This is a genomic window from Mesorhizobium sophorae, from assembly GCF_002270415.1.
Lineage (GTDB): Bacteria > Pseudomonadota > Alphaproteobacteria > Rhizobiales > Rhizobiaceae > Mesorhizobium > Mesorhizobium sophorae.
On the sequence record NZ_NNRI01000014.1, the window covers coordinates 1 to 57,671 of the forward strand.

The window sequence follows — 57,671 nt, forward strand, 5'->3', positions numbered from 1 at the left end:
AGCCAATGCGTTTCTTGTAGGGTCCGCGACTAGCGCCTTTTCGGCTTCCTTCGCCTCGATCAGCGCAACGATGTCCGCGATCTCCCAAAGCTTGTCAGTCACGCCAGCGGCCAAACTGACCCACTACCCGGGACAGCCGGGCTTTGGCTGCGGCCGTCCATGCCACGGTGTGCAAAACCATCATCACAAAACTTGACCTTGCTTGCACTTGCACCTCTGGCCGCTCTCTGGCTTTTTGAGGTACCCATCGCAACGGACTGATTCGCGTCATGCCGCTCGATTGCAATCTCCCCAGGCAGTCTGCGGATGGGTCGTGAAGCGCGCGCAATTGGCGAAGGAGAAACAGGCATGGCCGAGTTCAAGAAGCCCGAAATCTCCGAAATGAGACCCAAGATCACCGTTATCGGCGTCGGCGGTGGCGGCGGCAACGCCGTCAACAACATGATCGCGGAGCAGCTTCAGGGGACCGAATTCATCGCCGCCAACACCGACGCGCAGGCGCTGACCATGTCGAAGGCAACGCGGCTGATCCAGCTTGGCGCGCATGTCACCGAAGGGTTGGGCGCCGGATCGCTTCCCGAGATTGGCCGCGCCGCGGCCGAGGAATCGCTCGACGAGATCATGGATCATCTGGCCGGCACGCATATGTGTTTCGTCACCGCCGGGATGGGCGGCGGCACGGGAACCGGCGCTGCTCCGATCATTGCTCAGGCGGCGCGCAAGGCCGGCATCCTGACAGTGGGCGTCGTCACCAAGCCTTTCGCTTTCGAGGGCAGGCGCCGCATGCAGATGGCCGAAGAGGGCATCGAGCGGCTGCGCGAAAGCGCCGACACGGTGATCGTCATCCCGAACCAGAACCTGTTCCGGATCGCCGATGCCAAGACCACCTTCGCCGATGCGTTCGTCATCGCCGACCGCGTGCTTTATTCCGGCGTCAGCTGCATCACGGATCTCATCGTCAAGGAAGGCCTGATCAATCTCGACTTCGCCGATGTCAAATCGGTGATGCGCGACATGGGCCGCGCCATGATGGGAACCGGCGAGGCCTCCGGCGACGGCCGGGCGATGAAGGCTGCGGAAGCCGCGATCGCCAACCCGTTGCTGGACGAAGTTTCGATGAAGGGCGCCAAGGGTGTCCTGGTCTCGATATCGGGCGGCAGGGATATGACCCTGTTCGAGGTCGACGAGGCCGCCACCCGCATCCGCGAAGAGGTCTATGAGGACGCCGACATCATCGTCGGCGCAATCTTCGACAAGAGCATGGAAGGCCGCTTCAGGGTTTCTGTGGTGGCGACCGGGCTCGATCGCGCCTTTGGGGCAGAGGACGCCGATGCCGGCATCGCCCGGGGCCATGTCGGCCAGCCGCCGGCGCGGACGCTTCAGTAGTCATCTTCTGCGCATTTCCTGGCAAAGGGTTTGCCTGACAACGCTATGGCCTGCGTATCGGCTTTGCTCAGCGCACTCTAACTTGCGGCCCGCTGTATCGGTCTCTATCCCTCTGCTGCTACAAGAATCCTTCACAGACGGCCATCTATACTGGCAACCGGCATTCGTTCGAGCGACGAGAGGCGCGGCTTGGAATTTGACTTGAAAACCATCGAGGCGCTTGCGCCCGACCAGGCGTCGTTGAGCGCCGCTTCCAAGTTGACCAAGCAATCGAACTGGCCACGGCTCGAAAAGAATGAAGAGCTGGCTCTCATCTGGGGGGAATGCCAGGGTTCCGGCTCCAATCCCTACCGTGTGGTCGTCGAAACCGGCGACGATGGTTACAAATGCACCTGCCCGTCGCGGAAATTTCCCTGCAAGCACACTTTGGCGCTGATGTGGATCGCCGCCACCACGCCGGCCAGCTTTGCCGTGGCCGGCTCGACGCCGGAATGGGTGAACGATTGGCTGAGCCGTCGCAGGAAGACCACGTCGCAACCTGTGGAACCGACACAAGGTGCGGGAGGCAAGAGCATCGGCGAAGCCGCGCGCGACGAAAGCTCTGTCGTCGAGGACGCGGCTGCGGTCGAACGCCGCGAGGCAGCGCAGCGCAAGCGGGCAGAAGACACGCGATCCGCCGTGTCCGCAGGACTGGATGAACTCGATCAATGGATCGCCGACCAGTTGCGGCTTGGCCTTGCCGGCTTTGTCGACAACAGCAGCGATCGTTGCCGCCGGATTGCCGCGCGGCTGGTCGACATGAAGGCGACGGCACTTGCCGGCCGCATCGACGAGATACCGTCTAGGTTGATGGCGTTGCGCAGCGAGGAACGGCCGGACGCGGCGATCCGCGAACTCGGCAAGCTTGTGCTGCTGGCCAAAGCCTGGCGGTCGGCACCCGATGACCCGGAACTGAGGCGGCTCGTCTCGACCTCCGAGAGCCGCGAACAGGTGCTGGCCAATCGCGATGCGACTCAGGTCGAAAGCGCTTGGGAAGTGCTCGGCGAGAAGATCGAATCTCGCCGTGACGGTCTTGTCAGCCATTCGACCTGGCTGCTCGACCTGAACAGCGCCAGCTCGCAATTTGCCCAGCTGCTCGACTTTTTTCCGGCGTCGGCCGGTCGCCGGTCGAACGCCTTCACGCCGGGCGATCGTTTCGAAGCCCGGCTGATCTTCTATCCGGCGCGCCAGCCGCTGCGGGCATTGGTGGCGGACCGCAGGGGTGACGTCTCGTCCGGCGACTGGCCCGATTTCGGCGTTGACGCGTCGGATCCGCTGGCGGCCCATGTTGCCCGCCAGGACGCCGCGCCCTGGGTTACCGATTGCCCCGTCATGCTGCCGCCCGGAGCGATCCTGCTGGACGATCGCGGTGCCGCCTGGTGGCAGGCCGCCGGCGATCCGCACGGCATCGCCTTGCCAATCGCCGACACCGTCAATCCAACGCTGCTTGGACTGGACCTCAAGGCAACGGCCGCACTTTGGAACGGCAGCCGGCTTGAACTCCTGGCGGCGCAAAGCGGGTTTGGGAGGCTTGATCTGTCATGAATGAGATCGAGCAGACCGGCCTGGCGACCATGCGCGACTGCTGGATAACCGGCGGCACCACCTTCGACCTGGCTCCGGCTGCATGGCAGCAGATCGCCAGCAGTGCAAACCCCGACGAGCGCGAGCGCCGGTTGCTGGCAATCGCCGCGCAGGCCCTCGACATTGCCTTGCGGCCAGCCGCGCCGAAGATGCTGAAACAACGCCCGCCACTGCCTGAACTTGCCTTGCCCATGCTGCCGGAGCGGCTGCGGCCGCTTTTGCGAGCGGCGCTGAAGCATGCAGCCGACGCAAGGACCAAGACACGCGTGGCCACGCTCGTCGCCAGCCGAGGCTTCGTGCTGCATCCAATGGATTGGATGCCCTCTGCGTCGTATCAGGAAAGTCCGGACGTTTATGCCCCCTGGGTCGATTGGCAAGCCGGTGTGGGTGGCGAGAAACAATCCCGCCGGGAACAACTGACCGTGGAAACCTGGGATGATTTCTATCCCGCTGCGCGCCGTACCGCGCTGGCCGATATGCGCCGCACCGCTCCGGCGCTGGCCAGGCAACTGATCGAGGCCAAGGGATCAAGTGAGCCGGCGGAGATCAGATCCGCACTCATCGAACTCATGCGCTTCGGCTTGGGCGCCGATGACGTGCCATTCCTGAAGAGCCTCTCCGCCGACCGCTCCGGCAGGGTGCGCGAACTGGCTGGCCGGCTGCTGGCAAGGTTGGGAGAGCATGGCAACCCAGGCGATGGCGGGACGGAAGATCCGACAGCCGAGCTCGCCGCCTTCATCGCCGAAGGCAAATCCGGCTTCATCCGCCGCCGCACCACCTATACACCGATAAGACTCAAGGCGCCCGCGCAGGAAGCACGCCGCGGCGACTTGTTTGCCACCTGTTATCTGGGCGATCTTGCTGCCCGCTTCGGCGTTACCGAGTCCGATTTCCTCGGGGCATGGCAGTTCGGCGTCGACGACAATGCCGATCTCTTCCTCGTTCGAATGGTCTCGGTGTCCGGCAGTGATGCAGCGGTGGCGCATTTGGCCGATACGCTTGGCGCCGGAGGCGGCAAGCCGGCGCTTCTCGTCCTCCATCTCATGGCGCGTTTGGACAGCGGCAGGAAGCGTGTGTTGACCAGGCAAATCCTGAAAGACACGCAGAATCTTCACGCGCTCAACCAGGTCGAAGGCATCGAAGCAGGCTGGCTGGAATGGGCCGACCTGACAAACGGCCAGACGCTCCCGGCACTGCGTTCCGCTGTTGCGGGAAACGACGAGCCGGTGAAGCGAAGCGCCGACCAGACACTAGAGAATCTGGGGTTTCTGGCGACAGCGGCGACGGCGGAAAAATTGATCGGGGATGTCGTTGCGGCCGGCATGGCTCCGGCGGCACCTTCGCTCGGTCTCCTGCGCCTCAATGCGGCATTGGCCGGGCCTGGAATCGACACATGATCACTCGGGAGAACAGCAAATGAACGCAGTCATCCGTCTTCCGGTCGAGCAGGCCTACGCCGCCGAGTTGCAGGCCCTCTCGCGCAATGGCGACCGGCAAAAGCCCGCCGGATGGAGCCTTTCGCCCAAGGCGGTTCTCACCTATCTGCTAGGCGGAAAGGCCGACGACGGGACGCTGATAACGCCAAAATATGTCGGCCGCCGCCGGCTGATGGAGACCGCCGTGGCGACGCTCGCCACCGACCGGGCGCTGTTGCTGCTCGGCGTGCCGGGCACCGCCAAGTCCTGGGTGTCGGAGCACCTCGCCGCCGCCATCATGGGCGACTCGACATTGATCGTGCAATGCACGGCCGGCACCGACGAGAACCAGATCCGCTATGGCTGGAACTACGCGCAGCTTCTGGCCAAGGGCCCGAGCCAGGAGGCGCTGGTGCCGACCCCGCTTTACCGCGCCATGCAGGACGGCAAGCTCTGCCGCCTCGAGGAACTGACGCGCATGGGCTCTGACGTGCAGGACACGCTGATCACCGTGCTTTCTGAAAAGATGATGCCGATCCCGGAACTCAACACGTCGATCTACGCGCAGCGCGGTTTCAACATCATCGCCACGGCCAACAACCGCGACAAGGGCGTCAACGAGCTGTCCTCGGCACTGAAGCGCCGCTTCAATGTCGTCGTGTTGCCGTTGCCCGAGGATATGGCGGAAGAAGTGGCGATCGTCTCGAAGCGGGTCGGCGAGATGGCTGGCGGCCTCGACCTGCCGGTGCCGAAGAATGTCGGCGAGGAGATCGCCCGCGTGCTCACCATCTTCCGCGAATTGCGCTCCGGTGCCACCGCCGATGGCAAGGTGACGTTGAAGACGCCGTCCGGTTCGCTGTCCACGGCGGAGGCTATCGCCACCATGGTTGGCGGCCTCAGCCAGGCGGCCTGGTTCGACAGCGGCAAGCTCGGCGCCGAAGGCCTGGCTGCCAGCCTGGTCGGCGCGATCGTGAAGGATCCAGTGCAAGACAAGCTGGTGCTGGAAGAATATCTGGAAACAGTGCTCAAGAAGCGGCCGGACTATGCCGGCTATTACGCGGCCTTGAACGCGGCGATCTGACGCCATGGCGCTGAGCGACGTTTCCTATTTCGGCATACGCCATCACGGGCCCGGCTCCGCCGACAGCCTGGTGCAGGCGTTGCAGGGCTTGAAACCGGTCGCCGTGCTGATCGAGGGGCCGGCAGATGCCTCAGCGTTGCTGCCACTGCTTGCCCGGGCCGAAATGCAGCCGCCGGTGGCGCTGCTCTGCTATCCGGAAGACGATCCGGCTTCGACGAGCTTCTGGCCCTTCGCCGAGTTTTCGCCGGAATACCAGGCGGCCCTGTGGGCTCTTGGCAACAACGCGGCTTTACGGTTCATCGACCTGCCGTCATCGGCCCGGGTTGCGGCGGTTGATGATGCTGAGGATGCCGATGCCGATGAAGCGGAACCCGGTGCCGACAACGAGACGGCTCAGCATATGCGTGACCCGATCGGGACACTGGCGCAAGCCGCCGGCTATGAAGATGGCGAGAGCTGGTGGTCCGATATCATCGAGCAGAACCCGCAGCCAGGTCCCATCTTTGCCGCGATTTCCGATGCCATGACGACGCTGCGCGACGGCGAGGGCCCGCTAGCCGAATTCGAGGCCAGGCGTGAAGCGCATATGCGGCTTGAAATCACCGCCGCGCGCAAGGAATTCGAGGGGCCGATCGCTGTCGTTTGCGGCGCCTGGCATGTGCCTGCATTGCAAGCGACGCGACCGCAGAAAGAGGATCAGGCCCTTCTCAAGGGGCTCGCCCGGCGCAAGAGCACGATGACATGGGCGCCATGGACGGGGCCACGCCTGGCCCTGGGCTTCGGCTATGGCGCTGGTGTCGTCGCGCCCGGCTGGTGCAAGCATCTGTGGCGCACGCGCGGCCGCCACGACGCGGCAACCTTGTGGCTCGCAATGATCGCGGCGGTGCTGAGAGGCAAGGGACATATGGTCTCGACCGCTTCGCTGATCGAAGCCGAACGGCTGGCGCGTGCGCTGGCCGCGATCCGCGAGCGGCCAAAGCCTGGGTTCGAGGAATTGCGCGACGCCGCTATCGCCGCCCTGTTCAACGGCGAAGCGCTGCTTTGGGCGTTGGTCGAAGCCGAACTGCTTCTGGGCGCCGATGTCGGTGAAATTCCGCCCGACACGCCACTGGCGCCGCTGATCGAGGATCTGCAACGCAACCAGAAAGCGGCGCGGCTGAAGCCCGAGGCGCTGGAGCGCGAATTGTCGGTCGATCTCCGTAGCGAAAGCGGGCTGTTTCGTTCGACCTTGTTGCACCGGCTGAACGTGCTTGGCGTGCATTGGGGCAAGTTGACCGACAGCGGACGCAGCCGCGGCACCTTCCGCGAGCGATGGGCGCTCTCGTGGGAGCCGGAATATGCCGTTCGCCTGGTCGAGAACCTGATCTATGGGCCGACAATCGAGAAGGCCGCCAATGGCCGGCTGATCCAGATGATCGGCGCGTCGGCCTCTCTCGACGCGCTGGCGGGATTGGTTCAGGGCGCCATCACGGCAAACCTGTCGGAAGCGTCGACCGCCGGTCTCGTGGCATTGGAGGAACGCGCGGCGCACAGCAGCGAATGCCTGGAAATTCTGGCATCGGTGCCGCCGCTCGCCGAAATCATCCGCTATGGCGAGGCACGCAAGACGGAAACGGCCCGGCTGTCCGGTCTGCTGGAACGGCTGATCATCGAAGGCGCGATAGCACTCGCCTATGCCGCCCGCGACCTCGATGACCAGGCTTCGACGACGCTGGTTGGAGCGATGCGCAAGGCCGACGAAGCGATCAGGCTGGTCGAGCCTGAGGAAGATGTGCTGGACGCCTGGCGCAATGGACTGGCAGCGGTGCTCGATGGATCGCGATCGACGGCGCTGGTTGCAGGCTGCGCCGCGCATCTGCTCTACGAAGCCGGCCATCTGTCCGCCGACGCCGCAGCGGGCCTGATCGCCCGGCGCCTGTCGCCGGGAACGCCGGTCATGGAGGCCGCAGGGTTCTTCGAAGGCTTCTTCAGCACCGCCAGTCAACGGCTCATCTATGACGAGGCCCTGCGCGGAGCGGTCGATGCCTGGCTCCAATCCCTCGACGAAGATGCCTTCATTGCGCATCTGCCGCTGCTGCGCCGGGTCTTCTCGCATCTGGACTCGATGGAGCGGCGGCGGCTGATCGAAGCGGTGCTCGGCCGCGCCGCACGCCTGCCTGCCGGACTGACACCGGCGCCGGATGGCGACGCCGCATGGCGCCGGCACCTGGAACGGCTTGGACCCTTGCTGACGGGCGGTGACGGCAATGGATGACGCGGCCGAAATGAACGAACCCGCCACCGATGACGGACGCGAGCGCCGCTGGCGCCTGGCGATCGGTGCCGATGACGAGAAATCGACTTCGCTTTCCGACACGGACAAGCGGCTTTCTGCGGCACTCGATGCACTCTATGGCGATGGCGCCGGCGATGCGGCTGCCGACCCGCGCAAGCGCCGCGGCGGGCTCGGCCGTTCGGCGCCGCGGGTGGCACAGTGGATGGGCGATATCAGGTCGTTCTTTCCCGCGCAGGTCGTGCAGATCGTCCAGAAGGATGCCTTCGAACGCCTCAACCTGAAGCAGATGCTGATGGAGCCCGAGTTCCTCAAGGCGATCGAGGCGGACGTCAATCTCGTTGCCGACCTGATTTCGCTGCGCTCGGTCATGCCGGCAAAGACCAAGGATATCGCGCGTACGATCATCGCCGATATCGTCGCCAAGCTGATGCAGCGGCTGGAGCAGAAGACGGCCGAGGCGATACGCGGTGCGCTCGATCGGTCGCAACGCACCAATCGGCCACGCCAGCGCGACATCGACTGGCCGCGGACCATCTCGGCCAACCTTCGCCACTACCAGCCCGAGCATAAAACCATCGTGCCGGAGAAGTTGGTCGGCTTCATGCGCAAACAGCGCCGGCTGGTCGATCTGGACGAGGTTGTGCTGTGCGTCGACCAATCCGGCTCGATGGCAAGCTCGGTGATCTACGCCTCGATTTTTGCCGCGGTGATGGCCTCGTTACCCGTCGTGCGGACCAAGCTCGTCTGCTTCGACACGGCCATCGTCGATCTCACCGAGGAGCTCAGCGATCCCGTCGAAGTCCTGTTCGGCGTGCAGCTTGGCGGGGGCACCGACATCAACCAGGCCGTCGCCTATTGCGCGGAGCGCATCGAACGGCCGACCAAGTCGCACATGGTGCTGATCACCGACCTTTATGAGGGCGGCAACGGCCAGGAATTGCTGCAGCGGCTGGCAGCACTTGTTCGATCTGGCGTCAATGTCGTGGTGCTGCTGGCGCTGACCGACCAGGGCAGGCCCGGTTACGACCCCAAGATGGCAGGCTCCGTTGCCGCGCTCGGCATCCCGGTCTTTGCCTGCACGCCGGATCTGTTTCCAGACCTGATGGCGGCGGCATTGCGCCGCGAGGATATCGGCGCATGGGCGGCCGGCGCCGACATCAAGCTTGTCCGCGCCGAGGCAGAGACGCCGGAATGAAGCACAACACAACAGCCTCCAGAGCCGCCAGCATGTGCTTGGCGGCTCTGGATGGTTGATCGAGCTCAGCCGAATTTCGGGTCGAGACTGCCCGATTTGTAGCGCTTGGCCATTTCGGCGACCGGCAGCGGCTTGATCTTCTGCGCATTGCCGGCGGTGCCGAACTGCTCGAAGCGCTCCTTGCACAGCTTCCTCATCGCCGCCATGGCCGGCGTCAGATACTTGCGCGGATCGAACTCGCTCGGATTCTCGGTCAGCACCTTGCGGATGGCGCCGGTCAGCGCCATGCGGTTGTCGGTGTCGATGTTGATCTTGCGCACGCCGTGCTTGATGCCGCGCTGGATCTCCTCGACCGGCACGCCCCAGGTCGGCTTCATCTGGCCACCATATTTGTTGATGATCTCCTGCAGATCCTCGGGCACCGAGGACGAGCCGTGCATGACCAGATGCATGTTGGGCAGCCGGCGGTGAATCTCCTCGATGACGTTCATGGCCAGCACCGCGCCGTCCGGCTTGCGCGAGAATTTGTAGGCGCCATGGCTGGTGCCCATGGCGACCGCCAGCGCATCGACATGGGTGTGTTTGACGAACTCCACCGCCTGTTCCGGGTCGGTCAGAAGCTGGTCGTGGCTGATCTCGCCTTCGACGCCGTGGCCGTCTTCCTGCTCGCCCCCACCGCTCTCCAGCGAGCCAAGCACTCCGATCTCGCCTTCGACGGAAACACCGCCCCAATGCGCCATGTCGACGACGCGCCGGGTGATGCCGGAATTGTAGGCGTAGTCGGCCGGCGTCTTGCCGTCCTCCTTCAGCGATCCGTCCATCATCACGGAGGTGAAGCCGTATTGGATCGCGGTGACGCAGGAGGCTTCGTTGTTGCCGTGGTCGAGATGCATGCAGACCGGGATGTCGGGGTGGATTTCAACCAGCGCGTCGATCAGCTTGGCCAGCACGACGTCATTGGCGTAGGCGCGAGCACCGCGGCTCGCCTGCAGGATGACCGGTGACTTGGTCTCCTCGGCGGCCTCCATGATGGCGAGGCCTTGTTCCATATTGTTCATGTTGAAAGCGGGCACGCCGTAGCCGTATTCGGCGGCGTGGTCGAGCAATTGTCTCAGTGTTATGCGAGCCACCCAATAGTCTCCCGTATCTGGTTTCAAGCGCAACGTCGCGGGCCGGCCGGTCGCCGGTCGGCCCCTGATGCTTCTGGCCGGATTTCAGGCCAACCGCAACCTTCTGCGGTCCTGTCGATCGCAATTCTTGTTGCAGGGCTGAAATCCGGCCGTTTTGGCGATCTCAGGCCGCGATCAGTTCCCGCGCCGCCATGATCTGCACGCAGGCATTGGCCGCTTCCTTGCCCTTGACGGTGAAGTGCTCGAAGAAGAAGCGGTGATGCTCGGCGCTGTCATGGTAGTTGTGCGGGGTGAGCACCGCCGACAGCACCGGCACGCCGGTCGACAGCTGCACATTCATCATGCCGTCAATGACGGCACTGGCGACGAACTCATGCCGGTAGATGCCGCCGTTGACGACAAACGCCGTACCGAGGATCGCGGCATAGCGGCCGGTCTCGGCCAGGGTCTTGGCGTGCAGTGGAATTTCGTAGGCGCCGGGAACGTCGAAGACATCGACGGCGAAGCGCTCGCCTCCGATGTCAGCCAGTTCCGCCTCGAAGGCCTGCACGCACTGGTCGACGATGTCGGCATGCCAGCGCGAGCGAATGACGGCGATGCGGGTCGTTTCATAGTCTTTGTGGGAATGCTGATTCATGGGTCCATCCTTCCGTTTCGACCAGAATCAGGACGCACGATACGAAATCCGGCCCGCCGAGACGGTCCGTGTTCCGTTCGTTCTCTTCCATCCGGACTCTAACCGTCGGCTCCGGAATCACACCGGATCTGCTGACCTCTCCGACCTTGCCGGAAAGCGCTCGCGGGCTTGGGCCGAAACCCTTACCGCCGGTGGGGACTTTCACCCCGCCCTGAGAACATTAACGCCGTTTGTATGAAAGGGCAGGGCGCCGCTGTCAATCGTGTGAAAGACGGATGGCCAATACAGTCTGTCAACTGGAGCAATTCCAGGAAAAGTGTGAAGCGGTTTTCCCGGAAAAAGCGCATAGCGTTTTCCCTTGGGAAGTGCGTCAAAAAAAGGGAGAGCGGCGTTTCCGCGAAACGATGAACCGCTTTTATCGCGTGCGCCACGCCGCCGCCGAAGCGGCAATCAGCATGAGCAATGCCGCAACCGTCGCGCAGGTGGCGAAACCGAAGCTGGAATAGAGCGGGCCGAAGCCGGTGGTGCCGACAAACACCGCCAGATAGGTCACCGCGCTGTTCAAACCCATGATCGTGCCGCGCCGCGATGGATCGAGCGCCGACAGGCGCATCACCAGGACGTTCAGTCCAAAATGATTGGCAAGCCCCCAGACCGCCACCATCGTGATGGTCAGGCCGAAACTGCCGCTCGTCGCGGCCATGGCGACATAGACGACGGCGACGAGAAGATAGGCAAATGGCATGACGCGGCGCGCGCCCAGGCGATCGATGACGCCGTCGAGGAGAGCAGCCGTGCCGAAGCCGATGCCATAGGCAAGTGCTGCCCATCCGTTGGCGCTGACCGGTCTCCCCAATCCGCTGTGCAGGTGATCACCGAGATAGCCATAGACGCCGTAGAAGGCCGTCATGAAGGCGGCACAGGCGATGAGCAGCGGCACGATGCCGGGAATGCCGAGCGCCTCCAGCGGCGTCGGCGCCGGGCCACTTTTCCTGGCGTCGCTCAGTGACGACACTGTAAGACCGGCCAAGGCAAGCGTTGCCAGCAGCGCGACCGCGGCGAAAACGGCGCGCCAATGCACGAGATCGGCAAGCACGGCCGACAGCGAAACGCCGGCGACCATGCTCAGCGTCCATCCGGTCAGCACGACGCCGATCGTGCCGCTTTCCCGGCCAGGCGGCGCGATGGCCGCGGAACTGGCATAGATCGCCGGCATGGCGATACCGGCAGCAATGCCGGCGAGCAATTGTGCCGCGACCAGCATTATCACCGTCGGTGCCGCCGCGCTGGCGACGAGCGCTATCGCCAGCAACAGCAATGCGCCTTGCAGCATCCGGCGGGCGCCGATCCGGTCGATGTAGCGTGCCAGGAACAGGGCGCTTGCGGAGGTGCCAAGGCCGAACACGGCCGCCGCGATCATGACCACCGGTACGCTGGTCGCAAACGACGCGGCCACGGCCGGTGCGATCGGGCCGAGCACAAGCGAATTCGAGCCGATCACGGCGATGCATCCGGTCAACAGATAAGCGAGCGCCGGGATGGGCGCCCGGGCGTTCGCGGCCAATGGTGCAACTTGATCAGCGTTCGACATATGACCATAATGACCGCATTAAATTCTGCGGCAACCGGAGATTTCAGCATGGACGAAGAAACAGATGGCATTCCGCAGAACAGGTCTGCCGCCCGTGAGCTCGACGCAATTGACCGAAAAATATTAGGCGTCTTGGTCGATGACGCGACCGTCAGTTATGCCGAGCTCGGCGATCGCGTGGGGCTTTCACCACCGGCGGCGCACGAACGCGTCAAGCGGCTGCGGCGCAGCGGCGCCATCCGCAACACCGCGGCAATCATCGATCCCCACGCGGTGCGCAAGCCGCTGCTGGCTTTCGTCCACATCGACACCAAGGGCTGGGGAAAGACGCCGGAACTGATGGCGGTTTCACAGTATCCGGAAGTCGAGGAAATCCACACCGTCGCCGGTGATACCTGCATGCTGCTCAAGGTCCGCACCGAAGACACCAGAGCACTCGAAGGCCTGCTGTCACGCCTTTACGAAACGCCGGGCGTCACCTCGACGCGCAGCTACGTGGTGCTGTCGACCTATCTCGAGCGGCCGGTGCAACCGGGCGTGACCGCGACGTGGCCGACGCCCAAGCACATGAGCAAGCCGCTTTATTAGCGTTGCATTCGAAGTCCGGTCTTAGAGCAGTTCACCGGTTCACGGAACCGGCAACCTGCTCTAACTCATTGTTTTGACGCAATTCCGGACGGAAAACCGTTTCACACTTTTCCTGGATTGCTCTAGCCGCGCTCGGGAAACATCGCCTTCAGACCCTCGCGCGATGCCTTGGCGACGCCGCGTTCGGTTATCAGGCCGGTCACCAGCCGCGCCGGCGTCACGTCGAAGGCCGGGTTCGCCGCGGGTGTCGTCTCGGGCGAGATGCGCACCTGGGCGATCTCGCCGGCAGCGGTCTTGCCCCAGACCAGCGAAACCTCGTCGGCCGAGCGCTGCTCGATCGGTATATCGGCCAGCCCGTCATGCACCGTCCAGTCGATGGTCGGCGACGGCAGCGCGACATAGAACGGCACATGATTGTCGGCGGCGGCAAGTGCCTTGAGATAGGTGCCGATCTTGTTGCAGACATCGCCGTTGGCGGTGGTGCGGTCGGTGCCGACGATGACCATGTCGATTTCGCCGCGCTGCATCAGGTGGCCACCGGCATTGTCGACGATCAGCGTGTGCGGCACGCCATGGCCAGCCATCTCCCATGCGGTCAGCTGGGCGCCCTGGTTGCGCGGCCTTGTCTCGTCGACATAGACGTGGACCGGAATGCCGGCCTCGGTTGCCAGGTAGATCGGCGCGGTGGCAGTGCCGTAGTCGACGGTCGCCAGCCAGCCGGCATTGCAGTGGGTCAGGATGTTGACCGGTTCGCCCTTCGGCTTGCGCGCCGCGATCGCCTTGATGATGGCGAGTCCGTTCTCGCCGATGGCGCGGTTGAGGCCGACATCCTCGTCGGCGATTTCCCTGGCCCGCCGATAGGCGGCTTCGGCCCGTTGTTCGGGAGGCAATGGCTTGAGGAAGCGCCGCATCTCGTCCAGTGCCCAGCGCAGATTGATCGCCGTCGGGCGCGTTTCGTGTAAGGTCTCCCAGACGGCATCGAGTGCGGCATCGGATGGATCGTCGGCCATCTGCATGGCGACGCCATAGGCAGCGGTGACGCCAATCAGCGGCGCGCCGCGCACCCACATGTCGCGGATCGCTGTGGCGATGCCGGTGACGGTGTCGATCTTCTCGACGCGGAAATCATGCGGCAGCCAGCGTTGGTCGATGATCTCCACCGAACGCTCGTCGTCGCTCAGCCAGATGGTGCGATAGTGGCGGTCGCCGACGTTCAAATGCTGCTCTCCTGTTCAATCAGCGCGGCCAGGTGGTTGACCTCGTCGATGCTGTGGATCTGGCGCCGGTTGACGGCGAGGTGCCGGCCGAATTTCAGCGCCTTGGCCTCACAACTGGCGCGCAGATCCTCGTCGGCAATGGTCTCGAAATCGGCATTGTGGGCGAGGCCGAGGATACGCCGGTGGACCTCGATGCCGGCAAAGCCGAGCAGATCGGTCCAGATCTGGTCCAGCACATGGTCGAGCGCCTGTTCGGCGCCGAGCCTGTCGCCCTGATCCTCGAACAGGCTTTTCTGGTAGAGCATGCCGGTGCGCTCGGTGCGCCACAGATGCGAGAACTCGGCGCGGAACACGACCCAAGTCTCGACGGTCACCGCGAGCAGATAGGCGCGCATGGCGTCGCGCTTGCCGCTCTGCTCGTGTCCCCGCTGCGAGAAGAAGGACATCCAGAAATTGGCGAGCAGCATGCCGACATCGAACGCCATCGGGCCGTAAAAGGCGAATTCGGGGTCGATCATCCGCGTCTGCGAGTCGGTGACCATGATCGAGCCGGAATGCAGGTCGCCATGCAGCAGCGTTTCGGCATTGGCGGCGAATATGTGCTTCAGCCGCTGCGCCTCGACCTTGAGGTCGCGGTCGGCGCGCAGCTCTGCAACGAGGTCGTCGAGCTGCGGCGAGGTGTGCCGGTTCATCCTGGCGTCGAAATAGGGGTCCGAGAACACCAGGTTCTCGGTGATGTCGCAGAGTTCGACATTGCCGGCGAACAGCGCCAGGTCGGCCTTGCGGTCCTTGGCTGCCATATGCAGGTCGGAGCCGCGAAACAGGGTGCGGGCCATGAACAGGCCGATATCCCTGGCAATGTTCGGCAGTTGCCGGCCTTCGATCAGCGCCCGCCGCAGGATGATGTGCGGCGACAGATATTCCATGATGATCAGCGCCTGGCCTTCATCGAAATGGTAGATCGCCGGCACCGAGCCCGGCGCGCGCGCCTCCTGCCGGGTCAGCGCGTGGTATTCGAAGAACGAGCGCTTCAGCGGCAGCGGCCAGCTGTCGCCGACCAGGCGGACATAGGGCAGGGCCTGCTTGACCACCGCTGCACCGCTGGCGCCTTCGACGATGAAGACGAGGTTCAGATTGCCGTCGCCGACCTCGCGGACCTTCCACGCACTCGTGTCTTTGCCGATCCGCGCGCGCAACGCCTCGTTGTCGCCAAGACGGCTCGAAAGCGTCTCGACCGACAGTGCTTCGAACTGCAAATTTCCAGTCATCGTCATCCTCCCGCATATGCGCTCCGAACATAACGGAGGCATGGCGGCCGGGCCAAGCTAGGAAGCGATCTGGCAATTGTCAATCGTGTTGACAATTGCCGATGTAGCCCATAGCGTCATGTCAGGGAGGAACGCATGGTCGGCAATGCCGTGTTCCGCGCAGAGGGGCTGAGGAAATCCTTTGGCCATAACGAGGTGCTTGGCGGCGTCTCGCTGGAGCTGCATGCCGGCGAAGTGACGGTGCTGATGGGCGCCAATGGCGCCGGCAAATCCACCCTCGTCAAGATCATCAGCGGCGTCTATGAGCGCGGCGACGGCACGATGGGCCTCGCCGGACAGGCCTTCGCGCCGAACACGCCGGCGGAAGCGATCCGCGCCGGCGTCGTCACCGTGCACCAGAACATCAATGACGGTGTCGTCGCCGATCTCGATGTCGCCACCAATTTGACCCTCGACCGCTTGAGCGGCAGCGGCGCTTCGTTCCTGTTCAATCCGGCGCGCGTGCGTCGCCAGGCAAAGGCCGTCGCCGACCGCATGGGGCTGGCCATCGATCTCAAAGCGCGCGTCAGCGATCTTTCGCTGGCCGATCGCCAGGTGGTGGCGATAGCCCGCGCTTTGGCGCATCAGCCGAAAGTGCTGATCCTCGACGAGCCGACCTCGTCGCTGTCCAGCGCCGAAGCCGATCGGCTGTTTGCGCTGATCGACAGGCTGCGCGAGCAGGGCGTCGCCATCCTCTACATCTCTCACCGCATGTCTGACATCCGGCGGCTTGCCGATCGTATCGTCTCGATGCGCGACGGCGTCATCTCAGGCGTCTTCGACAAGAAACCGCTCGACTATGAAGGTGCCGTCAACGCCATGCTCGGGCGCAAGATCCACCTCGACCAGATCGTCGTCAGAAGTTCAGACAAGGCGATCCTGACGATCGAAGAGCTGCGCATAGCGCAAGGCGCCAGGCCGATCTCGCTGACGCTCGGCGACGGCGAGGTTGTTGCCATCACCGGCCTCGTCGGCGTTGGCAAGACGGCACTGGCCGAGACGCTGTTTGGCGTGCGCAAGCCGCTCAGTGGCACCATGGTGCTGAACGGCAAGCCCTATGCGCCTGAAACAACAGGCGAGGCGATCGCCGCCGGTGTGTTCCTCGTCGCCAAGGACCGCGGCGAGAACGGCATCGTCAGCGGCTTCAATATTCAGGAAAATATCAGCCTGCCGTTCCACAAGCGCATGTCGCGCCTCGGTGTTCTCAGGCGCCGCCTGGAACGCAGCACCGCGCGCCGCCAGATCGAGGAACTGGGCATCGTCTGCCGCTCTGAGAAGGACGAGTTGGCGGCACTTTCCGGCGGCAACCAGCAGAAGGTGATGGTCGCCCGCTGGATGGCGCAGGATGCCGGACTGTTCATTCTGGATGAACCGTTCCAGGGCGTCGATATTTCGGCCCGGCGCGACATTGCCGCCAAGCTCAGGGCAAGTGCAAACGGCCGCGCCACGCTGCTGTTCGTCACCGAGCTCGACGAGGCGTTGGAGACGGCCGACCGCATCCTGGTGATGTCCGAACAAACCATCGTCGGCGAGCATCGCAATGCCGATGTCGATCTCGATCGCCTGCTGGCCGAGGTCGCCGGCGGACCGCTGCACAGCGCCGCCTGAGCGTGGCGGCAAGGAATTGGAATGGAGAGACTATGGGTTCGAGTTGGGTAGAAATCGCAGCGGCGCGAGAGGGCGCTGAATGACGTTGCGAGACCATGCCATTCGCTACGGCTTCATCGTGCTTTTGTTCGGTTTGATCGCCTATTTCGCGATCGCCGCCGACGGTTTCGTTTCGCCGCAAAGTGCCGTCTTCATCTTCCAGTCGGTCGCCATCACCGGCGTGCTGGCGCTCGGCGTCACCGCCACGCTCGTCGTCGGCGGCTTTGACCTGTCGATCGGCTCGGTTGCCACATCAGCCATGATGGCGGCGGCCTATGTCATGGTGGTGCTGGAGCAGAACGCTCTCGTCGCGGTCGTCGTCTGCCTGCTCATCGGCGCCATTGTCGGCCTGATCAATGGCTGGCTGATCGTCTATATGCGCGTGCCCGATCTCCTGGCGACGCTCGGCATGATGTTCCTGCTGGTCGGCCTGCAACGCATCCCGACCGAGGGCCGTTCGATCGCCACCGGCATGACCATGCCGGACGGTTCGGTCGCCAATGGCAAGTTCAGCGACGCGTTCCTGGCGCTCGGCCGCCACCGCTTCGATTTCTTCATCCCGAACCTCATTCCGGTGTCGGTGGTGGTGCTGCTCGTGCTCGCCGTGCTGATCTGGTTCTTCCTCGAATACACGCGTTTCGGGCGCATGATGTATGCGGTCGGCAGCAATGAGCGTGCCGCCGAACTCGCCGGCGCGCCTGTCAAGGCATACAAGATCTGGGCCTACGTTATTTCAGGAGTTTTTGCCTCGATCGGCGGCATTTTGCTCGCCGCCCGACTTGGACGCGGCGACATCGCCTCGGGTAATAATCTGCTGCTTGACGCTGTCGCCGCGGCGCTCATCGGCTACGCGGTGCTTGGCGCCGCCAAGCCGAACGCCTTCGGCACTGCCGTCGGCGCGCTGTTCGTCGGCATCTTGCTGCAAGGCCTGACGATGATGAACGCGCCTTACTACACGCAGGATTTCGTCAAGGGCGTGGTTCTGGTCGTCGCCCTTGTCTTCACCTTTGCCCTTTCGGGCAGGGGCAGGAGATAGCTTTCGACCGGATAGGATTTTGGGTTCAACAAGAGTGGAGGAAACAAGGTGAACATTACGAGAAGACTTCTGGGGAAGGTGGCACTCGGGCTGGCCGGGGCAACCATGCTGATGCAGTTCCCGGCACTGGCCGCGGACAAGCCGGCGCCTTTCGACAAGCCCGGCGTCAAGATCGCGCTGGTGCGCTATCTCTCGACCGGCGACTTCTTCCAGGCCTATCTCTCGGGCGTCGAGGCGCAGTCGAAGGCGCTCGGCATCGACCTGCGCGTCCTCGACAGCCGCCAGGACGCCGCCCTTCAATCTGACATGGTCGACCAGGCCATAGCGCTTGGCGTGCAAGGCATCATCATCCAGCACGGCTTGACGGAATCGATGAAGGACGCCGCCCATCGCGCGGTCGACGCCGGCATCAAGGTGGTGGCTTTCGACGTCAATGTCGAAAACCCCAAGATCCCGCAGGTCGAACAGTCCGACCGCGACTTGGCCCGGCTCGCTCTCGAGCAGGCGGTCAAGGACAATGGCGAGAGCTGGAAGGCCGGCTATGTCTATGTCGCCGGCATCGCGCCGCTCGACCGCCGCAACGAGACCTGGGTCGACGTCAAGAAGAAGCATGCCGGCATCAGCGAAGTCGCGATGTTCGGCACGCTCGACAACCCGATCGCCAACTCCGTCGCCAACCAGGCGCGTTCGGTGCTGTCGGCCCACCCCGACATCAAGGTGATGTTTGCCCCCTATGACGAATTCGCCAAGGGCGTGAAGATCGCCGTCGACGAGGCGGGTTTGAACAAGGGCATCAAGATTTACTCGGCCGACATCTCGACGTCCGATATCGCCGCGATGCGTGAACCCGACAGCGCCTGGGCGGCGACCGCCGCCACCAATCCGGCCGTCGTCGGCCAGGTCTCGGTGCGTGCGCTGGCACAGCTGCTGGCCGGTGAAGACCCTGGCCACAACGTCGTCGTGCCGCCGACGCTGATCACCCAGAAAGACCTCGTCGACAAGGACATCAAGAACATGGAGGACCTGTCGGCCAAGCTGCCGCAGTTCGCCCATGCCGACGTCGCGATGCCGGCCTGGATGCCGAACCCGAACGCCAAGTAGCTTTCGCAAGCTTGGAACCGCTAGCCGCCTGCAGCAGCTTGTTGCGGGCGGCTTTTTTGTCGAAGGTCCTGGCACGACCGGCTTGCCGAAAACGCCAGTTTTGCGATGCTGGAAAAATCAGCCGCGAAAGTGCCGGTTCAGGATGGAATCGCAGACGGTAATCGAGGAAAACCTGTCCGGCACTGTCACCGGAAGATTGTTTCGATGCACGCGGGCCACCACGGGCGTCGTGGTGTTGTGTGGATCGAGTGGCCGTGTCGATGTTGGGCGCGCGAGGCTCTTTGCAAATGAGGGTCAGTCAGCCCTGGCGCTGCAATGGTTTGGCGGTGAGGGCCAGGTTCCCGGAATTTGCGAGGTTCCCCTCGAAACGTTCTTTGCCGCAACCGACTGTCTCCTTGAAACAGGTTGCCGTCGCATCGTCTATGTCGGCACATCCAAGGGTGCCGAGGCTTCATTGCTCGCGGCGGTCCACGACCAGCGGATCAACGCCGTGGTCGCTATCAGCCCATCATCCGTGGTTTGGGGAAATATCGGTGCCGGCCGGGATGGTGTCAGCTGGCCTGAACGATCCTCATGGTCGCTCAACGGTATTCCCCTGCCGTTTGTACCGACAGACCCAGACTGGACCCCAGAGCATGTGGATGGTCTGGTCGCTTACAGGGGGCTTTTCGAGCGCTGCTTGAAAACCTTTGAGCTGGAAGCAATTGCGGCAACCATTCCCGTTGAGACCGCGTCAGCCGAGGTTCTGCTTGTCGCGGGTGGCGACGATGCGCTGTGGCCCTCCCTTTCGTTCGCGACAGATATCGCCCGGCTGTGCGGCGAAGCAGGCAAGGTCACGCATCTCGTTTCGTCGCCGGATGCGGGTCACCGCATCCTGTTGCCGGGCGAAAATACACCACGCTCCGCATTACATGCGCACGGCGGCAACGACGAGGCCGATTCAGAGCTGGGCAAAAAGGCTTGGGAAGGCATCCGTGAGCTGCTGTAGTAGCAGTTCACGAATGCCTGCATGCCTGTTTCGATCGGTTCCGCCTACCGCATCGCCGCCGCGATGTTGCCGCCGTCGACCGTCGTCACATCGGCAGTGGTGCGATCGGCAAGCGCATGATGCAGGAACGCCTGCGCCACGTCCTGCGCCGTCACTTCCTGGCCGAGCAGATTGCCGGACATGTAGTCCTTCTCCGACACGCCGCGCGCGCCGGAGCGGCTGGCGATCGTGGCGTCGGTCAAAAGTCCGGAGCGGATGCGGTCGGCGTTGACGGCGTTCGAACGGATGCCGTGGGCGCCATAGTCGAGCGCATATTGCCTGGACAGGAACAGCGTCGCCGCCTTCGGCACGCCATAGGCGCCGAATTTCGGACCGGGATTGACCGCCTGCTTGGAGGTGTTGAACAGAAGCACGCCGCCGGTTCCCTGTTCGAGCATGATGCGCACGGCATTCTGCGCCACCGACTGGTGGGCGAAGAAATTGAGCTCGAAACTCCTGCGCAAAAGCGCATCGTCGAGTTCGCCGATCCGGCCTTCCCAGGCAGCACCGGCATTGGAGACCACGATGTCGACGCCGCCGAAGACGGCAACCGCCTTGTCGAAGGCGGCACGCACCTGTGCCGGGTCGGTGATGTCGGCGGCGACGCCGATCGAGTTGTTGCCGGCCTTCTTCGCCGCCTCGGCTGCCTTTTCGGCATCGAGATCGACAACGACGGCATGGGCGCCATTGTCGGCGAACAGCCTGGCCGTCGCCGCGCCGATCGCGCCGGCACCGCCGGTGATCAGCACCACCTGGCCGGTCAGTGGCTTCGGCTTGTTGGAAGCGAGCTTGGCCTGTTCCAGCGACCAGTATTCGAGCGGGAACAGATCGGCCTTGGAGAGCGGATGAAACCGGCCGACCGCCTCGGCGCCGCGCACCGCCTCGATCCACATTTCGCCGACATCCGAAGCGATCTTCGCGTCCTTTAGCGTGCGACCGTGGCCGAACATGCCGAGGCCCGGCACCAGCGTCAGGCGCGGCATCTGGTCGAGCATGGTGCGCTTGACGTCGTCGAGCGCGTCGTTGGTTTCGAAATAGGCGCGGTAGTCCCTGGCGAAGGCTTCGACGTGCTGCTTGATCACGGCCTTGTAGTCGCCGACCTTGTCGGCATCGGGCGCCGGCAGTGCCATCGGCCCGGTCTTGATGCGGATCGACAGATCGGGCGTCGACACGCCGCGCCCGGCATAGTCGGCGATCTCAGCTGAATTGATGAAATCGACGATCGCCTCCGAGGTGCGGAAGTCGCTGATCATGCGGTCGAAACGGCCTTCGCCGCGTGCTACGGCCACAGCCCCCCGCAACGTCGATGCGATAGCCGCCGGTGTCGCGAGCTTTGCCGGCAATGCTGCCTTTGCCGCTGTCGGCTTGGCGTTCTTGGCGACGTACTCCTCGGCGACATTCACATAGTGGATCATCCGGTCGTAGGCCTGCCTGGCGTCGTCGCCGAAGGTGAAGATGCCGTGCTTGTCGAGGATCAGGCCCTCGACCGACGGATCGGCGTCAAAGATGTCGGCCGCCGCCTTGGCGAGGTCGAAGCCGGGCATGATGTAGGGCACATAACCCATCTTCGCACCGAACACCGTCTCCACCAGCCGTTTGCTGTCCTCCTGGTCGACGATGGCCAGGATGGCGGTCGAATGCGTGTGGTCGACGAATTTATGCGGCAGGAAGGCATGCAGCAGCGTCTCCACCGAAGGGTTGGGCGAGGACGGGTCGATGAGGTTGGCGCGTTGCAGGGCAACCATGTCTTCGTCGGCCAATCTGTTCAGTGCGCGGGCCTTGAGCAGCGGCTTGAGCTTGACCGCCGGCAGGCCCTGCGGCTCGATGACACCCATGTCCCAGCCGCTGCCCTTGACGCACAGCACGTCCCACTGGTCGCCGACGAGATCGGTGGCCGTCGTCTTGCACGACGTGTTGCCGCCGCCATGCAGGACCAGCCGTGGCTCGCCGCCCAGCAGCCGCGTCGTGTAGACGCGCAGCGCCAGGTCGCGGCCGACACCCTTTTTTGCATAGTCGGCAACGAGTTTTTCGGCTGCGTCGTCGTTCCACAGGTTCTTCATGTTCGCTTCGTCCGGTTGTTGTCTTTGATGGTGAAACAGGAATGCCGCGACGCTTTGATGACAATGCGCGGGCGGCGGAAATATGTGTTTTTCTAGGAGGCCTTTTCTGTCGTGGCAGCCGCGTGATCCAGCAGCCTCTGCGCCATGCGCGCGCCGACCACCAGATGCGTGCAAAGTCCGCCGGCGATCGCCGCAAGCAACGGTTCGAACTTGCTGTCCTCCTGCACGACCATCAGGCGCCTGGCGATGGCGCGCAGCGAGGCAAGCTCGGCCGAGATCACCCGGCGGTTGTAGCTGCAGTCGAGCACCTTGCCGTCAGCGTCGATGATCTGCCCGGCAATGACGCCGGCAGCACCTCGGCTGCGCAGCTCCGCCATTTCGCCTGATGTCAGTGCACCGCATTTGACCAGATGGCTGTCGGCGTCGACAGCACCGACCGAGTACAGCGCCAGATCGCATTCACCGACGCCCGACAATTGCTCGCGGATCACTGGTTCGGCGCGCAACGCGCGCGCCAGCTCTTCCGTCGACAGCACCAGCGGCGCGTAGAAGTTGAGGCCCTTGGCGTTGAGCCGCCGCGCGATTTCCATCGTGCATTGGTCTGGCCGGTAGGAATAGGGCGCGCCGAGATTGCCGCAGAGCTGCACCACGGTGACATCCTGCAGGTCGGCATAGGACATGATATCGGCGATCATGTAGACGGTGCGGCCCCAGGCGACGCCGATTCGGTCGCCCTTCTTGACCAGTTCGAGAAAGACGCTCGCCGCCAGCACGGCGATTTCCGTCGACGGATCGGCGACATGGTCGTTCTCCGGCGCGATCCACACGGCGTCGACGCCCAGCGCATCCTCGAGTTTGCGCGCCAGCACATCGTCGGTGAAAAGCTGGGTCGAGGTCGAGATGTTGACGATGCCGGTCTCGCGCGCCTTGCGCAGATACATGGCGACCGAGGCACGGGAAATGTTAAGCTGGCTCGCCACCTGGTCCTGCCGCAGGCCATGGGCGTAGTAGAGCCAGGCGGCCTTGTGGATGAGCTGTTCTGCCGGTCGGATCGCCATGCCGTCTCCTCGGCTGACATTATTCACGGCCTTCGACAAAAGTCAAACCAGGCCAAGGTATACGATGCCTTTTCATCAGCTGAATCTAGATCATCATTGTGCCAAATGCGCTCTATCGCAGCATCGTTGGTGGTGACGCGGCCCGAGCCTGTGATTAGAACATCTCAAAGAAGAAACTCGGGGAGGACGGGATGGGCAATCCTTACGAACAGGATCTCGACAAGAACGCGGCCAACCACCAGCCGCTGACGCCGCTTACCTATCTGGAGCGCGCGGCAAAGACCTATCCCGACCATGTCGCCATCATCCATGGCCGCCAGCGCATCGACTATCGCACCTTCTGGCGCCGGTCGTTGAAGCTTGGCTCGGCCCTCCAGAAGCGCGGCATCGGCAAGGGCGACACCGTCACCGTCATGCTGTCCAACACGCCGCCGATGCTGGAAGCGCATTTCGGCGTGCCGATGACCAAGGCGGTGCTGCACTCGCTCAACACCCGCCTCGATGCCGCGGTCATCGCCTTCCAGCTCGACCATGCCGAGACCAGGATACTGATCGTCGATCGCGAGTTCTCCGGCGTCGTCAAGCAGGCCCTGGAACTGGCCAAGGTCAAGCCGCTGGTCATCGACTATGACGATCCCGACTACGCTGCCGACGCGCCGTATCCGAAGGGCGAGCGCATAGGCACATCAGACTATGAGGATTTCATCGCGAGCGGCGACGAGGACTTCGCCTGGTCGATGCCCGACGATGAGTGGGACGCCATTTCGCTCAACTACACCTCCGGCACCACTGGCAATCCGAAGGGCGTCGTCTACCACCATCGGGGTGCTGCCCTCATGGCCTACACCAACACCATCCATGCCGGCATGGCCAAGCACGCCGTCTATCTGTGGACGCTGCCGATGTTCCACTGCAATGGCTGGTGCTTTCCATGGACGCTCGCCGTCCAGGCCGGCACCCATGTTTGCCTGCGCTGGGTGCGGCCGAAGCCGATCTACGATGCGATTGCCGACCACGGCGTCACCCATCTGTGCGGCGCGCCGGTCGTCATGTCGGTGCTGATCAATGCGAAGGACGAGGACAAGCGCGAATTCGCGCAGACGGTCACCTTCAACACCGCGGCTGCCCCGCCACCGGAGGCCGTGTTGTCCGGCATGGCCGATGCCGGCTTTGCCGTCACCCATCTCTACGGATTGACCGAAACCTATGGCCCGGCGGTCGTCAACGAATGGCACGGCGCCTGGGACAATCTCGAAAAGGGCGAGCGCAGTGTCAAAAAGGCGCGGCAGGGCGTGCGCTATGCAGCGCTAGAAGGGCTGACCGTCATGGATCCCGAGACAATGCGGACGACGCCGGCGGATGGCGTGACCATTGGCGAGGTCATGTTCCGCGGCAACATCGTCATGAAGGGCTATCTGAAGAACCGCAAGGCGAGCGACGAAGCCTTTGCCGGCGGCTGGTTCCACTCGGGCGATCTCGGCGTCATGCACGCCGACGGCTATATCCAGCTCAAGGACCGCTCCAAGGACATCATCATCTCCGGCGGCGAGAACATCTCCTCGATTGAGGTCGAGGATGCGCTCTACAAGCACGCCTCGGTTGCCTCTTGCGGCGTCGTCGCCAGGGCCGATGACAAATGGGGCGAGGTGCCGGTTGCCTATGTCGAACTGAAGCCCGGCAAGGCGGCGACCGAGGCCGAGATCATCGAGCATTGCCGCGCACTGCTAGCCCGCTTCAAGGTGCCGAAGGCGGTGATCTTCGCAGAAATCCCGAAGACCTCGACCGGCAAGATCCAGAAGTTCCGGCTACGGGAAATGGCCAAGGTCGCCTGACGTTCCCGGCAGCCTCTCGCGAAAATATTTCCAATGGTCCGAATCCTCGGGCCGCCTGGTGACGTCTGTTGGATGTCACCAGCTGTCACCAATCGTACGCGTACACCGATTTCGCGTTGACAGGTCGGCCATTTCGATTTACGACTGACGAAAATTGAAATTCGTCAGTCGTAAACAAAAAGAGCCATGTCCGAAGCCGCCAACATAGTCGCCGCCGACGTCGCCCGACAGGAGAATGTGACGCGCATTCTCGACTGCGCCGAGCGCCTGTTCCGGCACTACGGTTACGGCAAGACCAATGTCGCCGACATCGCCCGTGAACTCGGCATGTCGCCGGCCAATATCTACCGCTTCTTCGCCACCAAGGTCGAAATCCACCAGGCCGTCTGCGGCAGGATGCTCGGTGCCAGCTACAAGATGGCCTACGAGATTTGCCACCTGCCGATCAGCGCGGAGGAGCGGCTTCGGCGCTACGTGCATGCCCAGTACAAGATGACGATGGAAGTCATGCTCGACGAGCAGAAGGTCCATGAAATGGTCATCGTTGCGCTCGAACGGGATTGGGGCGTCATCGACAAGCACGTCGACAGCATCCACGATCTGTTCGCGGAAGTCATCCGCGATGGCATCGAGGCCGGTGAGTTCAGGGAACAGGATCCGGTGATCGCGTCGCGCTGCTTCGGCGCCGCCACCGTCATCCTGTGCCATCCGCAGATGGTCGCGCAGTGTCTGGCCAAGACCAATAGGGCGATGCCCGACGACCTCATCGACTATGCAATCAAGGCCTTGAAATAGCGCCGCACGCAGGTGTCGGTGTCGACCATTCATCTCCAGTCGGAGTAGCAAGATGTCTTTGTCCCGTTCCATCCTTCGCAAGCTGCCGGTCGCCGGCCTGATCGTGGCGACGCTCGGGCTAGCCGGCTGCTCGCAGGAGAAAGCCGAGGTCAAGGACATCATCCGCCCGGTCAAGGTCGTCGAGATCGCCCAGGCGCATGACACCCGCACGCTCTCCTATTCCGGGTCGGTGCGTGCCCGCACCGAAAGCGCCCTGGCGTTCCGGGTCAACGGCAAGATCACGGAGCGCCTTGTCGACATCGGTCAGCATGTGGCTTCAGGCGATGTGCTCGCCCGCATCGATCCCATCGATTACGACCTTTCCGTCAAAAGCGCTCAGGCAGCGGTTGATGCCGCCGAGCGGCAGGTCGAGACGGTCGAGCTTGCCCGCAAGCGCGCCGAGCAGCTTTTTGCCAAGAATTTTGCACCGAAATCGCAGCTCGAACAGGCGACGCTGAGCTATGACCAGGCGGTCGCCACCCGCGATTCCGCTCGCTCGTCGCTCGACCAGGCCAAGAACCAGGCCGGCTACACCGACCTCAAGGCCGACAGGGACGGCATCGTCACCGCAGTCAGCGCCGATGTCGGCCAGGTGGTTGGCTCCGGCACGCCGGTTGTCACCGTCGCGGTCGACGGCGAAAAGGAAGTGCTGATCGCGGTTCCGGAAATGGAAATCGCCGAGTTCAAGCCGGGCAAGATCGTAAAGGCGGGCTTCTGGTCCGACGATGCACTCACGCTCGAGGGCAAGGTCCGCGAAGTCGCCGGCAGCGCCGATCCGCAGTCGCGCACCTTTGCCGTTCGCGTCAGCCTGCCCAACGATCCGCGCGTGCTGCTCGGCATGACCGCCAGCATCGAAGCATCGGCGGCCAATGAGCGGCAGCTCGTTTCGATCCCGCTGAGCGCGCTGGCCAAGCAAGACAGCCAGTCGATCGTCTGGACCGTCGATCGCGGCGCCGACACCGTCCACGCCCGCCCGGTCAAGGTCGCCAAGTTCGCCGCCGATGGCGTGCGGGTCGCCGAAGGTTTGCAGCCCGGCGATGTCGTGGTCGCTGCCGGCACGCAGTTCATGACCGAGAACCTGAAAGTGAAACTTGCCGGCGACACGGTGCTGCAATCTGCTTCCGCGGCCGGCGATGACAGCGACACCAGGCAGGTGCGCTGACGACAGACACCGGCTGCGCGTTCCCGCAGCCGCTGGTTTCCGGGCGGCAAACGCTCGAACCGAGGCGCTCGACTGATGCGACCCCCCGCGCATCAATTTTCGCGTCCCCAACCGCGATGAGTGTTCTCCGCTCGGAGAGCCTTGCCGCCCGGAAGCCACCACCGAACCGCGATCTTGTTGCGCTAAATAGATGGACCTGCATCGATGACCAATTCCACGGACGAGAAGCGGCCCTTCAACCTGTCGCGCTGGGCAATCGGCCATCCCTCCATTGCCCGGTTCTTGTTCGGCCTGATCATCATTGCCGGTGCGCTCGGCCTAATGCGCATGGGCCAGAAGGAAGATCCCGATTTCACCTTCCGCGTGATGGTCGTCCAGGCGATCTGGCCCGGCTCCTCGATCCAGGAGATGGAAGACCAGGTCGTCAACAAGATCGAACGCAAGCTGCAGGAAACGCCGCACCTCGATTTCGTGCGCTCGTTCACGCGCGCCGGCAGTGCCATCATCACGGTCCAGATCAAGGGCGACACCAACGCCGCCGAGGTGGCGGACGCCTTCTATCAGGTACGCAAGAAGGTCGGCGATATTGCTGGCGATCTGCCGCAAGGCCTGCTCGGACCGTATTTCAACGATGAATTCGGCGACACCTTCATCACGCTGCATTCGATCAGTGGCGATGGCTTCAGCTATCCCGAGCTGAAGAAGTTCGCCATCCAGGCGCGCGACATGCTTTTGACCACGCCCGGCGTCGAGAAGGCCGTCATCATCGGCGACCAACCGGAAAAGCTCTATATCGACATCTCCTCCAAGGCGCTCTCCGAACGCGGCCTGACGCTGACCGATCTGCAGAACGCGATCAAGGGACAGAACAATGTCGACCCGGCCGGCTCCGTCGACACCGGCACCAACTCGGTGCGCATTTCGGTCGAGGGCGACGTCAGCAAGGTCGAGGATATCCGCAACCTGCGCTTGCGCGCCGGCGGCCAGGTCACCCGGCTCGGCGACATCGCCACGGTGACGTCGGGGCTGGAAGATCCTTTCCAGCGCAAATACCGCTTCAACGGTCATGACAGCGTGCAGCTTGGCGTCGTCATGGCCAAGGGCTTCAAGGTCACCGATGTCGGCAAGGAGGTCGAGGCGACCTACAAGCGCTTTGAGGAGGCGCTGCCCTATGGCGTTTCGGTCGACCAGATCTCCGACCAGCCGGGCGTCGTCACCGATGCAGTCGCCGAATTCATGCATGCGCTCGGCGAAGCGCTGCTGATCGTGCTCGTCGTCTCGTTCCTGTCGATCGGCTGGCGTTCCGGCCTGGTCATCGCCATCGCCATTCCACTGGTGCTGGCTGCCACTTTCGCCATCATGTATGAACTCGGCATCGACCTGCAGCGCATCTCGCTCGGCGCGCTGATCATCGCGCTCGGCCTGCTCGTCGACGACGCCATGATCGTTGTCGAGATGATGGAGCGCAAGCTGGAGGAGGGGCTGGTCAAGATCGAGGCGGCGAGCTTCGCCTATTCCTCGACCGCCTTCCCGATGCTGACCGGCACGCTCATCACCACCGCCGGCTTCATTCCGGTCGGCTTCGCCGCCTCGACGGCCGGCGAATATGTGCGCACGCTGTTTTATGTCGTCGGCATCGCGTTGATCGTCTCGTGGTTCGTCGCGGTCTATTTCACGCCGTGGCTCGGCTACATGATCCTCAAGCAGCGCAAGCATGCTGGCAGCCATCACGACGTCTTCGACACGCGCTTTTATCGCCGGCTGCGCTCGACCGTCGGCTGGGCCGTGCGCCACCGCGTCATCGTGCTTGTCATGACCCTGGTGACCTTCGGCACCAGCCTGTGGGCATTCCAGTTCATCCCGCAGAACTTCTTCCCGCAATCGTCGCGGCCGGAAATCCTCGTCGATCTCTGGCTGCCGGAGGGCACCAGCATCAAGGAAGTCGAGGTGCAGGCCAAGGCGCTTGAAGCCAAGATGATGGACGACAAGGACAAGCGTTTCATCGCCACCTATATCGGCGAAGGCGCGCCGCGCTTCTTCCTGCCGCTCGACCAGCAGCTGAGCAATCCGAACTTCGCCCAGCTTCTGGTGATGGCCAATGACGAGCCGGCCCGCGAACGGTTGATCGTCAAGCTGCGCACCGTCCTGGCTGAGGACTTCCCGTCGATCCGCGCCAAGGTCGACCGCCTGTTCCTCGGCCCGCCGACCGGCTGGCCGGTGCAGATGCGTGTCATGGGCCCGGACCGCCAGGAGGTGCGCCGCATCGCGGACCAGGTGAAGGCCAAGTTCCGCGAAGATCCGCTGCTTGGCGCCGTCCATGACGATTGGCTCGAGCCGGTGCCGGCGATGAAGCTGGTCATAGACCAGGATCGCGCCCGTGCGCTTGGCGTGACCTCGCAGCGCATCCGCCAGATGCTGCAGGCGACCATGTCCGGCGCGCCGCTCGACGACTTCCGCGACGGCGAGGAGACAGTGTCCATCGTCGCCCGCGAGCCGGATGCCAGCCGCAGCCTGCTGTCCTCGGTCGACTCCGTCTATATCCCGACCGATTTCGGCGGCTTCGTGCCTCTGTCGCAGGTCGCCAAGGTGGTGCCGGTGCTCGAGCAAGGCATCGAATGGCGGCGTAACCGCTTGCCCACCATCAGCGTGCGGGCAACGCTGCCCGACGGCGTGCAGTCCAACGATGTCGTCACCAAGTTGTACAAGGACATGCAGGGTCTGCGCGATGGGCTGGCACCTGGCTACAAGATCGAGATCCAGGGCGGTGCCGAGGATTCGGCCGAAAGCCAGGCTTCGATCGCCGCCAAGGCGCCGATCATGCTGGCCATCATCGTCGTGCTCCTGATGATCCAGCTGCAGAATTTCGGCAAGGCGATGCTGGTGCTGGCGACCGGCCCGCTCGGCATCATCGGTGCTGCCGCGGCCCTTCTGATCAGCGGTGCGCCGTTCGGCTTCGTCGCCATCCTCGGCGTCATCGCGCTGCTCGGCATCATCATGCGCAACTCTATCATCCTGGTGGACCAGATCGACCAGGACATAGCGGCGGGCATGGAGCGATCAGAAGCGATCATCGGCTCGGCCGTGCGCCGTTTCCGGCCGATCACGCTGACCGCCTTGACGGCGGTGCTGGCGCTGATCCCGATCTCGCGGGCCGTGTTCTGGGGGCCGCTCGCCTACGCGATGATGGGCGGCATCCTGGTTGCCACCGTGCTGACCATCCTGGTGCTGCCGGCGGGCTACGCCCTGTTCTTCGGCCGCGAGCCCAAGAAGCACGGGGTGGAGGGGCGGATCGACGATCTGGACCTGATCCCGGAAGCCGAGAAGCCACAACTGGCGCTGGCCGCCGAATAGATCGACTACGCCAGCCGAAAAGGATCGGGCGCGCCGAAGCGCGCCCGATCCCTTTCATTTCCGAGGTCAGATGACGAAATACCAGTTGGCGAGCAGCATCACCACCACGCCCGCGACCAGTGTCAGGTAGGGCAGCATGCCCGCCTTCTTGACCGCCAGATCGGACGAACTCATGCCGAGGTCGGCCAGCATATGGTCGGGGAACTTGCCGCCGTCCTGGATGTAGTGGCGGAAACAGAACACCGGGATGATCAAGGCCGCAGTGATTAGTCCGGCCCACAGTGCCATCGGGTTCCAGACCTTGGCGCCGGCGCCCATGAAGATCGCGTTGACATAGGCGAAGATGGCGCCGACCCCGAGCAGCCAGCTCGGCGCCTTCCATGGCCGCGCGATATGGCCGTTGTCGATGCGATGGATCCAGCCGGCGTTGAGGTTGAGGAAGTTGAAGATGATGTAGCCGCAGTTCGACACGGCGAGGATGAAGAAGAAGCTCGTCGCGTCGGCCGAGGCGATGGCCAGCACGATCAGGTTGAAGCAAAGGTCGGTCCACATGGCCCGTGTCGGTGCGCCATGCTCGTTGACGTGGCTGAGATAGCGCGGCAACCAGCCGTCGACCGAGCCCTGGTAGAGCGTGCGCGAAGAACCCGCCATCGCCGTCATGATGCACAGCACCAGAGCCAGGATCATCAGCATCACCAGCAGGCTGTGGATCAGCGCTCCGCCACCGACCATCCCGGCCAGCGCATCGGCGACACCGGAGCCGTCGACGATCGGGGTGGCCAGCATTCCGTTCAAGCCGAGCACGCCCTGGAAGGTGAACGGCACCAGGATGAACAGCAGCATGCAGAGCAGGCCGGAATAGAAGATGGCCTTGAACGTGTCGGTGCCGGGGTTCTTGAATTCGGAGGTGTAGCAGACGGCGGTCTCGAAACCGTAGGTCGACCAGGCGGCGATGAACATGCCGCCGAGCACGAGCGTCCAGCCGGCGATGTTCCAGGCGCCGGGCTCCGGCGCGTAGGCGGCCGCCAGCGGCACCAGCGGCGAAAAATTCGCCCAGTTGATCTGGCCGGTGAAAATCGGCACGACGCCGACGATCAGCATCGGGATGATGACCAGCAGGCCGATATATTTCTGCACATTGGCGGTGCCCAGAATGCCGCGATGCTGGATCGAGAAGATGATCAGCATCAGCACCGCGCCGATGAAGAAGGTGGCATTGAAAGTGAAGGAGACCGGGCCAAGCGTGTGGCTGTAGAGCGTCCAGTTGCGGATCGCCGGCGTCGCGGCAGCGGTCACCGCCGTGATCGCATCGGCGGCACTCGTGCCGGCATGGGCCGCGATATAGGCGACGACATCGGGCGAGGTTTCGGTGAACAGCGGCACCGGCGCCAGCGCGTTGAGGATATAGGCGGCGGCGATCGAGCAGCCGAGCGACAGCACCGGCGACCAGGCGAACCAGTTGCACCACACCGACAGCGGCGCGATGAACTTGGAATAGCGCAGCCAGGCAGTGGCGCCATAGATCGAGGCGCCGCCCGATTTGTTCGGGAACAGGCCGGCGATCTCGGCATAGGTGAAGGATTGCAGGAAGCCCATGATCATGGAGGCGATCCAGATCGCGAAGGCCAGCGTGCCGGTCGTACCGGCGATGCCGCCGATCGAGAACAGGACGAGGGCAGGGACGCCGCTGGCCACCCAGAAGGCGCCGCGCCAGTCGATATTCCGGTGCAGCTTGCTCTCGGCAAGCGGCTCCAGCGTAGTGCTTATCGTGCTCATGTGTGTGGGTTCCCCTTTTTGATGTTCCCCGTCCGTGACGGCCGCGACTTCGCGAGGCTTCGTCATCGACGCATGCGTTGGGCGGCTGCCGGTGTTTCCACTCAGTCGCATTTTTTTCTTAGCAGTGAAGATTGATCCGGCGCGCTTTCGCGTCAAGCGTTTTGTGAAACCATACACATCACGCTTGCGAAACATGTCAGCTTCGCACTGCTGCGGGGGGAATTGTTCGAAAGGACCAGAGGCCTGAAATGAAAAAACCCGCCTGAAGCGGGTCACGGCGCAAATCAGCACCATCCCCAAACCAATAGCACAACTGCCGGCACTTGTCGATCGGGTAGTGGGTCAGTCGTCTCGCAGACCAAAATGCAAGCCCAAATTTGTATTGAGGTGTCGTTTGCCGGGAGCACGGTCGTCTTCGCGGTCGACATGAAGCCGCCGCATGATGGGCTTCGCGAGGGATGGAGCCTTCCAAGGTTTGAAACGCAATCGCGAGCGTTGTGACGCCAACGATGCAACTGACACAGCGGAATGGCTCGGCCCACGTCCTGGCAGGGACGTCTCGTTACGCCTCGGGTAGGCGCATTCGAACTTCCTTATGGATCAGGCCATGGCGGCTTCTTCCCGATTGAACAACTCACCGGATTTCAGCATCGCATGCATGATGACAGCGAGCTTGCGGGCGACAGCGACAGCTGCCCGCTTGAAGCCGATCTTGTCACGCAGCTTCAACCCCCATGTGCGCAGACTGCTGTCAGCCCGGCTGCGCGTCAGGATCACGACTGCGGCCTCATAGAGAAGCCCTCTCAGATGAGGATCCCCACGCCGCGAGATATGACCATCATAATCGACTTCGCCGGATTGATAGCGTCGGGTTGTCAAGCCCAGCCACGCGCCGACAGCGCGCGATGTCTTGAAATTCGATGGATCCTCGATGGCACCGATGAATGAAGTCGCAGTGATGGTGCCGACGCCGGGGATCGACATCAATAGCTGGCATGCGTCATTGTGCCGGGCGTTGGCGACGAGCTGCTGTCCGAGTTCAGCAGCGCGGGCGCGCATGCTGAGCCAAGCTTCGAGAAGTGGCAGGACAATCCGGCCAAGCTCTTCCTGATCGGCCAGCAGGCGCCGGACGTCGGCTTCGAACTTGCCGCCCTTGCTTCGCGGAATGATCAGCCCGAACGTCTTCATGAGCCCGCGGATCTGGTTGGAGAGCTCGGTCGTGATCTTAACCAGCCGGCTCCGCGCGGCCACCAGCGTGCGGCTCAGCATGCTGTCATAGCCCTTCACCCGCACCTCGCGGTAGAAGCCGACCTCGGCCAGATGCGCCAAGCCGTCGGCATCGTTGGCGTCCGTTTTGTTCGGTGCCATGTCCAGCGCGGCCTTAGCATGCCGGGCGTCGATGCAGATCGCCGGAAGTCCTTCGGCGCTCAAGGCATGATAGAACCACACCGACAAGGGTCCGGTCTCGAACACCACCCGCTTGGCCGCTGGCGCCCGCTTGCGGAGAACGTCCGCGACCAAGCTCGGATCAGAGGGACATTTGCCGCGCCAGATCCTTTTGCCGCCACGCCGCACAGAAATCGCCGTCTCTTTCAACGACACGTCGAGACCGATATATTCGCTCATGGTTGTTCTCCGTTCGATGCTTGGGCCCGGCGTCCAGTCGTGAGCCCGCACTTCCATCCTATCGGGGAACAACCACCCGCTCTGCAATCATGTGAGCGCTTCCCGCCTTAGGGCGACTCGCTCCCGCGATTACCCCATGTTTGAAATTTCCCCTAGCTTTCTCAAGAACCAACTGGCAGCGATCACTGTCCCGAATCCCAATGCGGCTACGACGGCAGCGAAAGACGTCATGCCAATCGTCATGTAGGCGAATGCTCCAATCGCAAAGCCCAGTGTTGTAACCCAATTGGGCAACGATTGGCCTAGGTGATCTTCGAGGATGATTTCACTGCCGAACAAAACGCTATATTGAAAGATAGACAGCCAGAATAGAACTGCAAAGAACCCAAATTTTCTCGCAAAATAGAGTCGTTCGAGGCCATACGGGATGGCGACTGCTACAAAAGACAAGATCAGAAAAAACATCTAACTGAATTAGCATGACGAAATAAAATGTCCAATGCCGCGCTATTCTCCAAGACGCCTTTTGGGCCGCACCATTGGCTTCTTGGCTTCCTCCAATTGACCCACTACCGCCTGGCCACGGGCGATCGCTCAGACTGCCGGCGCGGCTCTCACTGTCTTGTGAGTGAAGCGCGGTCAGGAGCGCGGTTTGGTCTTCTGCGGATCGTAATGCGCAAAGGCGACGACCCGCGCCGGCAGGCGCTTGGCATGGCCGTCGAGCTTGCCGATCTCGACCTCGGTGCCGATCGCAGCGTGGGTGACGTCGAGCCGCGCCAGCGCGATGGTCTTGTTCAGCACCGGCGAGCGCATGCCTGACGTGACCACGCCGATCTGGGCGCGGCCGACATGCACGCAATCGCCATGGCCGACATCGACATTGGCGTCGATGTCGAGGCCGACCAGTTTTGTCTGCGGGTTTTCCTTGCGCCGGATCAGCGCGTCGCGGCCGATGAAGTCGTCGGTCTTGCTCTTCAACGGCACGGTGAAGCCGATGCCGGCCTCGAACGGGTCGGTCTGGTCCGAAAATTCGTAGCCGGCGAAGATCAGTCCGGCCTCGATGCGCACCATGTCGAGCGCCTGCAGCCCCATCGGCTTCAGCCCGTGCGGCTGGCCGGCCTCCCAGATCGCATCGAACACTTTTTCGGCGTCACGCGGATGGCACCAGATCTCGTAGCCAAGCTCGCCGGTGTAGCCGGTGCGCGAGACGACGACCGGGATGCCGTTGCCGCCACCGATGCGGGCGACGGCGAAACGGAACCATTCGAGCTCGTCGATCGACGGCTGCAGCGGTGAGGTCCAGATAACCTCCCTCAGGATGTCGCGGCTTTTCGGGCCCTGCACGGCGATATTGTGCATCTGGTCGGTCGACGAGCGGACCAGGACGTTGAGGCCGAGCTTTCTCGCTGTTTCGCGCAGCCACTCGCCGGACAGATCGTCGCCGCCGACCCAGCGGAAATTGTCCTTGCTGAGCCGCAGCAGCGTGCCGTCATCGATCATGCCACCATGCTCATAGCACATGGCGGAATACACGACCTGGCCGACGCCAAGCTTCTTGACGTCGCGCGTCAGCGTGTATTGCAGCAGCGCCTCCGAATCCGGCCCGGTGACCTCGAACTTGCGCAGCGGCGACAGGTCCATGATCACGGCATCCTGCCGGCACGCCCAGTATTCGTCGATGGGGCCTTGCCTGGCGAAGGAATTGGCCAGCCAGTAGCCCCTGTACTCGACGAAGTTGCGGGTGTGCTTGGCAAAGCTCGAATGAAAGGAGGTCTCGCGGGTCATTTTCGGTTCCGAATCAGGCGTCATGCGTCTGGCGATCGCTCGCGAAAATTTGTGCTGGCCGGAATAGGTCCGCACATGGATGTCCGTCAGGTTCCAGCCATTGGCCGGCGTCGTGTCGTCGGGGCAGGCCGAGGAAACGCAGACGATGTCGGTCAGCGCCTTGAGCAGCACATAGTCGCCCGGCCGCGACCACGGCTCGTCCGACACCATGACGCCATGCGCGTCGATCGCCGTATTGAAGAAGAAGTTGATCGCCATCCAGCCGGCACGTGGCGTGACACCCTTATCCGACAGCGCGCGATTGAAATTCTCGGAGCAGTTGGTGTGGCCGGGATAGCCGATGTCGTCGTAGTATTTGGCCGCGCAGGCGAGCGCGAAGGCATCGTGCCGGCCGCACGTGTCCTGCACCACCTCGACCAATGGCTCCATGTCTTGGTCGTAGTATTTCGAATGAAGGCCGGGCATCGGATAGCTCGCGCCCATCAACGTGCGGGTCGTCGTCACGTCGAGCGGATGGTCGCGGCCCTTGTCCAGCTTGCGAGCCGAAAAGCACTGGAAGTCGGTGCATTGGCGCCCGTCGACGTCGATGATCTGCAGATAGTCGCCGGCCTTGACGAAGTAGGATTCCGCCGTCGCCGAGTGGACGCGCAGGTCAAGCACCGGATCGGCGAGCGGGTCAGCCAATTGCGACTTCGCCGCAGGACGGATCGTGGCGCGCCGGACGATGACGCTGAGCGGCGTCGCTGTGTCGTGGCCATCGACCAGCATCGGCCCGCCGGGCGCGGCAATGACCATCGCGCCGTCGCGTGCAACGGTGAAAGCCTGTTCCGTACCGGCCGGCGTAGCGCCGCCGAAAACACGCACTGCCTTGGCCTGATCCAACTGCACCTGCCGCCGCGCAAGCCCGCGCCGCAACGCGCCAAGACTGTCGTCACCCTCGGCCAAAAGCGCCTTGATGCCGGCCGCATTGCTGTTCGATGTTTCGCCAAAAATGCCGGGGTCGGTCACGCCGCTCCTGTCCCACGCCAGCAGCTCGCAGGCCTGGCCGCCTTCGACATTGCGAACCGCCAGTGTATCGCCGGCTTCGACTTCGATGAGAACGGCGCCGTTGCCCTGGATGGTATAGCGCTCCATGCCCGGCGGCAGCGCGATCTGGCCGGGCCTCAGGATGAGGCTCGGCCGTGGTGGTCCGGCAGCGACGGCAGGGTAGGGCGACTGGGTCATCTCAGCCTTGTGTTTCGAGACATCGGTTCGAGAAACAAGTTTGCCTGTGTGTGAAATTATTTTAGCAGGAAGAATAGGCGGCAAGTCCGGATTTGGCAAGCGAACGTGGCCCTTCTTGTCTGTTCCGCGCTACGCCAACTCCTCCGAATGCGCGATCGTCACGCCGTACTCAGCCGCCGCGTCGAGCATCGTGTGCCACAGGCTTCCGGCGAAGGTCGAAAACACCAGCAGGTTGAACACGGCCTGCCCATCCGGCCGATCGCCGCCGCGCCAGAGAGTGACGCTGGTGTGATCGATAGAAGTTGCGGCGGCAGCGCCAATCGGGAATGCCGACGGGTGCAGGTCAATCGACGACAGCTTGGCCAGCATGGTGCGGGCCCTGGCCCCGGAAATGCGGACCAGGGCGCGCGCATGCGACTGGTCGGACAGTGAGGCAGGGCCGGACAATGCCGGCGCCAGCGTGTCCATCGTGTGCTTGCCGCCCTTAGACAGGACGAAGAACTGATCCGGCCCGGACCAGATCAGCGTGGCGTCTTGAGCCTGTACCACCGTGGGCGCATTGGGAGTCGCCACGCCGAAACGGCCGTTGGCCACCCGCGCCAGTTCGGCCGCTTTGCCGCGCCGCGCCATCACCTGGATCAGGTCGAAATTGCGGATTTCGGTCAGCGAGACGCCGGCTTCGACGCCGCGTGCGCCATGCGCGCCTGGGGCAAGCGCATGCTCGAGCGGACTGCGGGAAACCCAGGAAAACTCAGCCACGCTGGCGCCCTCCATCCGGATCGTAGAAGACAGGATTGCACAGTTCGACGTCATAGTCCTCGCCGCGCAGCGGATCATGCGCATGGACGATCTCGCCCATGCGTTCGCGGCCGCGCTCGACCAGGCCGAGCCCGATCCATTGGTCTGATGTCGGCGAGAAGCAGACCGAGGTGACATAGCCCTGGTCGTTGCCCGGGCCAGGTGTCTGCCCCTTCGGAATGATATGCGCGCCGGAGCGCAGCCTGCGCGCCTTGTCCACCGGCTTGATGCCGACCACGACCTGACGGTCCGGTGCAACCAGCGCCTCGCGCCCGGCCATGACGCGGCCAATGAAATCCTTTTTGGTCGACATCATCTTGCCGAGACCAAGATCCGCCGCCGTCGTCGTACCGCTCAGTTCCGGTCCGGCGATGTGACCCTTTTCGACGCGCATGACGCCGAGCGCCTCGGTGCCGTAAGGCGTGACGCCGAATGGCGCACCGGCCAGCATCAGATTGCGCGCCATGGCATCGCCGAAGCGTGCCGGCACCGAAATCTCGAACGCCATCTCGCCGGAGAACGAGATGCGGAACAGCCGCGCCTTGATGCCGCCGCGCAAGCGGACTTCGCGCGCGCCCATGAACGGGAAACCTTCATTGGAAAGGTCTTCCGCCGGATCGACAATCTCCTTGAGCAGGTCACGGGTCTTCGGCCCGGCGATCGAGAATTGTGCCCACTGGTCCGAGACCGAAGTCAGTTGCACGTCGAGTTCGGGAAACAGCACCTGCCGGCAGAATTCGAGATGCTGCATCACCAGTCCGGCCTTGGCCGTCGTAGTGGTCAGGAAATAATGATCCTCGGCCAGCCGCGACGTGGTGCCGTCGTCATAGACCATACCGTCCTCGCGCAGCATCAGCCCGTAGCGGGCCTTGCCGACGGCGAGATTGGAGAAGGTGTTGATATAGACGCGGTCGAGGAAAGCGCCGGCATCCGCACCGTGCACGTCGATCTTGCCGAGCGTCGAGACATCGCAGAAGCCGACGCCGCCGCGCACCGCGCTGACCTCGCGGGTTACCGATTCCAGCCAGTCCTTCTCGCCGGCGCGCGGATACCATTGCGCGCGCTTCCACAGTCCGGTGTCGACGAAGACAGCGCCCTGTTCGGCGGCCCAATGATGCGACGGCGTCAGCCGCGTCGCATGGAACGTCTCGTCGCGGTGATGGCCGGCAAAGGCGCCGATCGCGACCGGCACGTAAGGAGGACGGTAGATCGTCGTGCCGGTCTCGGGAATGGACCGGCCGCTGACCGCGGCCATGATGGCGAGACCGGCGACATTGGAGGTCTTGCCCTGGTCGGTCGCCATGCCGAGCGTCGTGTAGCGCTTCAGATGCTCGACCGATTCAAAGCCTTCGCGCTGCGCCAGTTCGATGTCGGAGGCGGTGACGTCGTGCTGGTAATCGACGAAGGCCTTGCCCTTGCCGGCAACGTGCCAGAGCGGCGTGAGCGAGAACGCCTCGTCGTCGGCGACAGGGGCCGTGCCTGCCTTGCCGCTGTGCCCGGCGTCATGCGCGGCTGCGCTACCCGCGGCAAAGCCTTGAGCCAGGCAGGCGCCGAGCCCGAAGGCGCCGTTGGCGGCGCCCACGGCCACCATTCCGGGAGGCGCGCCATCCGGCACGAAGGCGGCGATGTCATCCAGCCATTTCGGCCGGCCGCGATGATAGGAGGTCAGCCCGACAGCCGGGTTCCAGCCGCCGGAAACGGCCAGCCCGTCAGCCTCGACCTCGGCGCGCGCGCCACCGGTGAGTGACACAGCGATCTTTTTGACGCCATCCTTGCCGCCATCGACCCCACTGACCGAGCCGTGCAGCACCGGGAAGCCACCCTTGGACGCCAGCGAACGATGGGCGGGCGATACGTCAGGCCGCGCGTCGATGACCGCCGCGATCTGCAACCCGGCGCCGAGTGCGATCTCGACCGTGCGCCAACCATCCTCATTGTTGGTGAACAGCGCGATGCGTTTGGCCGGCGTTGCCGCATAGCGCGCGACATAGGTCCGCATGGCGGAAGCCATCATCACGCTAGGCGTGTCGTTGCCGGCAAAGACGATCGGCCGTTCGATGGCGCCGGCCGCGACCACGCAGCGCCTGGCCACGATCCGCCACAGCCGCTGGCGCACCTGATGCTCCGGCGGCGAGGGCAGATGGTCGTTGACCCGCTCGATCGCGCCATAGGTGCCGCCGTCATAGACGCCGAACAGCGTCGTACGGGTCATGATGCGGACGTCTGGCAGCGTCGCCAGTTCGGCCAGCGTCCGTGAAAGCCATTCGGCTGCCGGCAGGCCTTCGATCGTGCCGCCATCCGACAAAAGACGCCCGCCCGGCGAAAAATCCTCCTCGCACAGGATGACACGGGCCCCCGAGCGTCCGGCTGCCAAGGCCGCGGCCAGTCCGGCCGGGCCCGAGCCGGCGACCAGCACATCGCAATGGGCCCACGCTTTGTCGTAATGGTCGGGATCGGCGACGCCCGCGGCGCGGCCAAGTCCGGCGGCACGGCGGATCGCCGGTTCGTAGACCGCTTCCCAGAATTTCGCCGGCCACATGAAGGTCTTGTAGTAGAAGCCGGCGACGAAGATCGGCGCGAACAGCTGGTTGACCGACATCACATCGTGGCGCAGCGATGGCCAGCGGTTCTGGCTGGCGGCCTCTAGCCCTTCATAGAGCTCGGCCGTGGTCGCCTTGGTGTTCGGTTCGCGCCGCGCACCGGTACGCAATTCGACCAGCGCGTTCGGCTCTTCCGAGCCAGCAGTCAGGATGCCGCGCGGGCGATGGTATTTGAACGAGCGGCCGACAAGCTTGACGCCATTGGCGATCAGCGCCGAGGCGAGCGTGTCGCCCTGGAAGCCTGAGAAAGTCTTGCCGTCGAAACGAAAATTCAGCGGCGCAGAGCGGTCGATGAGGCCGCCACTGTCCAGCCGGTTGGTCTGTCCGCCGGCCATCACGCACCAACCTTTGCGGCACCGGCACCCGCCGCCGGCTCAACCGAAGAAATCTCGTGCGTCAGCGTGTTGCGGGCGATCTTCAGCCAGGTCCGGCAGCCGCCGCCATGGTACCAGTATTCACTGGTCTCGCCGGCGACATTGTCGCGCAGATAGACGTAGTCGAAGACCTCGTCTTCCGAGGCGCCGGCCGCCGGCCGCACCGGTTTGGCGTCGCCCAGATAGGTGAATTCGCCGAGTTCGCGTTCGCCGCAGAAGGGACAGACAATGCGCATGGTTCCGTCCGTCCTCAGTGCAGGTTCGGTTGGGCGCCCTGGCCCTTTTCGTCGATCATCGCGCCAGTCCGGAAGCGGTCGAGGCGGAACCGCACGGCTTCCTCGTGCGATTGATCGCGGGCCAGCAGGTGGGCAAAGACAAAGCCTGATCCCGGCGTCGCCTTGAAGCCGCCATAGCACCAGCCGGCGTTGAGGTAGAGCCCGTCGACTGGCGTCTTGTCGATGATCGGCGATCCGTCCATCGACATGTCCATGATGCCGCCCCACTGGCGCAGCAGGCGCACACGGCCGATCATCGGCATCAGCGCCATGCCGCCCTCGCAGACATCCTCCATCACAGGCATGTTGCCGCGCTGGGCGTAGGAATTGTAGCCGTCGATGTCGCCGCCGAAGACCAGCCCGCCCTTGTCCGACTGGCTGACGTAGAAATGGCCGGCACCGAAGGTCATGACACCGGGGATCAGCGGCTTGATCGCTTCGGAGACGAAGGCCTGCAGCACATGGCTTTCGATCGGCAGGCGCAGGCCCGCCATCGCCGCGACTCGCGACGAACTGCCGGCGACCGCCATGCCGACCTTGCCGGCGCTGATCTTGCCGCGCGAGGTCTCGACGCCGGTCACCTTGCCGTTGGCGTCGCGGGTAAAGCCGGTCACCTCGCAGTTCTGGATGATGTCGACGCCGAGCGCGCTCGCCGCATGGGCATAGCCCCAGACCACGGCATCGTGGCGCGCCGTGCCGCCACGCCGCTGCAAGAGCCCGCCTTGCACAGGAAAGCGCGCATTGTCGAAGTTCAGGAACGGGATCATCTTCTTGACCGCGGCGAGGTCGAGCAGTTCGGCATCGATGCCATTGATGCGCATGGTGTTGCCGCGCCGCGCATAGGCGTCGCGCTGTGCGTCGGAATGGTAGAGGTTGATGACGCCGCGCTGGCTGACCATCGTGTTGTAGTTGAGGTCCTGCTCCATTCGCTCCCACAGCTTCATCGACAATTCGTAGAAGCCGGTGTTGCCGGGCAGGCCGTAATTGGAGCGGATGATGGTGGTGTTGCGACCGGCATTGCCGGAGCCGATCCAGCCCTTTTCCAGCACGGCGACATTCCTGATGCCGTACTCGCTGGCGAGGAACCAGGCGGTCGCCAGGCCATGGCCGCCACCGCCGATGATCACCACGTCGTAGCGATCCTTCGGCGTGGCGTCGCGCCAGGTGCGCTGCCAGTTCTTGTGGCCGGACAGGGCCGCGCGGGCGAGCGAGAAGATCGAGTATTTCATCAGTTCATTCCGAGGTCGCTCGCATTCGCTGAGAGTTAGATATCCAGCGTGTGGTCGCGCTCCCATTGCGTGAAGTGCGAAGCATAGGAATTCCATTCCTGGTGCTTCAGCTTTAGATAGGCCGACGAGAATTCCTCACCCAGCGCCGCCTTCAGCGATTTGTCCTTGTCGAACTCGCGCAACGCGTCGAGCAGGTTGAGCGGCAGCTTCGGCGCGCCCTTCACCGTATGGCCGTGCTGGTACATGTCGATGTCGTAGCGCTTGCCGGGATCGGCCTTCGAGCGGATGCCGTCGAGGCCGGCGGCGATGATGACCGCCTGCAGCAGATAGGGGTTGGCCGCGCCGTCGGGCAGGCGCAGTTCGAAGCGGCCGGGGCCGGGCACGCGCACCATGTGGGTGCGGTTGTTGCCGGTCCAGGTCACCGTGTTCGGCGCCCAGGTCGCGCCCGAAATGGTGCGCGGTGCGTTGATGCGCTTGTAGGAATTGACCGTCGGGTTGGTGATCGCGGCAAGCGCGGATGCATGCTTCATGATGCCGCCGAGGAAATTCTTGCCCTTGGCCGACAGGCCGAGTTCCATCGCATTGTCGGCAAAGACGTTGGTCTTGCCGGCCTTGTCCCACACCGAGATATGCGCATGGCAGCCATTGCCGGTCAGGCCCTGGAAAGGTTTCGGCATGAATGTCGCGCGCAGGCCATGCTTTTCCGCGATCGACTTGACCATGAATTTGAAGAAGGAATGCTTGTCGGCCGTCGCCAGCGCGTCGTCGAACGCCCAGTTCATCTCGAACTGGCCGTTGGCATCCTCATGGTCGTTCTGGTAGGCGCCCCAGCCGAGCGCCAACATATGGTCGCAGATCTCGGCGATGACATCGTAGCGGCGCATCACCGCCTGCTGGTCGTAGCAGGGCTTCGACGCCGTGTCGTATTCGTCGGAAATCGTCTTGCCGTCCGGCGAGATCAGGAAGAACTCGGCCTCGACGCCGGTCTTGACGTGCATGCCGTCGCTGGCCGCCTCGGCGATCAGCCGCTTCAGCGTGTTGCGCGGCGCCTGGTCGACCTCCTTGTCGTCCATGATGCAGTTGGCGGCGACCCACGCGACTTCCGGCTTCCACGGCAGCTGGATCACCGAATTCGGGTCCGGCACCGCCAGCATATCGGGATGGGCCGGGGTCAGATCGAGCCATGTGGCGAACCCGGCAAAGCCGGCGCCGTCCTTCTGCATGTCGGCGATGGCCTGCGCCGGCACCAGCTTGGCACGCTGGCCACCGAACAGGTCGGTGTAGGAAATCATGAAATATTTGACGTTTTTCGCCCTTGCGAATTCTGCAAGATCAGCTGTCACGGAAGTTCCCCATTTTTTTGTCGATTGGTGGCCCCAGAGCGTGTGGGCTTCGGCCCTTCGTTGATCAGAAGCCGTTCTTCCCCGGTATCCAGTTGGTGCCGGCCAGCGGCACGCCGGCCATGGCGGCTGCCTCGATCGTCAGCGCGACGAGGTCCTCGGGTTCGAGATTGTGCAGGCTGTTCTTGCCGCACGCGCGGGCGATAGTCTGAGCTTCCAGTGTCATCACCTTGAGGTAGTTTGCCAGCCGGCGCCCGGCGGCGACCGGGTCGACGCGCTTCATCAGTTCCGGGTCCTGCGTGGTGATGCCGGCCGGGTCGCGGCCCTCGTGCCAGTCGTCATAGGCGCCCGCCGTAGTGCCGAGCTCGTTGTACTCGGCCTCCCAGCGCGGATCGTTGTCGCCGAGCGCGACAAGGGCAGCCGTGCCGATCGAGACCGCATCGACGCCCAGCGCCAATGCCTTGGCGACATCGGCGCCGTTGCGGATGCCGCCGGAGACGATCAACTGCACCTTGCGGTGCATGCCGAGATCCTGCAGTGCCTGCACCGCCGGCCTGATGCAGGCGAGCGTCGGCTGGCCGACGTTTTCGATGAACACTTCCTGCGTGGCCGCCGTGCCCCCCTGCATGCCGTCGACGACGACGACATCGGCGCCGGCTTTCACGGCAAGCGCCGTATCGTAGTAGGGGCGGGCGCCGCCGACCTTGACGTAGATCGGCTTTTCCCAGTCGGTGATTTCGCGCAGTTCGAGGATCTTGATCTCGAGATCGTCGGGCCCGGTCCAGTCGGGGTGGCGCGAGGCCGAGCGCTGGTCGATGCCTTTCGGCAGCGTGCGCATTTCAGCGACACGATCAGAGATCTTCTGGCCGAGCAGCATGCCGCCGCCGCCGGGCTTGGCGCCCTGGCCGACGACGACTTCGATGGCATCGGCACGGCGCAGGTCGCGCAGGTTCATGCCATAGCGCGACGGCAGGTATTGGTAGACCAGCGTCTTCGAATGGCCGCGCTCTTCCTCGGTCATGCCGCCATCGCCTGTGGTGGTCGAGGTGCCCGACAGAGTTGCGCCGCGTCCGAGCGCTTCCTTGGCCGGACCGGACAGCGAGCCGAAGCTCATGCCGGCGACGGTGATCGGGATCTTGAGTTCGATCGGCTTCTTGGCATGGCGCGAGCCCAGCACGACGCTGGTGTCGCAGCGCTCGCGATAGCCTTCCAGCGGATAGCGCGAAATCGAGGCGCCGAGGAACAGCAGGTCGTCGAAATGCGGCAGCTTGCGCTTGGCGCCGGCGCCACGGATATCGTAGATCCCCGTCGCCGCGGCGCGGCGGATTTCAGAAAGCGTGTAGTCGTCGAAGGTCGCGGATTTGCGCGGCGTCGTCGGCGGGTTCCTGTAGGTCATGCTGCCTCAATACGCGTCGGCGTTGTCGATATTGAAATTGTAGAGCGTGCGCGCCGAGCCGTAGCGTTTGAAGTCCGACGGCTTGACGCCGGTGACGCCGGCACGGTCGAGCAGGCCTTGCAGCAACTCCAGGTGTTCGGCCCGCATCTCTTTGGCGATGCAGTCGGCACCGAGGCTGTCGACCTTTCCGCGCACGAACAATCGCGCCTCGTAGATGGAATCGCCCAGCGCATCGCCGGCATCGCCCAGCACCACCAGATTGCCGGACTGCGCCATGAAGGCCGACATGTGGCCGATATTGCCGTGCACGACGATGTCGATGCCTTTCATCGAAATGCCGCAACGCGACGAGGCATTGCCTTCGATGACCAGCAGGCCACCCTTGCCGGTGGCGCCGGCATACTGGCTGGCATCGCCCTTCACGGTGATCGAACCCGACATCATGTTCTCGCCGACGCCGGGCCCGGCCGAGCCATGCACGGTGATGGCGCTGCCAGAATTCATGCCGCCGCAATAATAGCCGACGCTGCCGCGCACATCGATGGTGACAGGCTGATCGACGCCGACGGCGACCGAATGGTTGCCTTTCGGGTTGAGCACTTCCCACGCCGTCTCGTTCGAGCCGGGCGCCAGATTGTGCAGGGCCTGGTTGAGCTCGCGCAACGACATCTGGTCGAGGTCGAAGACCCGGGAAGCGTGGTCGTGCGCCGCCGTCTTTGAAAGCTTGGTTGCCGGCATGAACTCAATGCTCCCAGAAATAGACGGTTGCGGGCTCGGGTTCCCAGACCCTCGCATTGTCTATGCCGGGCAGTTTGGTCAGCGCGCGATATTCCGAGCCGAAGGCGACATACTGGTCGGTCTCGGCCATCACGGCGGGCTTGCAGGCGATCGGATCGCGCACCACGCCAAAGCCGTTCTTGGTGCCGACGACGAAGGTGAAGAAGCCGTCGAGGTCGGAGAGCGTGCCCTCCAGCGCTTCGCCGAGATTCTTGCCATGCGCCATCTGCGAGGAGAGATAGGCGGCCGCGACCTCGGTGTCGTTTTCGGTCTCGAAGGTCATGCCTTCGCGGATCAGTTCGCGGCGGACATTGTTGTGGTTGGACAGCGAACCATTGTGCACCAGGCACTGGTCGGCCCCGGTCGAGAACGGATGCGCGCCCATCGTCGTCACCGCCGATTCCGTCGCCATGCGGGTATGGCCGATGCCATGCGTGCCGGTCATGCTGCGGACATCGAAGCGGTCGACCACCGCCTCGGGCAGGCCGACCTCCTTGTAGATTTCGACCACGTCGCCGGCGCCCATGATGCGGATGTCGGGGCGCAGCGCCTGGATCGCTTCGCGCGCCTCGTCGATCTTGGCAGGCGTGGTCCTGAGGACCGCATGGGTCGATTTGACAGTGATCGTCACCGGCGTGCCGATGGCCTTGGCGAGTTCGGCCTCGAGGCCGCGGAAATCGCGTTCCGGCTTGGCCGACTGGATGGTGATCTTGGCCTCATTCCTGGAAGGCGCGCCATAGATGGCGATGCCGGCGCTGTCCGGACCCCGATCGCTGAGCGAGATCAGCATCTGCGACAGCATCGAGCCAAGCTGGGGTTCCAGCGACTTGTCCTTCAAAAACAGTCCGACAATTCCACACATGTCAGCCTCCCGGTGTTTGCAGCTCTGAGATGATGTACCGAATGAGTCTCCTGAATTCAATCGTATGAAAAAAATATTCCTCCAGTTACGTATGTTTCTCAATGCCGCTCTGCGCACCATCATTGTCTCGCCGGAGCTTGTGAACCCATTTGGCGGTGCGGATGCGGGCTATCCTGTAGGCGTCGAGGATCGACAACGCATAAATCAGGAAGCCGCCGGCATGACGGCCGACGAAGCTGGCGTCCGGCGGTGCGATCTTGGCGGTGACCCATGCCAGGATCACCATGAAGAAAAGAAATTGCAGGCCGCGCACCGGCACGCCCAGAATGACGTGTCCGCTCGCCGGCAGCACGATTGCCGCGCCGAGCACCAGATACGGGTTGGGAGGGGCGGGTACAGTGACGGAACTGGTCATGCGGCCTGCCGATCGCTTTTGTTGATGGCGTCGCGAAGTGCCGACACCGACACCAGCAGTCTTTCGATCAGCTTTGGATCGAGTGTGGCATCCCCAAATTCGGCTTGCCGGAACACGCCGTAGCGTGCCCGCTCGGCCTCGGCCAGCAGCCAGACGATGCGTATGCCCTTGGGTGTGATCAGCAGTTCCTTGGCGCGCCCTTCGGAGAAGATCTCGACATGGCTGGCGATGATACCTTGAGGAAAACGCGCGCCCCTGCGGTCGGTGCGCAACACTGCCTCGGCTGGAAATCCCGGAGCCTTCGGCAGCGTATGGTCGAGATGATCGAAATTGGAGAAAGTCGTCGGCGAGCCCGGCCGCATCATCATGTCGAAGGTGCCGGGCACCGACACGGGCTCGGTGATCGAGACGCTCAGCCAGCGTGCCGGAAGTTTTCGTGTTGCCAGCGTGTCGACGATTGTGCGCACCTGGACGCGTCGGCCCTTCCAGGAACCTTCCCATGTGATGACACCAGCGGTGCCGTCCGAAACATCGGCAGCGTCGGCAATGACGGTACGAACGCTGGCATGGTCGATGGCGAGCGCCACTGATGCCCTGTTGCGGCTGGCGCGCGCCAGCCAGGCAAGATGAAGGACGAGGGCCAGGACAATTGCCCCGGCAAAGAGTGCTGACGTCACCTCGGACATTTTGTCATGCCAGGCCCGTCCAGGTTACGGACGGGCCTACTCCCATCAATAACCCTGCGGCTTCGGCCACGGCATGGTGAACTGATCGCCGCGCCGCACGAACTTGTAGCGGTAGAAATGGAACCATAGCGAGATCAGGAAATAGAAGGCGACCATGGCGATCAGCTGTGAGCCGAAGCCGAGGAAGATGGCGAAGAAGGTCACCACGCACAGGCAGAACAGCACGATCGCCGGCAGAGGATGGAACGGATGCGTATAGCCGCGGCGGATCGAGCCGAGCGGCCATTTCTTCCTGAACATGACGATGTTGATGCTCATGAACGTGTATTGCAGCACGCCCGACAGGATCGAGAAGGTGATCGCCTGGTTGAGGTCGGCGATGAAGGCGAAGGCCAGCGCGATCGGCAGCAGGAACAGGATCGAGCGATAGGGCGTGCGGTATTTCGGATGCACGGCCGAGAACCATGTCGGCAGGTAGCGGTCGCGGCCGAGCGAGAACCAGGCGCGCGCCGCATCGTTGATGCAGCCATTGGCGGAGGCAAGTGCTGCAAGCAGCGTCGCGATGAACAACAGGTTCTCAAGCAACGGGCTGCCGGTCAGCTTGCCGGCGTCCCACAGCGGGTAATAGGTGATGCCCAGATATTCCCACGGCATCATCGAGGCGCAGACATACCAGGTCATGGCGGCGGCGATCAAAAGCGTGATCATGCCGGCCATCGTGCCGTAGGGCAGCGAGCGCGCAGGCGAGCGCACTTCCTCGGCCGCTTGCGTCGTGCCCTCGATGCCGAGATAGTACCAGATGCCGAACTGGAAGGCGGCGATGACGCCGATCCAGCCATAGGGCAGGGCGTTGTCGGGTGTGACCAGTTCGTTGAGCTTCAGCACGGCGCCCTGCGTCCACGGGCTGACCGAGAAAAACAGGATGACGATCGAGATGTAGGCGATTGCGGTGATGACGAAGTTGACGTTGAGCGTCATCAGCACGCCGCGATAGTTCAGCCATGCCAGCACCACGATGGTGGCGGCGATGAAGGAATTGTGGGTGAGCCCTTCGACCCCCGCCTTGGCGACGATGGTGTCGCCGAGCAGGATGGCGTCGGACACTTCGAGCATGGTGTAGGCAAAGACCAGGAACAGGGCGACATTGAAGGCCATCAGCGGCCCGACAATGTGCTTTGCCTGCGCATACTGGCCGCCGGCGGCGGCGACGGTCGATGTCACCTCGGAATCGATCATCGCGACCGAGGTGTAGAGCAGTCCGACGAGCCAGCAGACGATCAGCGCGGCGAGTGCGCCGCCCTTGTCGGCGGCGAAATTCCAGCCGGTGAATTCGCCGACCAGCACGATGCCGACTCCGAGCGCCCAGACATGGGCCGGGCCGAGCACGCGCAGCAGTGAGACCCTGTCCCCGTGGATTACCGGTTCAAGTGTGATCGTCATTGTTCAATCCCCACTCAAATCCGGTGTTTTTCGGAAACGGCTTCCAATTCGCCTTCGCGCGACGAGGTCAGCACCTCTTCTGAGAAGGTCGTGTCGACCTTGAACCAGTCGTAGAGCATCCACAGGGCAAGCACGATCGAGATGCCCCAGCATGCGTAGGAGAGTGCCATCCACATGATCGTCCCCCGATTGTTCGTGGAAAGTTTTTACTTGTCGTCGAACTTTTCGTTGATGACTTCGCGATATTCGCGGTCGGAGGCGCGGAACAGGAAGACGAAATAACCGATAAGCACCGCGGCCATGATGATCAGCGTTGGCCAGTCGATGACATAGTGGAAGCGGTTCCGGATGATGTCGTGCGCGGTCTCGGGCGTGTAGCCGAGCTTTTCCCAGATCGAGGCCATGGTCGCGTTCTGGCCGAGCGCCTCCCAGGTCTTGGTATCAAGTGCGTCGATCGATTTCGCCGCACCCGCCAGCCCGAGTTTCAGCGGCAGCCACAGGGCGACGAAGATGGCGACGACAACGACGACGATATCGAAAATCTGTCCGGCCTTGCTCTGCTCCGGCGGTTTGTAGCGCGACATATCTTCTACCCCTTCAGGACTTGCGGTTGCGGAACGCGTCGGCGTTCTTGATGTCGAGCCCGTAGATGAAGTCCTTGTCTTCCTTGTAGTGCTTGACCATCGCCAGGATGGCGGCCGTGTTGAAGATCAGCACGGCGGCCGCCGCGATCGCGACGACGACCTTGATGCCGCTATCGGGGATGTATGGCCACGTCATGAGGAGGACGAAGAGGATCGTCGCCCACAGGCAGACGATCAGGAGCACGGATCCGCGCACGTCGGAACGGTACAGCGCTTCAATGCGCTGCTGCATGTCTGACATCGGTTTTCCCCTTTTTCCGACGCACGGTTCCGAATCCACCGCGCGTCGCCCTCTTTCAAGAGAGTGAAATTTTTTTCATAAATTCCGTCCGATTTCCGCAATTGTCAAGCCGATTTTACGTTGGGTTAACCGTTTGCTTCGTGCGACGGATTTTGCCTGACAATGAAATTAATTGCTTATGGGTATTGCGGCGCCCGAATGTTTGCGGTCAATATTCGGCCAAAGCCCCCGCCACTGCGCAGGGGGCAGGGAACAGCAAACGTTTTTTCGAAACGGAGGACGAGCGGATGACGGCATCCTGGAGATTTTCGACCCTGGCGGATCGCCATCGCGCCCTTGGTTCGAAGCTCGAAGACTGGAGCGGCATGGGGACTGCCTGGACCTACGACAAGGACGCCGACGAAGAGTACGTCGCCATCCGCACCAAGGCAGGGCTGATGGATGTTTCGGGCCTCAAGAAGGTCCACATCACCGGGCCACACGCCTCGCACCTGATCGATCTGGCCACCACGCGTGACGTCGAGAAGATCTATCCCGGCAAGTCGGCCTATGCCTGCATGCTGAACGAGGCGGGAAAGTTCACCGACGACTGCATCCTCTACCGCACCGGACCGAATTCCTGGATGGTCGTGCATGGCTCCGGAACCGGCCATGAGGAGTTGCAGCGCGCTTCCGTCGGGCGCGACGTCTCCTTGCGCTTCGATGACAATCTGCATGACCTGTCGCTACAGGGACCGACCGCTGTCGATTACCTGGCCAAGCATGTGCCTGCTATTCGCGATCTCAACTATTTCCATCACATGCAGACGCAGCTGTTCGGCTTTCCGGTGATGATTTCACGCACCGGCTACACCGGCGAGCGCGGCTACGAGATCTTCTGCCGTGGCCAGGATGCCGGCACGATCTGGGACAGGATTCTCGACGAGGGCAAGAGCGCCGGCATCATTCCGTGCCGCTTCACCACGCTCGACATGCTGCGCGTCGAGAGCTACCTCTTGTTCTATCCCTACGACAATTCGCAGAAATACCCCTTCGACAACGAAGGTCCCGGCGACACGCTGTGGGAGCTCGGCCTCGACTTCACCGTCAGCCCTGGCAAGACTGGCTTCCGTGGTGCCGAGGAGCATTACCGCCTCAAGGGCAAGGAACGCTTCAAGATTTATGGCGTTCTGCTCGACGGCAAGGAGCCGGCCGACGAGGGCGCGCCGGTATATCGCGACCGCAAGAAGGTCGGCGTGGTGACCTGCGCCATGTATTCGCCGCTGGTCAAGAAATCCATGGGCATCGCCCGGCTCGACGTCGACTGCGCGGTCAAGGACACCAAGCTCGAGATTCGCAACAAAAGCGGTTCGATCAAGGCGACGGCGCAGCCGCTCCCCTTCGACGATCCCAAGAAGACCAAGCGCACGGCCAAAGGTTGAGGCATAATCAACAGCGAGGGGTTCGAGGCACGAAGACTTAAATGGCAGCCAAAAGCATCATCAGCCGGCCCGTTTACGGAACGCTGTCTCCACAGCCCGGCAAGCACCATCTTTTCGTTGCAGATGCGGAGGGCGCGCTGGCTATAGGGGAGATGGCCGAGCGGACCCCGCCAGGGTTTTTCGACGGGGCCGAAATCGTCTTCATCCCTGGCCCTGACCGCAAACACGTTGCCGCGCTCGAAGCGCTGAAGCCGGCGCAGTTTCATGAGGCGCCGTCCTTTGCCAGCCTGCTGCCGCGGCTCAGGCAGACGTTGGCCAATGCGCATATGGGCCTGCGCCTCTATCTCTCCGGCACCGAAGGCCTGATCGGCCAGGCGATGCAGGCCGCCCTTGAAGCCGGCATCGATCACACCTCGATCCAGACCGAGCATCGCGGCTCGCTGGCACGGCGCATGCAGTGCGTGCATTGCAAGGGCATCACCGAGAACGTGACGACGCAGCCGGCGACCTGCGCGCATTGCGGCCTGCTGCTTCTGGTGCGCGACCATTATTCCAGGCGCATCGCGGCGTTCCAGGGTGTCTGCATCAATGCCGAGGATCGCAGCGAGATTCCTCCGATGGAGGAGATTTTTCGATGAGCACCGGAACGACAAAACTCGATGTCGTGGTCAGCGATGTGGTCCCGGTCAATGACCTGGTCACCCGCTTCCATTTCCGCCGCCGCGACGGCCAGCTCTTGCCGACCTTTTCCGGCGGCGCCCATGTCGTGGTCGAGATGCGCGACGGCGAGCGCACCCGGCTCAATCCCTATTCGCTGATGGGCTCGCCGCTCGACACGCGCGAATACACGATCAGCGTGCGCCGCGACGATGTCGGCCGTGGCGGCTCGCTGTTCATGCACAGGAATGTCCGGCCTGGCCATGAGATGGTGGTCAGCTATCCGGTCAATTTGTTCTCGCTCGACCTGCGCGCCAGAAAGCACCTGATGCTGGCCGGCGGCATCGGCATCACGCCTTTCATGGCGCAGACCGCGCAGCTGGCGGCGGAAGGCGGCAATTTCGAACTGCACTACACCTGCCGCACCGCTTCGCTCGGCACTTATGCCGATCTGCTGCGCGAGCGTTACGATCGCCGGGTCAGGCTCTATCATGACGACCTTGACGAGCGCATCGAGCTCGACCGGCTGTTGTCGTCGCAACCGCTCGGCACGCATCTCTATGTCTGCGGTCCGGCCGGCATGATCAACTGGGTGCGTGAGCGCGCTGCCACCCTGGGCTGGCCGTCCGAAACCGTGCATTTCGAGCATTTCGCGGCGCCCCAGCCCGGCCTGCCGTTCGACGTGACGCTTGCCGTAACTGGCAAGACGATCAGGGTCGATGAACAGCAGAGCGTACTCGAAGCGATCGAGGCGGCCGGCGTCGACCCGCCTTATCTGTGCCGTGGTGGCGTCTGCGGTCAGTGCGAAACCAATGTCATCTCGTATGACGGCAAGTTCATCCACAACGACCACTGGCTGAGCGAGGAAGACCACCGCTCGGGCTGCAAGATCATGCCGTGCGTGTCGCGCTTCGAGGGCCGGTCGCTGGTGCTGGAAAGATAGGAGGCGATCTTGGGAATCACCTTTCGCAACGAAACGTTCCGCGACGATTTCACCTTCAGGAACAGCCCGGAGCACATCCGGCGGTTCCCGTTTCCGTTCCACGAAGACGCCTACATGTATGCGGTCAACATCGAGCCGCATGTCGTCGGACCCAAGGGCAGCGTGCTGGAAAACCTGATCGACGTCGACGAGCACTATGTCGCCGAGATGCAGGACCGTGCGATGGTGCTGGCCGAAGATCCGCTACGATGCCAGTCGCTGCCGCACATGACGCTGGCCGGCTGGGACCTGCTGGAACTCCTGATGGAGCAGCAGGCGCAGGGCTATCCCGAGCATTTCACGCTGACCCGCGACGGCGATCGCTGGCGCTGGATCAACCGGCCGCTCGGCATCGACGATACCTTCACCTTCGGCGACACCTCGACGCTGCCCTACGGGCCGATGGAGTACATCACCCGGCAGAGCCAGGGCGATTTCTGCATCCTCGACCAGCGCGACGGCAATCTGTGGATGGATGCCGGCATGGTCACCACCCAGGCCGACTGGTCGCTCGACTTCGACATCGGCATGAACTTCTTCGAATGGCACGCGCCGGTGCCGCTGGCGCATGAAAAGGGGATTTTCACCCGGGCGCTGAAATTCCTCACCAACATCCAGCAAGGCAAGCCGGCGCGGCGCCTGAACTGGACGATGACCATCAATCCGCGCCTCGATACCAGCCCGGAAAATTATCACAAATGGGGTCCGGACCGGACCACGGTGACGCCGGAGAATGTCGGCGACAAGGTGCACCTGCGCGTCGAGTTGCAGAGTTTCTGGCGGCTGCCGCGCTCGAACGGCATCGTCTTTCCGATTCGCTGCTATCTGATCAAGATGGACGAACTGGTGACGCAGCCGAAATGGGCACGCCGCCTGCACCGCGTCATCCGAGACCTTCCGGACGAACTCGCCAACTACAAGGGCCTGACGCGCTATCGCCCGACACTGGTCGAGTGGCTGTCGAAGCTCGACGACGGCAGCCCGACATCGCCGGGCTTCGGGCCTTACTAACCCGCGCTGTTCTGCGGATAGCAGATGATCGAGAGGTAGCGCATCGGCAGCTGTGTCAGCTGTTCGGGCCCGTGCGGCGCGTCCGCGTCGAAGAACAGGCTGTCGCCGGGCTTCATCGGATAGAGGTTGCTGCCGTGCCGGTAGACGACCTCGCCTTCGAGCATATAGAGAAACTCCATGCCCTCATGCTGGAAGGTTGGGAACACGTCCGAATCCTCGGTCAGCGTGATCAAATAGGGTTCGACGACGACGCCGCTGGTGTTGGAGCCGATATGGCCGAGCAGATTGTACTGGTGACCGGCGCGCGTGCCACGACGTTCGACGTCGAGCCCTTCGCCGGCCTTGACGAAGACGGCGCTGCGCTCCTCCTCGAAGCGGCGGAAGAAGGCGGTGACCGGAACGCCGAGCGCCCGCGACAGCGCCTGCAAGGTGGTCAGCGACGGCGAGGTGATGCCGTTCTCGATCTTCGACAGCATGCCCAGCGAAATGTCCGTGGCGACCGCCAGATCGGCGACGGTGATGCCGAGCTTCTTGCGGAACGCCCGCACCTCGCGGCCGATCGCGACCTCCAGCACTTTTTCGCGGGTGTCGCGAATGGCGTGCGGGTTCTGCGTCAGCGGCGCCCGGATGGTCTTGCCGTCCGACGAAACCTTGGGCAGCGGCTTGGTCTTTGCGCCGGCATGGCCGGCACCAGGCTTGGGATCGGAAATCTTGTTCGCCATGTCGCCCTCGGACTCTGCGGATTTATTTCACTCTAGGTGAACATGTCAGGTGCCGATACATGAGCGCAACCGCGACGGCAAGTCGCCTGAAGGCGCATGCACCCGATCCCGTGTTTGGTCGCGCGAGGTTTTGCGCGAAATCCTCACAGCTGAAACGCTGTTTCGACACAGGAACTGTTGACAGCACGAACGGGCCAATTACTGTCCTGTGAGTGAAATTTGTTTCGTAAGAGCAATTCCAGGAAAAGTGTGAAACGGTTTTCCGTCCGGGATTGCGTCAAACAAAAAGTCGAAATCAGATCGGGAGGCCTGCAATGAAAAGTCGCGTTGCCGTTATCGGAGCCGGGCCGTCCGGCCTGGCACAGCTCAGGGCCTTCAAGTCGGCCGCCGACAAGGGCGCCGACATTCCCGAGATCGTCTGCTTCGAAAAGCAGTCCGACTGGGGCGGCCTGTGGAACTACACCTGGCGCACCGGCCTCGACGAGCATGGCGATCCCGTGCACGGCTCGATGTACCGCTACCTCTGGTCGAACGGACCGAAGGAATGCCTGGAGTTCGCCGACTACACGTTCGAGGAGCATTTCGGCCGGCCGATCGGCTCCTATCCGCCGCGCGCCGTGCTGTGGGATTACATCAAGGGCCGCGTCGAGAAATCTGGCGTGCGCAAATGGGTGCGCGTCAACAGCCCGGTGCGCATGGTGACCTTCTCCGAGACGACGAAGAAATTCACCGTCACCGCGCATGACCGCACCAACGACATCACCTATTCGGAAGAGTTCGACAATGTCGTCGTCGCCTCCGGGCATTTCTCGGTGCCCAACGTGCCCTATTTCGAGGGATTTTCGACCTTCAACGGCCGCATCCTGCACAGCCATGATTTCCGCGACGCCATGGAATTCAAAGGCAAGGACATCCTGATCATCGGCCGCTCCTATTCGGCCGAGGACATCGGTTCGCAGTGCTACAAATACGGCGCCAAATCGATCACCTCCAGCTATCGTTCGAAGCCGATGGGTTTCAAATGGCCGGAGAACTGGAAAGAGGTGCCGCTGCTGCAAAAGGTCGTCGGCAAGACCGCCCATTTCAAGGACGGCAGCACCAAGGATGTCGATGCCATCATCCTGTGCACCGGCTATCTCCACTCCTTCCCTTTCCTCACCGAGGATCTGAAGCTCAAGACCGCCAACCGCATGTGGCCGGACGGGCTCTATGAGGGCATCGTCTGGGAGAAGAACCCGAAGCTGTCCTTCATCGGCATGCAGGATCAGTTCTACACCTTCAACATGTTCGACGCGCAGGCCTGGTTCGCCCGCGACGTCATCATGGGCCGTATCAAATTGCCGTCGGCCGAGGCGATGGCCGCGCACGGCGCAAAATGGCGGGCGCGCGAGGAAACGCTGGAAGACGCCGAGCAGATGATCTGGTTCCAGGGCGACTACACCAAGGAATTGATGGACCAAACCGATTATCCAGGCTTCGACGTCGAGGCGGTCAACAAGACCTTCATGGAATGGGAGCACCACAAGGGGGAAGACATCATGAGCTTCCGCGACCACGCCTATCGCTCGCTGATGACCGGCACCATGGCGCCGCTGCACCATACGCCCTGGCTTCAGGCGCTGGATGATTCCATGGAGAGCTATCTCGAGGTGAAAGGCGTCGCGGCGGAGTAGCGAGGCGCGCCGGCTTCAATCCAGCGGATAGTCGGGCGGAGCGTCGGTCTCCGTCACCTTGAGCGACAGCACGTCGCTGGTGTTCGCAAGGTTGGGGCCATCGCCGCGCAGTGCCAGCGTGTCTGCCATCAGCAGGAATGTCATCGCGGCTAGGGCAGGTCCGCCCGGCTCTTCGGGCCATGCGAAGATGCCGTTGGCGTTGGCGCCGAATTTCACATCGTGGCAGACAAATTCGATCTCGATCTTCCAGCATCGCAGCGGCCTGATATCGCCTGGCAGTGGATGCGGCGGGTCGGGAAGCTCGAAATGATTGGCGACAAGGATTTTGGTCGGCACCGCCGGCACGATTCCCTTGCGATTGAAGGCGGCGATGGCGTCGTCACGGAACCGGTCGAGCAGGCCTTGCCCCGACAGCCTGTACGGCTCGCGGAAAAAGCCTCCGGCCCAGACCGACTCGTCATTGTCGTTGGAGATCAACAGGGTGGCACGGAAGCGGCGCAGCCTTGGCGCCAGCGCCTGCCAGTCGCATTCGGCAGGCGTCGCCGGCGTTGCGATGAACTCGTCGAGAAGATCGCTGCCGCGCACTGGATTGCTCAATACCGAGCAGTCTTCGCCGTAGAGATGCCAGAGCTGGCGCAACTCAGCGGCCGCGATGCCGGGCTTGCGCAATTCCTCCACCGAGGCGCGAACCCTCGCGACGGCATAGGCCGTCGCCGCCTCCAACGTGCCGAAGCCCGGGACGAGATGTTCGCTGTCCGGCTCGCCGGTTCTGGCCATGTCGAAAACGAGGACGGTAAAGGGCGGATCGCCTGGCTCAGACATTCGGCACCAAATTGGACTAACCCAGCCTTGCCCGCGCCTTCGCCGTCCAGGAGTTGAACAGCCGGTCGGCGACGATGCCGATGAAGGCGATGGCGAGGCCGGCGACGATGCCGCGGCCGGAATCGGCCTTGGACAGCGCGATGAACACTTCCTGGCCGAGGTCGCGGGTGCCGACCATGGCGCAGATGATGATCATCGCCAGCGCCATCAGGATCGTCTGGTTCACGCCCAGCATGATTTCGGGCAGCGCCAGCGGAAGCTGCACGCGAAAGAAGGTCTGGCGCGGCGTGCAGCCGGATACCTTCGCAGCCTCGATCAGCGCCGGTGGCACCTGCCTGATGC

48 protein-coding genes and 1 riboswitch (1 of these 49 running past the window's edge) are annotated in these 57,671 nt (G+C 63.2%); of the genes, 20 read left to right on the top strand and 28 right to left on the bottom strand.

Annotation, left to right across the window (positions count from 1 at the left end):
• Positions 1-348: 348 nt before the first annotated feature.
• From ftsZ to CGZ66_RS22575, 6 genes are all read left to right on the top strand, one after another.
• Positions 349-1,386: a cell division protein FtsZ gene (gene ftsZ, locus CGZ66_RS22550; protein WP_095088258.1), complete on the top strand. Its 1,038-nt coding sequence runs from the start codon at positions 349-351 to the stop codon at positions 1,384-1,386.
• A 201-nt stretch (positions 1,387-1,587) separates the two neighbouring features.
• Positions 1,588-2,970, top strand: a complete 1,383-nt coding sequence (locus tag CGZ66_RS22555) for an SWIM zinc finger family protein (RefSeq protein WP_245331177.1) — start codon at positions 1,588-1,590, stop codon at positions 2,968-2,970.
• Positions 2,967-4,406, top strand: coding sequence for a DUF5691 domain-containing protein (locus CGZ66_RS22560; protein WP_095088156.1), 1,440 nt, complete (start codon positions 2,967-2,969; stop codon positions 4,404-4,406). The genes CGZ66_RS22555 and CGZ66_RS22560 overlap by 4 nt, the downstream gene beginning before the upstream one ends.
• Positions 4,407-4,425: 19 nt before the next feature.
• Positions 4,426-5,505 (top strand): ATP-binding protein, encoded by a 1,080-nt coding sequence (locus CGZ66_RS22565; RefSeq protein ID WP_095088158.1) that lies wholly within the window; start codon positions 4,426-4,428, stop codon positions 5,503-5,505.
• A 4-nt stretch (positions 5,506-5,509) separates the two neighbouring features.
• Entirely contained in the window at positions 5,510-7,759 is a 2,250-nt protein-coding gene (locus CGZ66_RS22570; RefSeq protein ID WP_095088160.1) for a DUF5682 family protein, read from the top strand.
• Entirely contained in the window at positions 7,752-8,975 is a 1,224-nt protein-coding gene (locus tag CGZ66_RS22575) for a VWA domain-containing protein (protein WP_095088161.1), read from the top strand. Before CGZ66_RS22570 ends, CGZ66_RS22575 begins: the two co-directional genes overlap by 8 nt.
• Positions 8,976-9,040: 65 nt before the next feature.
• Here the strand turns inward: CGZ66_RS22575 and fba are convergent, their stop codons facing one another.
• The 3 genes from fba to CGZ66_RS22590 all read right to left on the bottom strand — a co-directional run bounded on the left by fba (position 9,041) and on the right by CGZ66_RS22590 (position 12,333).
• Positions 9,041-10,105, bottom strand: coding sequence for a class II fructose-bisphosphate aldolase (gene fba / locus CGZ66_RS22580; RefSeq protein ID WP_095088163.1), 1,065 nt, complete (start codon positions 10,103-10,105; stop codon positions 9,041-9,043).
• Between the two features lie 163 nt (positions 10,106-10,268).
• Positions 10,269-10,742, bottom strand: coding sequence for a 6,7-dimethyl-8-ribityllumazine synthase (locus CGZ66_RS22585; protein WP_095088164.1), 474 nt, complete (start codon positions 10,740-10,742; stop codon positions 10,269-10,271).
• 75 nt (positions 10,743-10,817) lie between these two features.
• A riboswitch (FMN riboswitch) is annotated at positions 10,818-10,965 on the bottom strand.
• Between the two features lie 192 nt (positions 10,966-11,157).
• A complete protein-coding gene (locus tag CGZ66_RS22590) occupies positions 11,158-12,333 on the bottom strand; it encodes an MFS transporter (RefSeq protein ID WP_095088166.1) in 1,176 nt (391 codons plus the stop codon).
• Between the two features lie 48 nt (positions 12,334-12,381).
• On the opposite strand from CGZ66_RS22590, the gene CGZ66_RS22595 reads away from it, so the two are divergent.
• Positions 12,382-12,921 carry an Lrp/AsnC family transcriptional regulator gene (locus CGZ66_RS22595; protein ID WP_095088168.1) on the top strand — a complete coding sequence of 180 codons (540 nt, stop codon included), beginning with the start codon at positions 12,382-12,384 and terminating at the stop codon, positions 12,919-12,921.
• 122 nt (positions 12,922-13,043) lie between these two features.
• On the opposite strand, the gene mtnA is transcribed toward CGZ66_RS22595, so the two are convergent.
• Together mtnA and mtnK are read right to left on the bottom strand one after the other, a co-directional pair.
• Positions 13,044-14,138: an S-methyl-5-thioribose-1-phosphate isomerase gene (gene mtnA, locus CGZ66_RS22600; protein ID WP_095088170.1), complete on the bottom strand. Its 1,095-nt coding sequence runs from the start codon at positions 14,136-14,138 to the stop codon at positions 13,044-13,046.
• Positions 14,135-15,406: an S-methyl-5-thioribose kinase gene (gene mtnK, locus CGZ66_RS22605; RefSeq protein ID WP_095088259.1), complete on the bottom strand. Its 1,272-nt coding sequence runs from the start codon at positions 15,404-15,406 to the stop codon at positions 14,135-14,137. The genes mtnA and mtnK overlap by 4 nt, the downstream gene beginning before the upstream one ends.
• A 135-nt stretch (positions 15,407-15,541) precedes the next feature.
• Here mtnK and CGZ66_RS22610 point away from each other — a divergent pair, with 135 nt between their 5' ends.
• From CGZ66_RS22610 to CGZ66_RS22625, 4 genes are all read left to right on the top strand, one after another.
• A complete protein-coding gene (locus CGZ66_RS22610) occupies positions 15,542-17,053 on the top strand; it encodes a sugar ABC transporter ATP-binding protein (RefSeq protein WP_095088172.1) in 1,512 nt (503 codons plus the stop codon).
• A 79-nt stretch (positions 17,054-17,132) separates the two neighbouring features.
• Positions 17,133-18,128 carry an ABC transporter permease gene (locus tag CGZ66_RS22615; RefSeq protein WP_095088174.1) on the top strand — a complete coding sequence of 332 codons (996 nt, stop codon included), beginning with the start codon at positions 17,133-17,135 and terminating at the stop codon, positions 18,126-18,128.
• Between the two features lie 48 nt (positions 18,129-18,176).
• Complete coding sequence (locus tag CGZ66_RS22620; protein ID WP_095088176.1) at positions 18,177-19,229, top strand: substrate-binding domain-containing protein; 1,053 nt, start codon at positions 18,177-18,179, stop codon at positions 19,227-19,229.
• Positions 19,230-19,371: 142 nt separating this feature from the next.
• Positions 19,372-20,217, top strand: coding sequence for an acyl-CoA thioester hydrolase/BAAT C-terminal domain-containing protein (locus CGZ66_RS22625; protein WP_095088179.1), 846 nt, complete (start codon positions 19,372-19,374; stop codon positions 20,215-20,217).
• A gap of 44 nt (positions 20,218-20,261) precedes the next feature.
• Here CGZ66_RS22625 and CGZ66_RS22630 read toward each other — a convergent pair whose 3' ends face one another.
• Positions 20,262-22,316, bottom strand: coding sequence for a bifunctional aldolase/short-chain dehydrogenase (locus tag CGZ66_RS22630; RefSeq protein ID WP_095088182.1), 2,055 nt, complete (start codon positions 22,314-22,316; stop codon positions 20,262-20,264).
• Positions 22,317-22,408: 92 nt separating this feature from the next.
• Positions 22,409-23,374, bottom strand: a complete 966-nt coding sequence (locus CGZ66_RS22635; protein WP_095088186.1) for a sugar-binding transcriptional regulator — start codon at positions 23,372-23,374, stop codon at positions 22,409-22,411.
• Between the two features lie 191 nt (positions 23,375-23,565).
• Here CGZ66_RS22635 and CGZ66_RS22640 point away from each other — a divergent pair, with 191 nt between their 5' ends.
• The 4 genes from CGZ66_RS22640 (at position 23,566) to CGZ66_RS22655 (ending at position 30,553) form a co-directional block, all read left to right on the top strand.
• Positions 23,566-25,206, top strand: coding sequence for an acyl-CoA synthetase (locus CGZ66_RS22640; RefSeq protein WP_095088189.1), 1,641 nt, complete (start codon positions 23,566-23,568; stop codon positions 25,204-25,206).
• A 186-nt stretch (positions 25,207-25,392) separates the two neighbouring features.
• Entirely contained in the window at positions 25,393-26,001 is a 609-nt protein-coding gene (locus tag CGZ66_RS22645) for a TetR/AcrR family transcriptional regulator (RefSeq protein ID WP_095088192.1), read from the top strand.
• Positions 26,002-26,053: 52 nt separating this feature from the next.
• Entirely contained in the window at positions 26,054-27,202 is a 1,149-nt protein-coding gene (locus CGZ66_RS22650; RefSeq protein ID WP_095088194.1) for an efflux RND transporter periplasmic adaptor subunit, read from the top strand.
• Between the two features lie 204 nt (positions 27,203-27,406).
• Positions 27,407-30,553 carry an efflux RND transporter permease subunit gene (locus CGZ66_RS22655; protein ID WP_095088196.1) on the top strand — a complete coding sequence of 1,049 codons (3,147 nt, stop codon included), beginning with the start codon at positions 27,407-27,409 and terminating at the stop codon, positions 30,551-30,553.
• A gap of 66 nt (positions 30,554-30,619) precedes the next feature.
• Here CGZ66_RS22655 and CGZ66_RS22660 read toward each other — a convergent pair whose 3' ends face one another.
• The 18 genes from CGZ66_RS22660 to CGZ66_RS22745 form a co-directional block, all read right to left on the bottom strand.
• Entirely contained in the window at positions 30,620-32,329 is a 1,710-nt protein-coding gene (locus tag CGZ66_RS22660; RefSeq protein WP_095088261.1) for a trimethylamine N-oxide permease, read from the bottom strand.
• A gap of 600 nt (positions 32,330-32,929) precedes the next feature.
• Positions 32,930-33,955, bottom strand: coding sequence for an IS110 family RNA-guided transposase (locus CGZ66_RS22665; protein WP_095081136.1), 1,026 nt, complete (start codon positions 33,953-33,955; stop codon positions 32,930-32,932).
• A 129-nt stretch (positions 33,956-34,084) separates the two neighbouring features.
• Positions 34,085-34,420 carry a hypothetical protein gene (locus tag CGZ66_RS22670; RefSeq protein ID WP_095088198.1) on the bottom strand — a complete coding sequence of 112 codons (336 nt, stop codon included), beginning with the start codon at positions 34,418-34,420 and terminating at the stop codon, positions 34,085-34,087.
• 174 nt (positions 34,421-34,594) lie between these two features.
• Positions 34,595-36,964 (bottom strand): trimethylamine N-oxide demethylase, encoded by a 2,370-nt coding sequence (locus tag CGZ66_RS22675; protein WP_095088200.1) that lies wholly within the window; start codon positions 36,962-36,964, stop codon positions 34,595-34,597.
• A gap of 129 nt (positions 36,965-37,093) precedes the next feature.
• Positions 37,094-37,723, bottom strand: coding sequence for a sarcosine oxidase subunit gamma (locus CGZ66_RS22680; RefSeq protein ID WP_095088263.1), 630 nt, complete (start codon positions 37,721-37,723; stop codon positions 37,094-37,096).
• A complete protein-coding gene (locus CGZ66_RS22685; protein ID WP_095088203.1) occupies positions 37,716-40,697 on the bottom strand; it encodes a sarcosine oxidase subunit alpha in 2,982 nt (993 codons plus the stop codon). The genes CGZ66_RS22680 and CGZ66_RS22685 overlap by 8 nt, the downstream gene beginning before the upstream one ends.
• Entirely contained in the window at positions 40,697-40,972 is a 276-nt protein-coding gene (locus tag CGZ66_RS22690; RefSeq protein WP_095088205.1) for a sarcosine oxidase subunit delta, read from the bottom strand. The genes CGZ66_RS22685 and CGZ66_RS22690 overlap by 1 nt, the downstream gene beginning before the upstream one ends.
• A 14-nt stretch (positions 40,973-40,986) precedes the next feature.
• Complete coding sequence (locus CGZ66_RS22695) at positions 40,987-42,240, bottom strand: sarcosine oxidase subunit beta family protein (protein WP_095088207.1); 1,254 nt, start codon at positions 42,238-42,240, stop codon at positions 40,987-40,989.
• 35 nt (positions 42,241-42,275) lie between these two features.
• Positions 42,276-43,583: a type III glutamate--ammonia ligase gene (gene glnT, locus CGZ66_RS22700; RefSeq protein ID WP_095088209.1), complete on the bottom strand. Its 1,308-nt coding sequence runs from the start codon at positions 43,581-43,583 to the stop codon at positions 42,276-42,278.
• A 64-nt stretch (positions 43,584-43,647) separates the two neighbouring features.
• On the bottom strand, positions 43,648-44,976 hold the full coding sequence (locus CGZ66_RS22705) for an FMN-binding glutamate synthase family protein (RefSeq protein WP_027023053.1): 1,329 nt from the start codon (positions 44,974-44,976) through the stop codon (positions 43,648-43,650).
• Between the two features lie 6 nt (positions 44,977-44,982).
• Positions 44,983-45,714 carry a GltB/FmdC/FwdC-like GXGXG domain-containing protein gene (locus tag CGZ66_RS22710; RefSeq protein ID WP_095088211.1) on the bottom strand — a complete coding sequence of 244 codons (732 nt, stop codon included), beginning with the start codon at positions 45,712-45,714 and terminating at the stop codon, positions 44,983-44,985.
• Positions 45,715-45,718: 4 nt separating this feature from the next.
• The gene (locus tag CGZ66_RS22715; RefSeq protein ID WP_095088215.1) at positions 45,719-46,615 is read right to left on the bottom strand and encodes a class II glutamine amidotransferase; all 897 of its coding nucleotides are present in this window, start codon (positions 46,613-46,615) and stop codon (positions 45,719-45,721) included.
• 85 nt (positions 46,616-46,700) lie between these two features.
• Positions 46,701-47,030, bottom strand: a complete 330-nt coding sequence (locus CGZ66_RS22720; RefSeq protein WP_095088217.1) for a hypothetical protein — start codon at positions 47,028-47,030, stop codon at positions 46,701-46,703.
• On the bottom strand, positions 47,027-47,716 hold the full coding sequence (locus CGZ66_RS22725; protein WP_167392219.1) for a hypothetical protein: 690 nt from the start codon (positions 47,714-47,716) through the stop codon (positions 47,027-47,029). The genes CGZ66_RS22720 and CGZ66_RS22725 overlap by 4 nt, the downstream gene beginning before the upstream one ends.
• Positions 47,717-47,761: 45 nt before the next feature.
• The gene (locus tag CGZ66_RS22730) at positions 47,762-49,156 is read right to left on the bottom strand and encodes an APC family permease (protein WP_095088220.1); all 1,395 of its coding nucleotides are present in this window, start codon (positions 49,154-49,156) and stop codon (positions 47,762-47,764) included.
• A 14-nt stretch (positions 49,157-49,170) separates the two neighbouring features.
• Positions 49,171-49,332, bottom strand: coding sequence for a hypothetical protein (locus CGZ66_RS22735; protein WP_095088222.1), 162 nt, complete (start codon positions 49,330-49,332; stop codon positions 49,171-49,173).
• A gap of 30 nt (positions 49,333-49,362) precedes the next feature.
• Positions 49,363-49,740, bottom strand: coding sequence for a hypothetical protein (locus CGZ66_RS22740; RefSeq protein ID WP_095088224.1), 378 nt, complete (start codon positions 49,738-49,740; stop codon positions 49,363-49,365).
• A 13-nt stretch (positions 49,741-49,753) separates the two neighbouring features.
• The gene (locus CGZ66_RS22745) at positions 49,754-50,041 is read right to left on the bottom strand and encodes a hypothetical protein (RefSeq protein ID WP_095088227.1); all 288 of its coding nucleotides are present in this window, start codon (positions 50,039-50,041) and stop codon (positions 49,754-49,756) included.
• Positions 50,042-50,328: 287 nt separating this feature from the next.
• Between CGZ66_RS22745 and CGZ66_RS22750 the strand changes: the two genes are divergently transcribed.
• Genes CGZ66_RS22750 through CGZ66_RS22765 form a run of 4 tightly spaced genes read left to right on the top strand, consistent with a single transcriptional unit; the run spans position 50,329 to position 54,112 of the window.
• Entirely contained in the window at positions 50,329-51,462 is a 1,134-nt protein-coding gene (locus tag CGZ66_RS22750) for an aminomethyl transferase family protein (protein WP_095088230.1), read from the top strand.
• A gap of 41 nt (positions 51,463-51,503) precedes the next feature.
• Positions 51,504-52,100 (top strand): dimethylamine monooxygenase subunit DmmA family protein, encoded by a 597-nt coding sequence (locus CGZ66_RS22755; protein WP_095088233.1) that lies wholly within the window; start codon positions 51,504-51,506, stop codon positions 52,098-52,100.
• On the top strand, positions 52,097-53,062 hold the full coding sequence (locus tag CGZ66_RS22760; protein ID WP_095088236.1) for a PDR/VanB family oxidoreductase: 966 nt from the start codon (positions 52,097-52,099) through the stop codon (positions 53,060-53,062). The genes CGZ66_RS22755 and CGZ66_RS22760 overlap by 4 nt, the downstream gene beginning before the upstream one ends.
• Positions 53,063-53,071: 9 nt before the next feature.
• The gene (locus CGZ66_RS22765) at positions 53,072-54,112 is read left to right on the top strand and encodes a heme-dependent oxidative N-demethylase family protein (protein ID WP_095088238.1); all 1,041 of its coding nucleotides are present in this window, start codon (positions 53,072-53,074) and stop codon (positions 54,110-54,112) included.
• On the opposite strand, the gene CGZ66_RS22770 is transcribed toward CGZ66_RS22765, so the two are convergent.
• Positions 54,109-54,834, bottom strand: a complete 726-nt coding sequence (locus tag CGZ66_RS22770) for a helix-turn-helix domain-containing protein (protein ID WP_095088240.1) — start codon at positions 54,832-54,834, stop codon at positions 54,109-54,111. The two genes, CGZ66_RS22765 and CGZ66_RS22770, sit on opposite strands and share 4 nt — an antisense overlap.
• 314 nt (positions 54,835-55,148) lie before the next feature.
• Here CGZ66_RS22770 and CGZ66_RS22775 point away from each other — a divergent pair, with 314 nt between their 5' ends.
• Positions 55,149-56,507 (top strand): NAD(P)-binding domain-containing protein, encoded by a 1,359-nt coding sequence (locus CGZ66_RS22775; RefSeq protein ID WP_095088242.1) that lies wholly within the window; start codon positions 55,149-55,151, stop codon positions 56,505-56,507.
• Positions 56,508-56,522: 15 nt separating this feature from the next.
• Here CGZ66_RS22775 and CGZ66_RS22780 read toward each other — a convergent pair whose 3' ends face one another.
• Positions 56,523-57,329, bottom strand: a complete 807-nt coding sequence (locus CGZ66_RS22780) for a hypothetical protein (RefSeq protein ID WP_095088244.1) — start codon at positions 57,327-57,329, stop codon at positions 56,523-56,525.
• A 16-nt stretch (positions 57,330-57,345) separates the two neighbouring features.
• Positions 57,346-57,671 carry the 3' end of an ABC transporter permease gene (locus tag CGZ66_RS22785; protein ID WP_095088246.1) on the bottom strand. The gene runs 1,657 nt beyond the window's last position, so 326 of the gene's 1,983 nt are visible here — the last part of the coding sequence; its start codon lies off the right edge, out of view; its stop codon occupies positions 57,346-57,348.

Coding starts and splice junctions, on each gene's coding strand:
- CGZ66_RS22710 (WP_095088211.1), bottom strand. CDS start 45,714: ATGCCGGCAACCAAGCTTTCAAAGACGGCGGCGCACGACCACGCTTCC.
- CGZ66_RS22770 (WP_095088240.1), bottom strand. CDS start 54,834: ATGGCGAACAAGATTTCCGATCCCAAGCCTGGTGCCGGCCATGCCGGC.
- CGZ66_RS22610 (WP_095088172.1), top strand. CDS start 15,542: ATGGTCGGCAATGCCGTGTTCCGCGCAGAGGGGCTGAGGAAATCCTTT.
- CGZ66_RS22695 (WP_095088207.1), bottom strand. CDS start 42,240: ATGAAATACTCGATCTTCTCGCTCGCCCGCGCGGCCCTGTCCGGCCAC.
- CGZ66_RS22585 (WP_095088164.1), bottom strand. CDS start 10,742: ATGAATCAGCATTCCCACAAAGACTATGAAACGACCCGCATCGCCGTC.
- CGZ66_RS22650 (WP_095088194.1), top strand. CDS start 26,054: ATGTCTTTGTCCCGTTCCATCCTTCGCAAGCTGCCGGTCGCCGGCCTG.
- CGZ66_RS22560 (WP_095088156.1), top strand. CDS start 2,967: ATGAATGAGATCGAGCAGACCGGCCTGGCGACCATGCGCGACTGCTGG.
- CGZ66_RS22720 (WP_095088217.1), bottom strand. CDS start 47,030: ATGACCAGTTCCGTCACTGTACCCGCCCCTCCCAACCCGTATCTGGTG.
- CGZ66_RS22760 (WP_095088236.1), top strand. CDS start 52,097: ATGAGCACCGGAACGACAAAACTCGATGTCGTGGTCAGCGATGTGGTC.
- CGZ66_RS22690 (WP_095088205.1), bottom strand. CDS start 40,972: ATGCGCATTGTCTGTCCCTTCTGCGGCGAACGCGAACTCGGCGAATTC.
- CGZ66_RS22645 (WP_095088192.1), top strand. CDS start 25,393: ATGTCCGAAGCCGCCAACATAGTCGCCGCCGACGTCGCCCGACAGGAG.
- CGZ66_RS22705 (WP_027023053.1), bottom strand. CDS start 44,976: ATGACCTACAGGAACCCGCCGACGACGCCGCGCAAATCCGCGACCTTC.
- CGZ66_RS22735 (WP_095088222.1), bottom strand. CDS start 49,332: ATGTGGATGGCACTCTCCTACGCATGCTGGGGCATCTCGATCGTGCTT.
- CGZ66_RS22590 (WP_095088166.1), bottom strand. CDS start 12,333: ATGTCGAACGCTGATCAAGTTGCACCATTGGCCGCGAACGCCCGGGCG.
- CGZ66_RS22565 (WP_095088158.1), top strand. CDS start 4,426: ATGAACGCAGTCATCCGTCTTCCGGTCGAGCAGGCCTACGCCGCCGAG.
- CGZ66_RS22725 (WP_167392219.1), bottom strand. CDS start 47,716: ATGTCCGAGGTGACGTCAGCACTCTTTGCCGGGGCAATTGTCCTGGCC.
- CGZ66_RS22755 (WP_095088233.1), top strand. CDS start 51,504: ATGGCAGCCAAAAGCATCATCAGCCGGCCCGTTTACGGAACGCTGTCT.
- CGZ66_RS22685 (WP_095088203.1), bottom strand. CDS start 40,697: ATGGCCGGCGGACAGACCAACCGGCTGGACAGTGGCGGCCTCATCGAC.
- CGZ66_RS22595 (WP_095088168.1), top strand. CDS start 12,382: ATGGACGAAGAAACAGATGGCATTCCGCAGAACAGGTCTGCCGCCCGT.
- CGZ66_RS22660 (WP_095088261.1), bottom strand. CDS start 32,329: ATGAGCACGATAAGCACTACGCTGGAGCCGCTTGCCGAGAGCAAGCTG.
- CGZ66_RS22655 (WP_095088196.1), top strand. CDS start 27,407: ATGACCAATTCCACGGACGAGAAGCGGCCCTTCAACCTGTCGCGCTGG.
- CGZ66_RS22635 (WP_095088186.1), bottom strand. CDS start 23,374: ATGGCGATCCGACCGGCAGAACAGCTCATCCACAAGGCCGCCTGGCTC.
- CGZ66_RS22615 (WP_095088174.1), top strand. CDS start 17,133: ATGACGTTGCGAGACCATGCCATTCGCTACGGCTTCATCGTGCTTTTG.
- CGZ66_RS22630 (WP_095088182.1), bottom strand. CDS start 22,316: ATGAAGAACCTGTGGAACGACGACGCAGCCGAAAAACTCGTTGCCGAC.
- CGZ66_RS22730 (WP_095088220.1), bottom strand. CDS start 49,156: ATGACGATCACACTTGAACCGGTAATCCACGGGGACAGGGTCTCACTG.
- CGZ66_RS22715 (WP_095088215.1), bottom strand. CDS start 46,615: ATGTGTGGAATTGTCGGACTGTTTTTGAAGGACAAGTCGCTGGAACCC.
- CGZ66_RS22775 (WP_095088242.1), top strand. CDS start 55,149: ATGAAAAGTCGCGTTGCCGTTATCGGAGCCGGGCCGTCCGGCCTGGCA.
- mtnK (WP_095088259.1), bottom strand. CDS start 15,406: ATGACTGGAAATTTGCAGTTCGAAGCACTGTCGGTCGAGACGCTTTCG.
- CGZ66_RS22665 (WP_095081136.1), bottom strand. CDS start 33,955: ATGAGCGAATATATCGGTCTCGACGTGTCGTTGAAAGAGACGGCGATT.
- CGZ66_RS22575 (WP_095088161.1), top strand. CDS start 7,752: ATGGATGACGCGGCCGAAATGAACGAACCCGCCACCGATGACGGACGC.
- CGZ66_RS22670 (WP_095088198.1), bottom strand. CDS start 34,420: ATGTTTTTTCTGATCTTGTCTTTTGTAGCAGTCGCCATCCCGTATGGC.
- CGZ66_RS22745 (WP_095088227.1), bottom strand. CDS start 50,041: ATGTCAGACATGCAGCAGCGCATTGAAGCGCTGTACCGTTCCGACGTG.
- CGZ66_RS22750 (WP_095088230.1), top strand. CDS start 50,329: ATGACGGCATCCTGGAGATTTTCGACCCTGGCGGATCGCCATCGCGCC.
- CGZ66_RS22570 (WP_095088160.1), top strand. CDS start 5,510: ATGGCGCTGAGCGACGTTTCCTATTTCGGCATACGCCATCACGGGCCC.
- CGZ66_RS22640 (WP_095088189.1), top strand. CDS start 23,566: ATGGGCAATCCTTACGAACAGGATCTCGACAAGAACGCGGCCAACCAC.
- CGZ66_RS22740 (WP_095088224.1), bottom strand. CDS start 49,740: ATGTCGCGCTACAAACCGCCGGAGCAGAGCAAGGCCGGACAGATTTTC.
- ftsZ (WP_095088258.1), top strand. CDS start 349: ATGGCCGAGTTCAAGAAGCCCGAAATCTCCGAAATGAGACCCAAGATC.
- CGZ66_RS22780 (WP_095088244.1), bottom strand. CDS start 57,329: ATGTCTGAGCCAGGCGATCCGCCCTTTACCGTCCTCGTTTTCGACATG.
- CGZ66_RS22675 (WP_095088200.1), bottom strand. CDS start 36,964: ATGACCCAGTCGCCCTACCCTGCCGTCGCTGCCGGACCACCACGGCCG.
- CGZ66_RS22625 (WP_095088179.1), top strand. CDS start 19,372: ATGGAATCGCAGACGGTAATCGAGGAAAACCTGTCCGGCACTGTCACC.